The sequence below is a fragment of the Bariatricus sp. SGI.019 genome (genome assembly GCF_050315235.1).
Classification (GTDB): domain Bacteria; phylum Bacillota; class Clostridia; order Lachnospirales; family Lachnospiraceae; genus JAFBIX01.
Window position 1 is genome coordinate 1 of sequence record NZ_JBNPOQ010000007.1, and the last position, 57,671, is coordinate 57,671.

General features: G+C 32.9%; 49 protein-coding genes (1 of these 49 running past the window's edge). 4 read left to right on the forward strand and 45 right to left on the reverse strand.

The window, feature by feature from the left end; all coding sequences use genetic code 11:
* The first annotated feature begins 251 nt into the window (after positions 1-251).
* Positions 252-1,400 carry a tyrosine-type recombinase/integrase gene (locus ACQRD1_RS05490; RefSeq protein WP_427787000.1) on the forward strand — a complete coding sequence of 383 codons (1,149 nt, stop codon included), beginning with the start codon at positions 252-254 and terminating at the stop codon, positions 1,398-1,400.
* Positions 1,401-1,421: 21 nt separating this feature from the next.
* On the forward strand, positions 1,422-1,649 hold the full coding sequence (locus ACQRD1_RS05495; RefSeq protein ID WP_427787001.1) for a hypothetical protein: 228 nt from the start codon (positions 1,422-1,424) through the stop codon (positions 1,647-1,649).
* A gap of 53 nt (positions 1,650-1,702) precedes the next feature.
* Here the strand turns inward: ACQRD1_RS05495 and ACQRD1_RS05500 are convergent, their stop codons facing one another.
* The 9 genes from ACQRD1_RS05500 to ACQRD1_RS05540 form a co-directional block, all read right to left on the reverse strand.
* Positions 1,703-2,740 carry a peptidoglycan recognition protein family protein gene (locus ACQRD1_RS05500; protein WP_427787002.1) on the reverse strand — a complete coding sequence of 346 codons (1,038 nt, stop codon included), beginning with the start codon at positions 2,738-2,740 and terminating at the stop codon, positions 1,703-1,705.
* Between the two features lie 135 nt (positions 2,741-2,875).
* Positions 2,876-3,739: an IS200/IS605 family element RNA-guided endonuclease TnpB gene (gene tnpB / locus ACQRD1_RS05505; RefSeq protein WP_427787183.1), complete on the reverse strand. Its 864-nt coding sequence runs from the start codon at positions 3,737-3,739 to the stop codon at positions 2,876-2,878.
* Positions 3,740-4,043: 304 nt separating this feature from the next.
* Positions 4,044-6,263 (reverse strand): DUF859 family phage minor structural protein, encoded by a 2,220-nt coding sequence (locus tag ACQRD1_RS05510; protein ID WP_427787003.1) that lies wholly within the window; start codon positions 6,261-6,263, stop codon positions 4,044-4,046.
* 53 nt (positions 6,264-6,316) lie between these two features.
* Entirely contained in the window at positions 6,317-11,362 is a 5,046-nt protein-coding gene (locus ACQRD1_RS05515) for a hypothetical protein (RefSeq protein WP_427787004.1), read from the reverse strand.
* A 104-nt stretch (positions 11,363-11,466) separates the two neighbouring features.
* Complete coding sequence (locus tag ACQRD1_RS05520; RefSeq protein WP_427787005.1) at positions 11,467-11,946, reverse strand: carbohydrate-binding protein; 480 nt, start codon at positions 11,944-11,946, stop codon at positions 11,467-11,469.
* Positions 11,946-13,043 carry a hypothetical protein gene (locus ACQRD1_RS05525; RefSeq protein WP_427787006.1) on the reverse strand — a complete coding sequence of 366 codons (1,098 nt, stop codon included), beginning with the start codon at positions 13,041-13,043 and terminating at the stop codon, positions 11,946-11,948. Before ACQRD1_RS05525 ends, ACQRD1_RS05520 begins: the two co-directional genes overlap by 1 nt.
* Before the next feature lie 125 nt (positions 13,044-13,168).
* The gene (locus tag ACQRD1_RS05530) at positions 13,169-16,666 is read right to left on the reverse strand and encodes a hypothetical protein (RefSeq protein ID WP_427787007.1); all 3,498 of its coding nucleotides are present in this window, start codon (positions 16,664-16,666) and stop codon (positions 13,169-13,171) included.
* A complete protein-coding gene (locus tag ACQRD1_RS05535; RefSeq protein ID WP_427787008.1) occupies positions 16,666-17,748 on the reverse strand; it encodes a phage tail domain-containing protein in 1,083 nt (360 codons plus the stop codon). The genes ACQRD1_RS05530 and ACQRD1_RS05535 overlap by 1 nt, the downstream gene beginning before the upstream one ends.
* A 70-nt stretch (positions 17,749-17,818) precedes the next feature.
* Entirely contained in the window at positions 17,819-24,088 is a 6,270-nt protein-coding gene (locus ACQRD1_RS05540) for an Ig-like domain-containing protein (RefSeq protein ID WP_427787009.1), read from the reverse strand.
* 64 nt (positions 24,089-24,152) lie between these two features.
* Between ACQRD1_RS05540 and ACQRD1_RS05545 the strand changes: the two genes are divergently transcribed.
* Positions 24,153-24,557, forward strand: a complete 405-nt coding sequence (locus tag ACQRD1_RS05545; protein WP_427787010.1) for a zinc-ribbon domain-containing protein — start codon at positions 24,153-24,155, stop codon at positions 24,555-24,557.
* Positions 24,558-24,620: 63 nt separating this feature from the next.
* Here the strand turns inward: ACQRD1_RS05545 and ACQRD1_RS05550 are convergent, their stop codons facing one another.
* From ACQRD1_RS05550 to tnpA, 3 genes are all read right to left on the reverse strand, one after another.
* Complete coding sequence (locus tag ACQRD1_RS05550) at positions 24,621-25,127, reverse strand: hypothetical protein (protein ID WP_427787011.1); 507 nt, start codon at positions 25,125-25,127, stop codon at positions 24,621-24,623.
* Between the two features lie 390 nt (positions 25,128-25,517).
* Positions 25,518-26,978 (reverse strand): hypothetical protein, encoded by a 1,461-nt coding sequence (locus tag ACQRD1_RS05555; protein WP_427787012.1) that lies wholly within the window; start codon positions 26,976-26,978, stop codon positions 25,518-25,520.
* 36 nt (positions 26,979-27,014) lie between these two features.
* A complete protein-coding gene (tnpA, locus tag ACQRD1_RS05560) occupies positions 27,015-27,416 on the reverse strand; it encodes an IS200/IS605 family transposase (protein ID WP_427787013.1) in 402 nt (133 codons plus the stop codon).
* A 374-nt stretch (positions 27,417-27,790) separates the two neighbouring features.
* On the opposite strand from tnpA, the gene ACQRD1_RS05565 reads away from it, so the two are divergent.
* A complete protein-coding gene (locus ACQRD1_RS05565; protein WP_427787014.1) occupies positions 27,791-28,168 on the forward strand; it encodes a sporulation initiation factor Spo0A C-terminal domain-containing protein in 378 nt (125 codons plus the stop codon).
* A gap of 316 nt (positions 28,169-28,484) precedes the next feature.
* Here ACQRD1_RS05565 and ACQRD1_RS05570 read toward each other — a convergent pair whose 3' ends face one another.
* The 33 genes from ACQRD1_RS05570 to ACQRD1_RS05730 all read right to left on the reverse strand — a co-directional run.
* Positions 28,485-30,428: a phage tail tape measure protein gene (locus tag ACQRD1_RS05570; protein WP_427787015.1), complete on the reverse strand. Its 1,944-nt coding sequence runs from the start codon at positions 30,426-30,428 to the stop codon at positions 28,485-28,487.
* Positions 30,429-30,552: 124 nt separating this feature from the next.
* A complete protein-coding gene (locus ACQRD1_RS05575) occupies positions 30,553-30,915 on the reverse strand; it encodes a hypothetical protein (RefSeq protein WP_427787016.1) in 363 nt (120 codons plus the stop codon).
* 14 nt (positions 30,916-30,929) lie between these two features.
* Entirely contained in the window at positions 30,930-31,778 is an 849-nt protein-coding gene (locus ACQRD1_RS05580; protein ID WP_427787017.1) for a hypothetical protein, read from the reverse strand.
* A gap of 15 nt (positions 31,779-31,793) precedes the next feature.
* Positions 31,794-31,979, reverse strand: a complete 186-nt coding sequence (locus tag ACQRD1_RS05585; protein WP_427787018.1) for a hypothetical protein — start codon at positions 31,977-31,979, stop codon at positions 31,794-31,796.
* A gap of 2 nt (positions 31,980-31,981) precedes the next feature.
* Entirely contained in the window at positions 31,982-32,521 is a 540-nt protein-coding gene (locus tag ACQRD1_RS05590; RefSeq protein ID WP_427787019.1) for a hypothetical protein, read from the reverse strand.
* A 149-nt stretch (positions 32,522-32,670) separates the two neighbouring features.
* On the reverse strand, positions 32,671-33,039 hold the full coding sequence (locus ACQRD1_RS05595) for a hypothetical protein (protein WP_427787020.1): 369 nt from the start codon (positions 33,037-33,039) through the stop codon (positions 32,671-32,673).
* A 15-nt stretch (positions 33,040-33,054) separates the two neighbouring features.
* Positions 33,055-33,363 (reverse strand): phage holin, encoded by a 309-nt coding sequence (locus ACQRD1_RS05600; RefSeq protein ID WP_427787021.1) that lies wholly within the window; start codon positions 33,361-33,363, stop codon positions 33,055-33,057.
* Positions 33,360-33,635 carry a hypothetical protein gene (locus ACQRD1_RS05605; RefSeq protein ID WP_427787022.1) on the reverse strand — a complete coding sequence of 92 codons (276 nt, stop codon included), beginning with the start codon at positions 33,633-33,635 and terminating at the stop codon, positions 33,360-33,362. The genes ACQRD1_RS05600 and ACQRD1_RS05605 overlap by 4 nt, the downstream gene beginning before the upstream one ends.
* Positions 33,636-33,815: 180 nt before the next feature.
* Positions 33,816-35,000: an RNA-guided endonuclease InsQ/TnpB family protein gene (locus tag ACQRD1_RS05610; protein WP_427787023.1), complete on the reverse strand. Its 1,185-nt coding sequence runs from the start codon at positions 34,998-35,000 to the stop codon at positions 33,816-33,818.
* Positions 35,001-35,265: 265 nt separating this feature from the next.
* Positions 35,266-35,499, reverse strand: coding sequence for a hypothetical protein (locus ACQRD1_RS05615; protein WP_427787024.1), 234 nt, complete (start codon positions 35,497-35,499; stop codon positions 35,266-35,268).
* An 11-nt stretch (positions 35,500-35,510) separates the two neighbouring features.
* Positions 35,511-36,266: a hypothetical protein gene (locus ACQRD1_RS05620; RefSeq protein ID WP_427787025.1), complete on the reverse strand. Its 756-nt coding sequence runs from the start codon at positions 36,264-36,266 to the stop codon at positions 35,511-35,513.
* A 44-nt stretch (positions 36,267-36,310) separates the two neighbouring features.
* On the reverse strand, positions 36,311-37,039 hold the full coding sequence (locus ACQRD1_RS05625) for a hypothetical protein (protein WP_427787026.1): 729 nt from the start codon (positions 37,037-37,039) through the stop codon (positions 36,311-36,313).
* Entirely contained in the window at positions 37,029-37,628 is a 600-nt protein-coding gene (locus ACQRD1_RS05630; protein WP_427787027.1) for a hypothetical protein, read from the reverse strand. The genes ACQRD1_RS05625 and ACQRD1_RS05630 overlap by 11 nt, the downstream gene beginning before the upstream one ends.
* A complete protein-coding gene (locus ACQRD1_RS05635; protein ID WP_427787028.1) occupies positions 37,628-38,662 on the reverse strand; it encodes a hypothetical protein in 1,035 nt (344 codons plus the stop codon). The genes ACQRD1_RS05630 and ACQRD1_RS05635 overlap by 1 nt, the downstream gene beginning before the upstream one ends.
* Positions 38,663-38,666: 4 nt before the next feature.
* Positions 38,667-38,993, reverse strand: coding sequence for a hypothetical protein (locus ACQRD1_RS05640; protein ID WP_427787029.1), 327 nt, complete (start codon positions 38,991-38,993; stop codon positions 38,667-38,669).
* Entirely contained in the window at positions 38,990-39,430 is a 441-nt protein-coding gene (locus ACQRD1_RS05645) for a hypothetical protein (RefSeq protein WP_427787030.1), read from the reverse strand. Before ACQRD1_RS05645 ends, ACQRD1_RS05640 begins: the two co-directional genes overlap by 4 nt.
* Before the next feature lie 17 nt (positions 39,431-39,447).
* Complete coding sequence (locus tag ACQRD1_RS05650) at positions 39,448-40,101, reverse strand: hypothetical protein (RefSeq protein WP_427787031.1); 654 nt, start codon at positions 40,099-40,101, stop codon at positions 39,448-39,450.
* Positions 40,102-40,173: 72 nt separating this feature from the next.
* A complete protein-coding gene (locus ACQRD1_RS05655; protein ID WP_427787032.1) occupies positions 40,174-41,175 on the reverse strand; it encodes a hypothetical protein in 1,002 nt (333 codons plus the stop codon).
* A 92-nt stretch (positions 41,176-41,267) separates the two neighbouring features.
* Positions 41,268-41,771, reverse strand: coding sequence for a hypothetical protein (locus ACQRD1_RS05660; RefSeq protein ID WP_427787033.1), 504 nt, complete (start codon positions 41,769-41,771; stop codon positions 41,268-41,270).
* Between the two features lie 29 nt (positions 41,772-41,800).
* On the reverse strand, positions 41,801-43,357 hold the full coding sequence (locus tag ACQRD1_RS05665; RefSeq protein WP_427787034.1) for a hypothetical protein: 1,557 nt from the start codon (positions 43,355-43,357) through the stop codon (positions 41,801-41,803).
* 327 nt (positions 43,358-43,684) lie between these two features.
* Positions 43,685-45,199 (reverse strand): hypothetical protein, encoded by a 1,515-nt coding sequence (locus ACQRD1_RS05670; RefSeq protein ID WP_427787035.1) that lies wholly within the window; start codon positions 45,197-45,199, stop codon positions 43,685-43,687.
* Positions 45,200-45,220: 21 nt separating this feature from the next.
* The gene (locus ACQRD1_RS05675; protein WP_427787036.1) at positions 45,221-47,077 is read right to left on the reverse strand and encodes a hypothetical protein; all 1,857 of its coding nucleotides are present in this window, start codon (positions 47,075-47,077) and stop codon (positions 45,221-45,223) included.
* On the reverse strand, positions 47,064-48,086 hold the full coding sequence (locus ACQRD1_RS05680) for a hypothetical protein (protein WP_427787037.1): 1,023 nt from the start codon (positions 48,084-48,086) through the stop codon (positions 47,064-47,066). Before ACQRD1_RS05680 ends, ACQRD1_RS05675 begins: the two co-directional genes overlap by 14 nt.
* A 42-nt stretch (positions 48,087-48,128) precedes the next feature.
* A complete protein-coding gene (locus tag ACQRD1_RS05685) occupies positions 48,129-49,259 on the reverse strand; it encodes an HNH endonuclease (RefSeq protein ID WP_427787038.1) in 1,131 nt (376 codons plus the stop codon).
* Between the two features lie 278 nt (positions 49,260-49,537).
* Positions 49,538-49,720, reverse strand: coding sequence for a hypothetical protein (locus tag ACQRD1_RS05690; RefSeq protein ID WP_427787039.1), 183 nt, complete (start codon positions 49,718-49,720; stop codon positions 49,538-49,540).
* A gap of 174 nt (positions 49,721-49,894) precedes the next feature.
* Positions 49,895-50,485 (reverse strand): hypothetical protein, encoded by a 591-nt coding sequence (locus tag ACQRD1_RS05695; protein ID WP_427787040.1) that lies wholly within the window; start codon positions 50,483-50,485, stop codon positions 49,895-49,897.
* 877 nt (positions 50,486-51,362) lie between these two features.
* Positions 51,363-52,403, reverse strand: coding sequence for a tyrosine-type recombinase/integrase (locus tag ACQRD1_RS05700; RefSeq protein WP_427787041.1), 1,041 nt, complete (start codon positions 52,401-52,403; stop codon positions 51,363-51,365).
* Between the two features lie 60 nt (positions 52,404-52,463).
* The gene (locus ACQRD1_RS05705; RefSeq protein ID WP_427787042.1) at positions 52,464-53,861 is read right to left on the reverse strand and encodes a homing endonuclease associated repeat-containing protein; all 1,398 of its coding nucleotides are present in this window, start codon (positions 53,859-53,861) and stop codon (positions 52,464-52,466) included.
* Between the two features lie 261 nt (positions 53,862-54,122).
* The gene (locus tag ACQRD1_RS05710; protein WP_427787043.1) at positions 54,123-54,881 is read right to left on the reverse strand and encodes a Rha family transcriptional regulator; all 759 of its coding nucleotides are present in this window, start codon (positions 54,879-54,881) and stop codon (positions 54,123-54,125) included.
* 172 nt (positions 54,882-55,053) lie between these two features.
* Positions 55,054-55,752: a hypothetical protein gene (locus ACQRD1_RS05715; protein WP_427787044.1), complete on the reverse strand. Its 699-nt coding sequence runs from the start codon at positions 55,750-55,752 to the stop codon at positions 55,054-55,056.
* A gap of 20 nt (positions 55,753-55,772) precedes the next feature.
* Entirely contained in the window at positions 55,773-56,057 is a 285-nt protein-coding gene (locus ACQRD1_RS05720; RefSeq protein ID WP_427787045.1) for an HU family DNA-binding protein, read from the reverse strand.
* 296 nt (positions 56,058-56,353) lie between these two features.
* Positions 56,354-57,229: a hypothetical protein gene (locus tag ACQRD1_RS05725; protein WP_427787046.1), complete on the reverse strand. Its 876-nt coding sequence runs from the start codon at positions 57,227-57,229 to the stop codon at positions 56,354-56,356.
* Between the two features lie 341 nt (positions 57,230-57,570).
* Positions 57,571-57,671 carry the 3' end of a hypothetical protein gene (locus ACQRD1_RS05730; protein ID WP_427787047.1) on the reverse strand. Its footprint extends 127 nt past the window's final position, so only the last 101 of its 228 coding nucleotides appear in the window; its start codon lies beyond the right edge, outside the window; its stop codon occupies positions 57,571-57,573.

Consider the following 57,671-nt stretch of genomic DNA (forward strand, 5'->3'; position numbering starts at 1 on the left):
CGCCTTGGTAAGGCGGAGGTCGGCGGTTCGATTCCGCTAGGCAGCTTAAATAATTACAACAAAGAAAATACCTCAGAAATGGCTTAAAACCGCTGTTTCCGGGGTATTTTCTTTTTCTGTTTTTGCCTTTTATAGTCTTTTTAATTGTCTGATAATTCCCTATTTATCACTCTAAGGTTGAAGTGGGTTGTGGAAATAGTTGTGGAAAAATTTTTATGGCTATGCTATCATTAATCCAAGAGGTGATACGTATGGCAAAAAGAATGAATGGAGAAGGAACTTGGGGTAAAAAAACAATAAATGGACACACTTATTATGTTTTTAAAAAAACATATCCTGAGAAAAGAAAAGAGTTTACTGGAAAAACTAAAAAAGAGGTAGATGAAAAAGTAAGAGCATACGAAGAAAAAAGAAAAACTCTAGTAGAATCATCTCCAATAACATTGGGGGAATATATTTTAGAATATACTACAACTACAGGTTCAAAAAATCTTGGTAAGACAGCTAAAAATAATTATGAAGATATTGTCCGCACAAGAGTATTACCAAAAAAATTTGGCATTAGTGATTTACAACTTTCACAAGTAACAAAATCGCATATGAAAAATTATGTGGATAAATTAATTGAAAGTAAATATGCCAGATCAACCATCGTAAAAACCATGCGCATTGTAAGAAAAGCAATTGAAGACGCAATAAAAAATAAAGAGATTTCGCCAGATGTATTAGAAGAATTTATTGCACCATCTGAGAACGCTGTATTAACTGAAAAAAGAAAGATTCCATTCTTATGCAAAGAAGATATGGCTGCGGTATTTGAAGAGGCTAAAACCCCAAAATACGCGCAAAATGGATACGCTTTAATTCTTATTATGTACACAGGTATTCGAGCAGGTGAATTACAAGAACTTAGATGGAGTGATGTTGACTATAAAAATAATACATTATCTATTAAGAGAACGGCAATAAAAGTAAAAAATGATGACGGGAAAAATATTATTGTTCCTAAAAATTCTCCAAAAAGTAAAGCAGGTATTCGAGTAATACCTTTATGTAAACAATCTATATTTGCACTAAAAGCATTTGAAACATTTAATCCTAAACATAAGCCAGATGATTTTGTCTGTTTAAATAATTCTGGAAAACAAATAGACCAATCAAACTTGCGAAGAACGTTACTTTGTGTCTTAAAAAATTCTAGTTGTTCTGTAAAACATTGTGGACTTCATGCATTAAGACACTCTTTCGGGAGTAGATTATTAGAAGAGGGTGTTGATATAAAAGTTGTATCGTTATTATTGGGACATGAAAAAATTAGTACAACTTATGACATATATATTCATATTCTTAATAAGCGTATAACATCTTCAATTAAAGTATTTGATGAAGATGATATGTAATTATTTAAAGGAGGAGTTATCATGGCAAGACCACAAAAACCATTAGAAGAACAATTAAGTGTAGCAGAAGTAGAGTTGCAGAAAGCGAAAGAAAAAGTTTCGTCATGGGAAGAACGAATCGTAGAAATTAAAAAACAAATCGAAGACCGTAACATGAGACAAGCTTACACATTATTAAAACAAAATGGTGTGACGGTAGAGGAGTTGGAAGAACTCATTAAAAAGAAACAGCAGAAAAGTAAGGCGTAAAAAAATAGGGACAAGACCAAAAATCTTGTCCCTATATCGTTACAATAATAAAATTATAAACCTAACAATGCTTTCCATGTATTTTGACCAACGATACCATCTTGAGATAAAGCGTATGTTCCCTGGAAAGCAATAACAGCAGCTCTGGTTCCTGCACCAAATTTACCATCAGCCCCAGCGGAACCACAAGAGTATCCCAATGCAATTAATCTTTCTTGAAGTAATCTTGTAATGTTTCCACTAGCACCCTGTTTTAAAGTAGGACATCCAGCAAGAGTAATCTTTCCAGGAATACCATCTACATTTTGCTTGGAAAATCCTTGTGCGTTACATTCAGCCTGTAATCTTGCGACCCAATTATTTCCAGATGTAGATACATTAAAAGAAGTTTTCTTAGAAGCATATAACGCTCTAAGTTTAGCGTCACTCTTTGATCCATACAAACCGTCTACAACAAGACCTGAATCACGTTGGAATGCTTTCACAGCAGATTCAGTTTTACTTCCAAATATTCCGTCTACACTTCCACAGTTATACCCACAAGAATTAAGCATAGTTTGAAGTTCACGAACATCAGCACCTTTATCACCTTTTCCAAGACAGTCTTCTTTTGCATAAGATGTATTGCCCGTGCTTGTACTAATTGAAACGCTGCTTGCTACCACATTAGCAATCTCTTCAAATGGGAAATTTGACCCAGGACATGAAGTAGGATAAACTTCACTGTGTTTTTGAACTTTACTAATTCCATATTTATTTTTCAAATATGATACCAATTCTTTACCAGCTTGTTTCTGAGCAGCAGGCATTGTTTCTTTCATATAATTACCCTCAAAGCAGATACCGATTGAATCTGAATTACTTCCTGATGCATGTGCACCAATAGTATTTTCAGGTCTTCCTCTTTGAATCGTACCATCTTTACGAACTAAGAAATGATATCCAATACCTGCCCATCCTCTAGCTTTGTGCCACTGATGAATAGTAGCAGCATCACATACAGACGCATCAGCATGATGAAGAATAGCTCTAAGTGTTTTACTCCGTACACTTAAACTACCAAATGCTAAATTTGTTTCTTGAATTATCATAAAAACACATCCTTTCTTAAAAATAAGCAATTTGAATCTCTCATGGCTAAAGCCACGAGATTCTTGGGAACTCCTTTCTACTGAAAAGATATTTACCAAGCTATCCCGATAGTTCCTACCGTTATTTTTTATTCGCTATGCTACTTCTAATATCCTCAATCCTTCATTAAGAATATTGACAGCAGCATTTATGTCTCTATCATGATGTGCATGACAACAAGGACATTTCCATTCTCTTACTGAAAGATTTTTTGTATCCTTATTTACATACCCACATACATTACAAGTTTGAGAACTTGCATAGAATTTATCTACTTTCACAACTTGTTTACCATACCAATTAGCTTTGTATTCAAGTTGCCTTACAAATTCAGACCATGACACATCTGTTATAGACCTTGCAAGTTTATGATTCTTAACCATATTCTTTACTTGTAAATCTTCAATGCATACCACATCATTGCTCTTGATAATTTCAGTCGATAACTTTTGCAAGAAATCTTTTCTCTGATTTGCAATATGTTCCTGAAGTCTTGCAACTTTTATCCTTGCTTTATTACGATTAGAACTACCTTTTGATTTTCGAGATAATTCTCTTTGTAATTTGGCAAGTTTATCTAAAGACTTCTTTAAATATTTTGGATTTTGAATCATTTCGCCATCAGATGTAATACAAAATTCTTTAATTCCTAAATCAATACCAACTACATTACCAGTTTTATCAAATGGTTCAATTTCTACATCTGTGCAACAAAGTGATACAAAATATTTTCCGCTTGGTTCTTGTGACACAGTAGCATTAAGAATCCTCCCTTGTGGTATTAACTTGTTTTTCGTTTTTACCATTCCAAGTTTTGGTAACTTAATATACTTATCACAATACTGGATATTACCATTTACACACTTTGATTTATATGAAAACCTATGTGTTTTCTTTGATTTAAACTTAGGATATCCTGCGTGTTCCTTAAAGAACTTTTGATAAGCTAAATCTAAAATGGACTGACGAACTCACTGGGAATAATCAATATTGTAAATACAGATACGTTAAATTTGGTAAAACTGCGGTTATTATTGGGAATCTTGCTGCGAATAACAACAACAATATAAGCATAACATTTCCGTTTGCGTTTAAATTCACACCATCTGCATCAGTTACGTTAGAATCTAGTGCATCGTCAAATGTTAATCCATTAATAACGGAGATATCTACTACATCATTTAAAGCGGATAGCACTCCCGGAAGCACATCGAAAACGGCTGCAAGATTTATAATAATTGGAGAAATCGAATAACCTATAGTTTAATATACCAGCGAATATGAAATCACATTATTATACAAACTTCCGTATGAACCTGTTTTAATTTTCCATCCCTTTTTAGCGAAATATTCACCTGTTATTTGTGCATTTGCAGGTGTTTGGGCAGGATTGATTTGCACATAATGTACAATTTCATCATTTTCATTTGCAATATATACTCTGCAATAACCGCTTGTTGATGTAAAACTTGCAACGAAGTATACATAGCAGTCCTGCTCGAATGTATATTCCTTACCCACGGCAATTGACGTGGCATCTACACGTCTTTTGATGCTACCATATGCGAGGTTCATCGTTTTCCTATTTAATTCGGCAATACAATTGGTCAAATCATTATTTGTCTGAGACAAACCGTCATTTGTCTTATTAATCTCATCAAGAATTAATTTTCTCGTACCATCTGAATCAGTAGCCATAATATCACTAGCCACTTGAAATTTCGCAGAACTATCAATATCAGGTAACATACCAATAGACATTTGACCGTTAGTCCCTTGGAATGTTAAAGGAATGCCTTGTTCGATTGCTTTTGTATCTATAATAGTACTAAGTTTATCAGTAATTTGGAATTCAAATGTGTAAGAATTATTCGAGTTATCATTAAGATTAACGAATGGATTTTGAGACATCGTAACTTTAATATCTGAATCTCCATAATCACTACTTGACCATCCTGTAATAGTGGTATAACCACCAGATAAAGTTGTCCCTACTTCAGCATAACGATACTTAACATTAAATGTAGTATTTTTATTTGTAGACCCAACTTTTAACTTAGAATAGTAAGCGGTAATTTTAATAACTGTTTCTTGCTCATAATCGTTCAACCTACTTAATTCTATCGTTGCTGTTGGTTGATGATATGGTAATACATAAAAAGTCTTTTGAATTGTAGAACTTGTATTACCTCTTGAGTCTACAGCATAGATATTAATTGTATACGTCCCTGACGTTGCAATCGATCCAAACGCAAAATCAACTTGAGAAGTAGAAGAATATATCGCCTCTTTAGAAACAACATCTTTACCATCTGAATTTTTAACTAGAGCAACATATTTAGTTATTGTAGCTTGATTTTTTGCAGTTGCTTTATTCGATGTAGAAATATGTGCTTGCATATCTCCATATTTTTCTGGCATATAAGATGTATTGCCAAGAACACTTTGAGTAACAGTATCGGCATCTCCGTATGAATATGTAGAAAATATTGGATCACTATCAACGACATACATTGTTCCTAATTTTGGACTTTCAGAATTATCATAAACAGTACTATTAATTGTTGTTCCACATATTATCCGAATGTTTGCTTTATTTCGTGTCGGTACTTTTGAATATAATAATATTGCATTATTAGATAACGTCCATGTGTAAGATGTTTCGTCATTTAATGGCAACACTTCATCTGTTCTTATAACTTCTTCCCATGTACCATCAGTTTTTTCAATTTGAAGCGCAAGGAAACTTTTATTTTTATCAGAGTTAGTGAAATTGATTACTAAATCGCTACCTATATTAAAATCAATAGAGTCATTTGAAATTGAAGCAATAGGAATTGTTGTAAAAGATTTTGTATTAGATTCTGTCCAAAGCTGAGAATCTGTTCTTTTAACTCTGATTTTAATAGAATAAGTAGTGCCTGGTTTTAAATTTGATAAAGATAAAGAACCACTTGTAGATTTTGGTTGAGCAAATCTTGTCCATGAGCCACCGTTTAAAGAATATTGAGCTTCATCTACATTTACATCAGTAGACCATGAAAATAGTGCAGACGTTTGTGTGATATCGCTATCTAAAACATTAAATGTTTTAATCGTAGCATATCTAGGAATTTTATCTAATGTAACAGTTGTACTTGTATCAAAACTTCCCAAACTAAAGTTAGCATTACCAGTTGCTCTAATATAACAACTTTTCGAACCATCGTTATTATGAGGTACTGTATATGAACGAGCATTAGTTAATACCCAACTGTTCTGAATTGTTACGTTTAACCCATTTTCCCAATAAACATTACTATCACATTGTACGCCAGTGTTAATCGTTCCATATGATGTATATCCTGTATTTGTTCTTCTGAAATATACGCATACACTTACAGTTGAGCTATTTGCACTAGACCCATTACTGGAAGAAGACCATTCAACTAAACCTTGAATATATTGATTTGATGTACCAAATGTCCATGAACCACTAGCCATTTAACCATCTCCTTTCTTCATTAATAAAAAAGAGATGGTTAAACAACCATCTCTTAACTAGACCCTCCAGATTTAACATAAGCAACTCCATTTAAAGTTCTTCCATCTGAATACGTATATGAATTTGTTGTCATTTTAATAAAATCGGCTCCCGTATCCCAACCCTTTTCACATAATAATCGTCTGGTTTTCGTTGTATCTTTATCTATCCAAAAAATCTTTTCGTTATTATACCAACCACTAAATTCATCTATTGTAATTCTTGTTTGTTGTTTTGTGGTTGGATTTGTTACTGTTATACCATTAATATCTATACTAATGTTTGTAGTTATCTCTGGCATATCATACATATCTAATTGAGCAAATAACGCTTGCCACCCTTTTGCATCTTGCCTAATTTCTGAAATATCACGCGTATTTCCTTCTACGGTAGCAATACGGCTTGTAATTTCATTCATCGTTTGAGTAAGTGTAGATATACTTGTACCATTATCAGATTTATATTGTTCATATTCACTTCTTAATTTTACAATAAGATTATCCAAGTTGTTAATACTGCTTATTAAACCAGTAGCTCCATTTTCGCTTTCTGAACCTACGATTGATTCAATCTTATCAGCTTGTTCTTTAATGGAAGAGAAATTACCTTCGATATTTTCTACACGGCTTTCAATTTGATTGGATGAAATATTTAATGATGTGATATTCTCAGCAATAGCGGCGTTGTTTAGATAATATACTTTTCCATAACTTGTTTCCGCATATCCACCAGCTATATCGCTATCATAAATCGTTACCCAACTTATACCATCAGTTGAAATTTGCATTTTATGGTTATATACTCGGTTATCTTCGTAATAGTGCCATACACGAATATAATCTATATTGTAATATATATCACCCAAATCTATCTCTAAACAGCTATTTTCTGTGGAACTTATATATCTCTCTAATGCTTCATCTAATAACATTTCATCTGTATAATATTCTGGATTTGATACTGTAAGAGTAGTGAGAGATGAATTTTTATAAGTAGGAATAATACCAGAAGCGATATTTGTACCCTGTGTGATTACATCACACTCAACCCATTTATTATCTATAGATGATGCGCCTTTTATTCCATTTAACCAATCACGAATATAACGGACGGCAGTAACCGGTATATTTTCTTTTTGAGCAACGCTTAATTCAATATTATCCGCACGTTGATTAATAGTGGATTCTACAGTATCAATTTTATTGTCTATATCCTCTGGAGCTGGTGTCCAGTCTGTTGCTTTGTTGCCTATTTCCAACTTAACAGATTTTAGTATCAAATTTAATCTTTCCCATGTTATATTGTTTTGAATATATATTCTGAAAGGATAAGTCATATTAAATGTTTGTGTTCCTGCATAAGCCTTTGATGATTTTAAATTATTTATATCACCTGTGTTTGTTTCGCTATCATACTTAATAAATATGAATGGACTATTATGATCAACATATTCTGATATATCATTATATTTAGTAAATGTATAAGTACCGGCAGGAAATGTGATATTTGTACGCTTATAATTTTCGTTTGTTGAACTTCCCCACCAATGTCCATTTTCCCAAATTTTTATAGGTAGCAAATTCCTTCCACCAACCTGAATCTCATTCACCGCATCAGTATATCCTTTAGTAACAGTTGATTTAACACCTTCTAAACTTGCTTTTAATGAAGTGTAACTACCTCTTGCATCTTTAATTTCAGCAGATATTTCTTCTTGTCCAACTGTTAGTTCAGATGTAACATTGAATAATTCATTTAAACTCTGGTCTAATACGGCACTTGAATAACTTTCAGTATTATCTTCATAAATGGTGTGTTCACGTTTCCAAATATACGTAGAATTTGTTTTTATTGGGGGTATAGTAACCCAATTTCCACCTGTGACTTCTGTACTTGATGTAGATAAATAGTATTCAGGCGTAATGGATTTTACACTAATTCCTTGTTCTCCTTGTTTTCCGATTTTACTTACACTGTATGCAATTGAAGTAGTATCATCTGAATATGTGTAAACAGTTCTAGTCCATAAAAAACTTCCTTCAGGCACATTGGGAATAGAACTTTCCCATGTTCCAGTTGGTTCAGATGTGCCTGATGAACTTGCTTGATAAGTAATATCCGTACTTTTTATACCTTTACCATCATCACCATCACAAGATACGCTATATGATGTAGTACTTGTACCATCAGAATATGTCACAATTGTTCTAGTCCATAAATATTTTAAATCCTCTAGTGCAGTAGATAACGTTCCATCAGAAGATAATTGCATATCAGTATTATTAACAGTTAAGACACCATCATCATCTAAAGTTGCACCGTCTGAATATGTTAACACGCCGTTATCATCTAATGTTGCAGTTGTAGCAGATTCAGAAGAGCCAGTTGTTCGTTCAGGAATAGTTTCTGTCCATTCTCCAGTTGGAGGATTTGTACCTGATGATGAACGTTGATAAGTAATAGATCTTGATGAAATAGTAAGACTTTCTCCTTTATCTCCCTTACTACCTACTATACCCTGTTTACTTTTGGAAATCGAAAATGTTTTAGTATCAGTTAAAGTCTGCTCAGACCCATCAATGGTTACTTTATAAGTACCAGTAATAGTAACCATACCATTATCAACAGTCATATTGGAAACAGTATATACCTTTGAAGTAGCATTCCAACTTCCAGTTACACCAGTAGATGGAGTACAAGTAATTGTAGAATAAGCAGTAACATCTTCTATACCATAAAATACCTTAACACTTGTTTTACAATTAGAATATGACCCGTTATTTCCATCTGTATCAGTTGCTACATTCATACTTTCTACAGAGAGATTTACAGCTAATACTTTTGATTCAAGTGCAAGTTTTTCTGCGTTACCTGCTTTAATAGAAACTTCTTCGCTAGTCTGTTGCAATTGAGTAATATTACCTTCAGCATCTTTTACTTGTGTTGCAAGACCAGCGAGTGTCCCTTGATATGTTGATGTGTTTCCTTCACTATCGGTTACAGTCCCAAGAATTGATTCTGCTTTCTGCTCAATTGCAGACTGCACTTGTTCTGTTGTAGAATAATCATTTAAAGAATCTTTTGTAGCATAAGTCTGTTCTACAGTAGTTTTAAAAGAATCCGCATCTTGTTTATTCTCTGTAACAGTTTTTTGCAATTCTGTGACCGTAGATCCATCTGCTTTTGTTGTTAGTGTAGTTTGTACATCTGAAACTGTATTTTGAATTCCTGTTATATCTGCTTCAGTTTGTGTAACTCTATCTCTTAATTCCTTTGTTGTAGTGTTGTCATAATTATTAATGGAATTAGTGATATCTGTCTGCCACACTTTACCTGTAATGGATTTAGTATTTGCATCTACTTTTTGCTCAACACCAGACATTGTTTCTGTGATTGTATCAATTTGAGACTGCATTGACTCCCAAGTAGTATCACATATAATATTTTTATATTCTGTAGAAGAAGGATTTGAATAAATGATTTTTGAACGTGTCCATACATAATGACCACTTGACCAATCTGGTTGAGTTTCTAACCATGAACCACCAATCTGCTCTGTCTTGCTTGTACTTAAATAATACTCTGTTACAATATCTTCAATACTTCGTCCTGTTGCTCCTGCGCTTCCAGTTCCACCAGTAATACATACAGGGTCAGTTTCAGAAGAAGTACCATTACTTAATGTTGTAATCTGTTTACTCCAAATGTATTTTCCATCTTCCCATGTAGGTCTATCCGTTGACCAGGAACCACCAATTAATTCCGTAGCACTTGTAGACTGATAGTATTGAACAGATACAGATGAAACTGATATTCCATTGGAACCTTGTTCCCCTTGTAAAGCTAATGAATATGAAAAATATTTCGTGAATGTCTTTCCATCAACTGTTATTGTGATTTCTAACGTTCCACTTTTTGTCGTCATTTCAGACGTAACAGTAGGAGAGAAGTATGGATTATTGGCACCATTATTACTTATAGGAGCTGTCATACCAATAGGTAAACCAGATATCGTACCAATTGTAACTGGTATCTGGGTCGTACCCTTATATGCAATTACTTCACATTTTGTACTTGTGGGAAGTGCAGATGTAGTATTCCCTGCAAAAATATGAGATTCGTTACTTAATATAATTGTATATGCATCGTTACCTGATTCGCCTTTTTCTCCAATCTTACCATCTTGTACTTTTACAATTGTAACTACATCTGATAATTCCCCAGAAGTAATAGTAATTTTAATTTGTGTGTTAGTTGAAAATAAGGAAGGTGATAATGTACGTTGATTAGTATTACCAGAAACTGTTCCAAGCGTAACCGATGGAAGAGTAGACCAAATAATTCCATCATCGTAATTTTGTTGACTTGCAGTAAGAATAATGTCAGATGAGTCTTTTAAATTACTATTTGAGTCAAAAGCGACAATATAAGAAGAAGAGTATAAATCTAAACTTTTTGCATTGTCACCACTTTCTCCCTGTATCCCTTGTTTAGAAACACTAAATGAAATTACTTTTTCAAATTGTATTCCATCAACTGTAATTGGTATAGAAATTTCTCCAGAATCGGAAGTTATAGCAGCAGAAGTAGAAGCAGACAATGTAATAACATGATTTGATATAGAAGTCGTAATTCCTTCAACATCTGTAATAGTACCAATCGTAAAATCATTTCTAATTTCTGCACCTTTTAAAACGATTATTTCACACGTTTTAGATTGATTGCTTAAAGGCAAATTATTTATATTTGTAGCAAATGATATATTTTCATTTGTTAATACAATAGTATAAGCATCTGAGCCTGCATCACCATCTTTTCCTTTAATCTTTGTCCAATTATAATCTGATGGATTCATAGATTCAGTTGAAGATTCATTATTATATGAAATTCCAACATATGCAGCATCTGTTGGATCATCTGTCATATTAGAACCATCTGCATTTTGAGAATATTTAAACCATGTATATAATGTTTTTCCATCGTCACCTTTTACACCAGGTTCGCCCTTTTCTCCATCTTTTAAAAATAAAAATTCAAGAGTATTACTTTCTAAGACCAATTATCATCACTTCCTTTCTTTTAGAATTTTGCACTAAAAAAGAGCCTTGACTTAAAAATCAAAGCTCTTTGAAATAAATTAATATAAGCTCGCTACATATCCCATCACACTACCTCCGTCCATCCGTATACTCCTGGTTCCCAAACGTTGTTATCCACCAAGGATTCCCATGTTTTTCCATTGTGAGTTACCTTATCTCCTACCATGTATGGATTCGTAGAATCCGGCTGTTCCCACTCTAGAATCACAGATGCATCCGGGATTAATACCTTTGTGAAGAGAGAAGGTGATACATCCGGTGTCCAGTTATCTTGTGATGTATGGGCGGTCAGGCACTTGTATAGGACGCCGCCGTGCTGTACCTTATATCCTGCGGCGTAAGCTTGTCCTGCCGACCACTCTGGGTAAAAATCCACCATCCGCAAGGCTGTGTTGTCATCTACGGTTATAGTGTTAATCTGCTTGGCGATTAACATGCGGGTGACTTCATCCGCAGTCATGGGACGGGTGCGGTCTGCCATTTCGTAGCCCGCCACTTCGTCCGCTGTCATGTCGATATATTGACCATTAACATACTTTCTCATTATTTCCTATACACCCCCACGAACGTTCCAACTGGAAGCATAGCGCTGTTGGACGTAATAACTTTTACGCTGCTAATCGGATATTTGTTGGTCTTTTCCGAAATATGCGACACTGCTTCGCCCAAATTTTTCCTTGTGTAAATAAAAGTTATGCCGCTGAAATACTCCGTTCTGAGCTCGACCAAGTTTCTACGGTTCTCGTTAAATATTGTTGTGCTAAGCGCAATTCCGAATACGTTAAATGTATTCCATTGGTTGATAAAGCTCACCTGTCCAGTTATCGACGCACCATACGGTACATAGATAGCTACAAGAATGTTCTCAAGGGAAAAAGTTTCTCCGCTACTGTTGGTAGATATTTCTACTGTTGCCACTTCTTCCGACGTTGTAACAGAATTTACCAGCTCCCAGCTGTCGACTCCACCTCCGCCGCTCGGAATCTCTACGCTCAGTGGCGCACTTCCGTCATATTCTGCCGTTACCGCACCAGTAAAGGTAAGCTTCTGCGGATTCGGAAGTTTTTCCGGAATATCTGTAGCCTTCGCATATCCGCTGTCATTTTCCAGTTCAGACAGTTTTGTCGGTACCGCAATCGCATCAATCAGTGCTTTTAAAGCCACGCCCTGAGCGGCAGATAATGGCTTATTTGATGCGTTTGTAGTCAGATTGTCAATGATGTCTGATACATTAATCTTACTGGTCGTAATGGCATCAATTAATGATTTGTTGGATTTGATATATGCAACCACTTCGGACATCTGGTCAAGTGTGGTATCGTCACTGTCTGCTAATGCGTTCAGCCTTTCCGTCAATCCCTGCACTAACAGGCGGATGTCATTATGTGCTGTATCTGATACGTTATGTTCTGACACCTTGCTTTCTGCTGTACCAGCGGCGTCAGCTCCGACTTCCGATGCTGTCTTCGGAATTTCGTCTTTTGTTGCGTATCCAGATAAATCCTGATGCTCTGTCAAAAACCCACTATCGTTCTGCAAATCAGAGGTTTTACTTGGAATACTCGGAAGATTTCCTAATGCATTATAATCTACTTGCTTTGCACCTTCTGATGTATTGAATTTACTAATATATTCTGCCATTATTGTTTACCTCCTCCATCTAATCCAATATGTAGAACTCGATGAATCGGGTAATACAAATATTGAAATTTTACGTGGGGGGGGGTAAACGTATGTTTGCTATGTAACATATATACGCCCTCCTTTTATATTTTTACTTCACATTTTACTTGTTGCCTTAATATTGAACTTGGAATAGTAGTAGTCAATGTTTTCCCTGTTCCTAATACATTCCAAGTGCCTGAATTCAAATTTGAATATAGCCATGTATATGAAATTGGCTCAATCAATGTAGCTCCTTTGTATACATTACAAGTGCAAGTTGTCTCAATACTAACTACATTTGCATTAAATATTGTACCAATATTACTTGAAGCTATTACTGAATAAGCATCTGAGCCATCTACAAGTCGATAAATACTCATCACATCATATTTTGACGAATCAGTGCATTCTACTTTTACAACGATTGATTTCTTGTCTGACATATAAGATGATGGGATAGTAATAGAAGATTTATCAGAACTTACATAATCCGTGTTCTCAACACCATCTATATACCATTTAGATATAATTGCTCCATTTGTACATGTGGCATTGAGCGTAATAGAAGATGGACTAATTGCACCATCCGAATCGATGAAAACTTGCTCGCCAACCAACTCTACAGACTGAACCATGTTACTTAATTCATTTAATTTATTTGTTGTTGATTCTTTAAATGTATTGTAAACAACTTCAAAACTTTCTCCATCTGCTTTAATCTGACCAATATTAATTGTTCCATCTTCGTTTGCCTCAACAATAGAGAATCCAAGTTTATCCTTAGAGATTTCTCCATTGCCAATCATATCATTTTTAATAAGACCATCAGAAATAGCGGATTCATGGATACCAGAAGAGTCAATTAATACACCTTCGCCAGTTTCATCATACAAACAGAATGTAAACTCATTATTAGTATCTCGACCAATCTGAATACGAACAATATTATTTGCATCTTTAAACTGCATTGTATTTCCAGCAATTTCAATACCACCATCATCTGATATAATATGGAATGTATCTGTTGAAATATTGCTTGCTTTAAGCATAGACACTGTAATTTGTGCAGCAATAAGGTCTTTGATAACGGCTTCTGAAATAGAAACATTATCTGCTGTGAGAGAAATTATATGTCCTAGTTCTGCCGATACGCTACCAGATAACAATGTATCAATAGCCGCAACCAAAGCAGATAAATCTTTAAACTCACCACTATCAGATACAATTTTTCCAGTAGATATTAATTCCGCTTGTAAATAATTAAAGAAGCCATCGCCTGTGTCAAGGTCAATTATCTTTTTTAATTTAGTTTCTAATTCAGATAACGACATTGTTGCACCAGAGCCACCGCCACCATTAATAGATACACTAGAATTGATTTTATTGCTTAGTGCACTAGAATTAAGCAACTTATTTAAAATTGCTCTCATTGTGGTATCGTCTATGTTTGATGAAGAACCATTTGAACTTCCAGATATCTGGTTTTTACTTATACTACTAGACGAACTCAACAAATCTTCCATATCTGTACGTTTCGACTTAGACCTTACCATATTAGAAAATTCAATATCTAAATCATTATCAAACACCATTGGATTAAACGAAATAGAAATAATTCTGAGTTTAACTTGGTAATTGTCACGTACATCTAATCGAATGTAGTTTCCAATATTTAATTCTTTTGAAAAATCACTATATTGGGTAATGGCTAAGAAATTGTCTAGTGAAGTAGAATACTTAAACTGCGGCTGAGAAGTAGAAGACAAATCATTAATTGCAGCGTCATATAGTTTTTGCTGTTCATCAATAGCTGTAACTTGTGTATCGGATGACACTAAAAACATATTATCATTCACATAATCAGTATCGTAATATAGTTTATTTAATAATTCTAAATCTTTATCTGAAAAACTTTTATATTCAGATTCATTAATAGAAGAGTAGTGTTTCCAAGTTTCTTTCTGAACAGAAGATGCAATTTCTTGTCTCTGAGAACTATATTGATCACGTAATGTTTCAGCATCAGTAACTTCTTGTTTTCGTTGCTCATATGCTTCAGCACAACTTCCTGAATGAGTAGGGTCAAGTTGATTACACAATTCTAAATATTCTTGATAACGAGCTTCGTGATAATCTTGAGCGTTGTTAGATTCTTCTGTCCACGGTACATTATATCCAGATTTAGTTAACGCACTTCGTTGTCCTTCATACAACTGCATTTTTGCATACAGTTCATCTAATCCATAATGCGTCCAATCTGTATCTTCTACAGCGTCTTTTTTATCTTCATCGGACGTAATATCTTTATTCCAAATCGCAGATTCAATGTTTGGAATGATTACATTAATAATCTGATCATAATCAGATGCTAAATCAGATGCTTGCAATGCATTATAATCAACATTACCATCAGCGTCTGTAAACATCTTCTCAATTGCAAGTTTCTGTGCTTCATAATCCTGTTTCTTTTGCTGTAATTCTTCCAAAGAAAAAGAATCCCAATCGGTTGAACATGCATCCAACGGGATTCTATCTTTTAACTCTGAAATTATTTCGAGTTGTTCATTATATTTTCTGGATAAATCTATGTAATCATATCTAACATTTTCTACGTCAGACAACCATAATTTATATTTTTCAATTAGTTCTTCTGGCAGATATTTTGTATTTAAGAAATATTCAATATTTTCAATCTGGTCTAATCCGAAGTTGACATATCGTATATTTAAATCATCTCCACCACGTACATTAAATCTAGTATAAATACTTGACTCGTCTACAGAAATGCTATTTGTATTTTGAAGATTTCTAAATCCAATATGAATATTGGTATCTTTGCCGACATTTTCAACTCGATAAGCATTAATTTGTTTTTTGTCTATATCAAATAAAATCAAACATTCGAAGTATTTTTCTACATCTTGGGTAAAGAATCTATGTACACTTGTTGAGTCTATGTCGAAATATGGTATCTCATCTGCTAATAAAACCTCTGTTTCAACGATGTTTCCATCTATATATTCAGTATATTTTTTAGCAATAGTATCTACATATCCAACAGTCCAATCGATCATTCCAGATTCTTTGATTAGGATATCTAAAAGACTTAATTTCGGATTATTTGGATTATAAAATTTAATCTGTTCTTTTGCAAACTCAATGCCAGTATATTCATCTTTTTCAACATTATCAGAATCAAGCATTTCATAAGAATCAGTCGTACCACAGTTTATTTTGAACCCTACTAAGTCTCGCTGTGCAAATTCTATATCGCATGATTCGGCTTTTACTTCTTTCGTTTCTGATATTCCATCATGGTTAATATCAGGCTGAGTCATAATAAACCAACCAATATTTTCAACATAAATACGAGTTAAGTTGCCAAGCCATTCATATCCATTTGACTCATACTGTTTACCATAGTATGTAACATATTTATCTACTGTAAACGAGAGATTGAATGTGTTATTTAATCTTAACTTAAGTTCTACAGAATCAGGTTGAATACCATTAAGACAGCATACAAGTTTATTATCTAATGTTCCAAGATAAATACGAAATGGTTCTACACGATTATACTTATCATATCTTAATCGCATTATACAGCACCAACTTTCAATAACTCTCTATATTCAATTTCTACAGTACAGTCATTTCCATAAAAGAGAAGATTATTATATCCACTCAAAAATCTGAGCCAGTAAATATAATCTTCTTCATTAAGACCAATATTTTTAAAATGAACCATTCTGCCTATAGAATCTTGAATTGTAAGTAATTCACAATTTATAGTTACATTTAAATCAGAATAAAGTTTGAGAGTAATAAATCCACCTTCAATAATTTTATATCTGCCATTAGAATCATGATATGCAAAGCAAAAATGTTCTGTACCATCTCTTTCGATGAGCTTAATTCTCATTGCTGTATCATTTGCCCATACTTTTGTATAACCATCTTCGTCATAATAATACTCAACTGTATATCTATTATTCTGTGCAAACGTATTTATTGCAGATAGAAAAGCTTCTAGTTGAGTAGTAGAATCAGTAACACTAGCAATATTCCCATCATCTAAAATAGTGCAATCAGATAAATTACACATATAGAAATCTGTATTCGATTCTGGTTTGATATGTATTACTGGATATAAATAATCATCCAATAAATCACTATTATTTAAAACTGTACTTTCAACATTCCCATTAAGTTGAATTTTTGTATTAATCGTGTCTGAATACGCAAAAGGAGAATCATTTGTGAATGTAAGCACAAATCCATATACATCTCCACCAACTACAAAACTTTCGATATTTGTAAATATTCCACAATAATTTAGTAATTCATCATTTTCACTTGTTGTGGTGAGCAATTGTGGGATAGTAGTAGAAGACAACCAACGAGTAACCTGTCTTATTTCGTCTCTACTAAAAGCCATTTCAGACTGGGAACATCCTGTATTACAAATATTTTTTACAATGTTTATTTCAAATTCCAATGGATTATCGTAAGATGTGTATATATGATTAGATTTTACACGATAACGATTGGTTTCGCCTTTTTGAATACTCCTTTGTAGTCCTAAAGGAATTTCACTTTCTGACTCAAAATCAACACACATCAGTCCCATAGATGATAGACTTCTGTCCATGTATTCAAAATCTTTATATATAATCGCCATTATTCTTCATCCTCCTTTCAAATTATTCACAAAAAGACAGTATCCCAATGACGAGATACTGTCTTACGAGCTATCTTTTTAGTTCGCTTCTAATATAAATACCTAATCTATCAGATATTTCAGGAATCATTTTTCGGATAGTTTTTTCAAGTCCAGGTATTGCGTCTTTCGTAACATTACCTTCGATTGTAAACAATGAGTCCATATTATCTCCAATGTATATATTCTGATTCATCTCATTCCGATTCACAATATTAGGTAATCTTCCAAGCATATTCTCAGTATTCAAATTCATCATAGGGAAAAGGTTCCCCTTTGACATTTCCCAAAGATTTTGAACTTGCTCATTATTGAATACCATATCCTTATCATTTAATGGTGTAAGCATTGCTCCATCAGAAGCTCTAAAGATAACTTCTTCTTTATTATCTTCCTGAGTCCATGCCCATTGATTACCATTAATTCTTCTTGATCCATTACGATAACCTCTTAACTGGTCTAATCTCAGCCAGCCACGGTCACTGCTTCCAAGTCTGTTTCCTTTACTGATATGGATTGGATATGGCGCACCTGGATTAATCTTTGTAATATATACAGAACCACCAAGTTCCCAATTTCCCCAACGTCCACCGCCATATGAGTCTTCATGGTAAATACCACTTACGAACGTAACTTTATCGCCAACATCAGGAACGCCATTTCCTTGCGGACTGCTTGGTTGAACTGGAGGTGTTGGTTTTGGTGGGTCTGGTTTCTTTGTAACAGTTACCTTACATGTTTGCATAAGTCCACTACCATCAGTTGTAGAGACTGTAATAGTAGTGTTACCTGGTTTAACACCAGTTATCTTACCTTCTGATGAAACTGACGCAATAGACGAATCAGCTGAAGTCCAAGACAATGTTTTGTTCTTGGCATCATTTGGTCTGATTGAAGCAGTCAGAGAAGTCTGATTTCCTTCCTGTATCGTCACAGAAGATGAGTTGATTTTCAGCTCTGCACAAAGACGATTATCTACATTTGGCTCTTTCTTAATCTCTGTTTCAATTGCACCGTGATCCCCATTCGATATATTGTCTGAATTGATATTAGATGCCGAATCGCTTGGTTTAATCGTAGATTGTGATTGTGTTGCTCCGCTGGCAATAAAAGATGAACCTGTACTAGAACTTATATTGCTTACCGTATTGTCAAATGAGCCTGTGCCTATAAATCCTGTCTGTGAAATGATTGAACTTATTTTACTGTAAGCATCAGAGTAACTAGACACCATCTGACTAAGCATAGACTGAACAACTTGAAGTTGTTTCTCTGATGAGTGACTAATTGAATACTCAATATCTTTAAGACTCTTATCCAAATTATCGCTCATAATATCATAGCCGTCTTGCATAAGGTCATAGGTATGGTCTTTCTTCAGATTATCAAGTTCTTTCTGTGCATCGTCCCTTTGAGCCATAAGACGCTTGAGTTCTGCTTTTGCCTGCAAGTTATTTACATTTTGCAAGGCATTTATTTGTGCGTCCAATTCATTAACAGATTTTGTCTTATCTTTTAACGAATCTGCATAGTCCCAATAATCTTTCTGACTTTGCAACCTCTCCTTATGAAGTCTTATATTTTCTTTAAGTGCATCATTGGATTTCTCCATCTGCTCTTTATATAAGTCAATAAGCTCTTTTTTATAATCATCAGTAGCACTGATATTACTACGAATGACATCTAACAAGTCATGTTGTTTATCCGTGTACTCAGTCTCAGAAATAAGCCCATTCTGATACATCTCATCAAGTTTCTTCAATGCTTCTGTGGCATTTGCAGTTGCTTGTTTACATTTAGACATTGCATCAGCAGTTAATGAAATCTTCGCATATGCTTCGTCAGTGAAAGCACCCGTCTTGTCAAAGTAAGCATCGCTGTTTAACAGTTTCGCAAAATCATCTAGTTCACCGATATAATATTCAAGATTGCTTTGTTCTTTTTCGTAATTAAAGAACTCAGTTTCAAATATCTTATTTTTCAAATCTTCAATATCTTCAAGTGAGCCGTAAATTTCGCCATCTATTTTTGAGATTTCTTCTGCGATTTCTTGATATCTAGTAGATGTTACATCATATAGATTCTGTTCCTGTATTTTAGCTTCACGTAATGCATAATTAGCATTGATGCTCTTAGATAATTCGTCGACTTGCTTTTGATATTCATCACGTACAATCTGTTCATCTCTAGCTTCTGCAAGAGATTGTGCATTTTTAAGTTGGTCTGTTCTACGGTCTGAACCATCTATAATTTGCTGCAATCTAGTATAGTCAATATCACGAATTTTATCTTCAAGTTCAATCAGGGCAGTAGCAGACTCATCTACTTGTTTTGTGAACTCTTGGATTTTTTGTTGACCTTCATACCAGGCTTCTGAACCTTCGTGAATATATCCATTCCTGACAAGTTCGTTGAACTCATTTTGATAGTCTGAAAGCTGGGTAAGAGCTTTATTATAGGAATCATACTGTTTATCATAAGATGATTTGAGATAATCCTGTACTTCTTTCCCAATAGCAGTATTACCAATAGCATCATTGAACTCAATTCTTGCATCGTTAACATCCTGATAAGCCTCATTCAGATTGATAATTGAGTCATAGTAGTCTTCAATGTATTCGAGTCTGTCAAGAGCTAATTCTTTCTCATCTTTCTGTAAGCCACGAATAGTGTCTTGACATTTTTTGGCTTCCTCATACCACTTTTGATAATTTTCAATTTTCTTCTTTAAATTCTCATCAGTGATATTTTCAATATTCAGACTACCATTGCGGATTTGGGAAGCATAACCTTCAGCTAACCCAACTGCATTAGCCTGTGCAAGATATTTTTGATATGCTTGCTGATTTACAGAAATTTCATTCTGAATCTGAGATAGTGCAGAAGAATTCTTAGACATCTTATCTGAAAGGCTTACTGCGTCATCGATTGCATCTGTAAGTTTTTCTGTAAGTTCTTTTGTACGGTCTAAAAGAAATTCTACGAAGTCAAATAAATCTTCGGTTGCCTGTGTAGCTGCTTGAGCTGCTTGGGATGCGGTGTTAGTGGATGATTTTGCTTTGGTAGACTTTGTAGTTGTTGAGCCATAAGATTTACCATAACTACTTCCATAGTTTCCACCAAGAGATAACATACCGCTTGCATAAGCTGGAGCAAGTAATGAACCAGATGCATATGCACGAGCTGTACCAGTTGTTTTACCTGATTTGAGTAAATCAGACGTTTGTTTTGCATTTAGGATAATATCTCCTTTTTTGAGATTTTCCATATGCATTCCAGGTGGTAAAAGACTCCACACACCATTTCTAATTCGACTTTCAGTTCCTAGTTCATTTACCAAAGCATACTCATCATTAGGCAATGAAACTTTCCCATCTGCATAAGCAGGAGCTAATAAGTCTTGCGTTGCCAATTGACGTGCAGTTCCATAAGCATGAGCAGGAGATAGAAGAGTACCATTATAAAAATTAGATTTAAGCTGGTTAACTATATTTTTACCAGTACTTACAGTTCCTCCAATAGTGGCTGCGCCTGTAGCAACATATTTTACCGTTCTTGTTATAGGAGGAAATGATGTTGGTAGTCCAGATGTATTGGCAGTATAGTTAGTTCTTCTTTCGCCACCATATGTTTTTGATGTTTCAGCATCAACATCTTTAGTATCAGGATTAAATTTAGTCTTTCTTTCGCCACCATCAGTTTTGGATGCTTCGGCTTCTACTGCACTTGCATCTGGTATAAAAACTATTTCTCCGTCTTGTTCTTTTATCTCACCTGGAACTTCTACACCATCAATATTTGCTTCATAGTTAATAGTACCATTTTCATCTTTAACGGCTTTAATCTGTGTATCTACCCCATCTACATCAGCTGTAAATATTAATGTCTGACCATCTTTTAAGGTATCAATTTGAGCTTGAACTTGTTCAGTGTTGGCATCAACTCTCATAACAATGGTTTTACCATCATTACTTAATATACCAAGTAATTTATTTTTTGCTTTAGAATCATCGGCATCAATATCAAATGTCATGTCTTCTGGTTTCATACCAAAAAGACTTGCAATCTGCTCTTCTGTAAGCTGAGTAGAATCCATAATATCTTGAAGGGTTGCAGTAGCTTGGTCTGATTTTAAATAATCTTCCCAATTTAGATTTCCACCTTCTAATCTGAATTGTTGGAAGGCATTCTGCAAATCACCAATTGCAGACATTTCTTTAGTAATTTCAGTTTTGGCATTACCAGAGGCCTTTTTTCTTTCTTTACGTAAACTATCTAACTTATCATATGAAACAGCATATCCAGAATCAGATTCTTTTGTATATCCAGTTTGAGATTCCAATTTAGAACGCTCTTGTTTCTGACCAGCGACAACTTTTGCCCAATCGGCGTTACTATCGCTTGATTCGGCAGCATCTCTGGCTTCTTGGATTTTTTGCTGAAGTTCTGCCAAATCATATTCAAATTTGATTTTTACAACTTGATCTTCTGAAAGAGTAGAAATATCTTGTTCATATTTTGCATATTCCTCATCCCAACCTTCGATTAATTTACCAAGTCTATCTTTATCTGAACCTTCATCCATCTGGTCATAAATAGCCCTGATACCATCAAGAGATGATTTATAATTTTCAAGTTCTTCGGCATTAAATGTAATACCATCGAATTCAGCACCATAAGATTCAAGGTTATGCATTGCAACCTCTGCTGCTTCGACACTAATTCCCCATGCTTTTGCAGCATCAGCAGAAGATTTGAAACTGTCTGACCACTTGATGATTCCACTTGAATCCATTGAGCCAAGACCAGATTTTAATAATTTATCTTGTGCATTAATAGCACTCTGTAAAGGATTATCAATATCAAAATATTTTTCAAAATTACCCCTATACTGATCCCAAAGGTTTTTATAATCGGTTGCTTTAAGATTTACGTTGTTTGTCTTAACTTGTGCACTTTCAGGAGCAATGAACTGAGCCATTGACTGAAAATCGTCAGTTCCCCATTTTTTGTTTTTGTCAAGCTCTTTCGCTTTATCAAATAAATCAGATACAGTATTCCAATTCTTATCTTGATTTTCAGATTCACTTGCATCAGTAATACTTTGCAAAGAGCCATCGAATTCTTTTACAGAACTATTTGCTTCATCTGCTGAACTTGCTAAATCTTTAAAGTATTTATTCAAAGCTGATAGTCCATCTTTGCCAGATAATCCCAAATCTCCTAATGTCAGACCCATATCGGCAAGAGTATCTGTTGTGATTTCGCCTGATTTTGCGACTTCGATTAACTCATCTTTTAAGAAGTTTGTTCCGGCAGAACCATCAAAAAATGATTCGATAGCTGCTAATTGCTGCTCGTCAGGAAATAAGTCGATGTTGTTAATGGAATTGAGAGCATCTTTTATTGCATTGAATTGTTCTTCATATCCAGATAATGCGGTTGTGCCTTCCCCATCGGCAGAAAAACTTTTGAGAAGAGTAGTTAAATCTGCTTGCTTACTATCTAAATCAGAAGTTAGAGTTTGGATAGCTTCGTTATATGAATTAATATCTTCTTCTGCTTGTTTCCATTTTTTAGAGCCTACGTCAAATCCAGCTTGTTTCTTTTCAAGTTCGGCTATTTTGTTTTCGTAATCTTTAATTGCCTTTATATCTTCTTTTACAGCATCAACAACACCTACATTGTCAACCATTCCTTGATAAGTTCTTTTGCCACCAGGTACATTTTGTGCAACCTGTTGAGCTACAGATTGTTCACCACGTCCCATCGTGTCCATAGCGTTAGATGCAGCTTCCTTTTGCTGATATTCCAAAAGTTTTTCTTTTAATGCAATTTGACGCTCAATACTAGCATTTTCTTGTTCAATCTGAGAAACTTGTGCTCTATCTTCTAATGATAAATCAGAAGATTTTAATTTGTCTATAAGTTCAGTAATAGATTCTGTACCAGTAATCTCGATATTATAAGTATCTGCCATAGATGTCAAAGAATCTTTTGCAGTATCAACTTGAGATTTTAAATCTTCAACTTCTGTTTTTGTAGAAGAAAAATTACTAAATGATTCTTCTGTATTTTTAATAGCCGAAGCATAAGATAAATTATATTTATCGGAAAAGTATTGGATTGCTTTATATAATGTATATGTAGCAGTAGTAGCAATAGTTGCTTTTCCCACAAACGAATCAAGAATAGAATTTAATCCTTGAATACCTTTGAATTTAACAGCAGATAATACACTGCCACCATTTTCATTTATTTGTTTTAGCCAAGTATAAGTATCTTTGAGTGACAAAAACATAATTAAATCGCTTGTTTGACACGATTTTATATGATAAAATTAAAAATAAAAAGAGGTAATATTTATGGCTTTAATCAAATGTCCTGAATGTGGGAAAGAAATATCAGATAAAGCAAATCAATGTATACATTGTGGATATCCTTTATCACAATTACCAAACAATAACAATGTAGACATACAATTATCAGATGATCAATGTCCATGTTGTAAAGTAAATAAACAACATATTATCAAAGATAATATCAAAGAAGTGTGTTCTGTATGTGGTTATGTGTTTAACCAAGATTATGTTAAACAGCATGAAGAATTATTACTAAAACAAACGAAAGTCCACTGCCCATATTGCAATTCTACAAACGTAAATAGAATATCTTCGACCAAGAAAGCAATGTCTGTTATAGGGTTTGGCATTCTATCTAATAAGATAGGAAAGCAGTGGCATTGTAACAATTGTAAGAGTGATTTTTAGATAAACATATGTTCAGAATTTAAATAATATAGTAGAAGAGTGATAATAGAGAAAGACACCTTATTAGGTGTCTTTGTTAATTTCTGATTTTAATTCTTTTATTAGATAGTTCTTAATATCTGTAATATGTTGTCTAAAATGATTAGGTTTCCTGTTTTCAAGTTCTAATATACGACATAGTTTATATTCCAATTCAGCTAATAAAATTTTATTCTTCACGATATGTATCTTTTTAGATTTATTTTTATATTCTCTATCAACATATTTTTCTGTGAAAGGGACGGCATCGCTTATAAAGAAGATGGACTTCTCATTTGTTTTACCAACATGATAAAAACAAGATCGAATATCCTTTTTATCGTAATTCATATATCTTTCGATTCTTTTCTTTTGTTCTTCATCTCGATGCTCATAATTGCCGACTGGAATCGCCCAATATAAATCATTATATTCTACAGATTTCATAAGACATATAATTGGTCTTTCCTTTGAGTCATTCCAAACACCACCATTATCTCTTATTATTTGGTAAAATTCATTCTTACCAAAGTACATTCCATGTTCTTCCATTTTCTCTCCTTTGTACAAGAAAAGCCCTATATAAAAATATAGGGCTTACAATGTTTTTTGTCCTACATTGCGAAAGGAAATTGTGTCATAATACAATGTTACTTGTTGCACATTGCGAAACATTTTTGAAACAAAGTACAATGTTTTTTGTCCTACATTGCGAAAGGGAAAAATCATTTCTGATTTCTTACTTATATTATACACAGTTTTATAAAAAACTGACACTCCAACGGCTAAAGCACGTTGGGTTCTTATATACATTCACTTCCAAATATACTCGAAAGCATATAAGACTAATGAAATTCTATAAGACTTTCACTACCAAAGATACTTCTGTATCCATTAGCGATAGCATAAGGATCGTGTCAAAACCTTTTATATATTCTCTTTTTAAATTGCTATACTACTTAAATTTTTCTTACCTGTTAATCTATTTACTTCCAAATTATGAAGTAGATAGAAATTTTCAAATCGTTCATTACACTTATCAATATCAAAACTCTTTAAATCATCACTTATATTCATTATTAAGAAAGCAGAGTAAATATCTCTTTGTATTTTAATTCCATTAAAATCATTCCATCTCTGTGATAATGATTTCTTTATATATGTTCCATCGAAATGATTAAACTGACTTGCCTTTGCTTCAAAAGTATTTATTTCAATTAGCTTTTCACCATAATATCCTAATTTTCTATCTATGATAGTTAATAACATAGCAGGTGCTTTATTGGCTAACGACTTACCAAAACGTTTCTTTCTCTTGAATTTACCTTTATCATTCTTTTCAGTGTTTTTGGCACGCTTCTGAAGTCCTGCAAAGTTCATTTTTTCAACATATACTTTATTACCAAGAGATATGATATAATTAGCTAAACATTCATGTTGATACTTCCTTATATCTGCTTGCTTTCTATATAATTCTCTTAATTCGTTTTGATATTTGATATAGTGTTTTGATTTATTCCATATAACTTTCTTGTTACCTTGTTTCTTAACAGTTCCGTTTTCATTATAATTATCTGGATTAGTTGCTCGTCTTGACCTATCCATTTTTCTGAGAAGTTTCTGTTTCTGGTTTTCAATATTCTGAATTCTGTCAGCTAGTTCTAATATTTTTACATCAGATTTGCTTGAAATAGCAATGGTACTTGTACCAATGTCGATGCCGACATCACCGTTTCCAATATAATGTTTGATTTCACCAGTTTCAGTATCTACTTTTACAGGTGGATTGCCTTTAAAAACAATTTGCACATAGTATTTATATTTGTTTCTTACATATTTTCTAACAATTCTGTTATAACAAATATCACACTGAATTGCTTGATATTCATAATAATTATCATAATCAATAATAAATGGTATTTCTAATCCATTCCAAACAAGAGTATCATTAATTATTCGGATTCCTGTTTTATTAGACTTTCCTTCAAGTGAATTTAATTCACTATACTTCTTATAATAGACTTTATTTCCATTTCCATAGAATAATTTATCATAAGATTTCCATAATGTAGTTGCAATCTTTTGTGCAGTAAAAGAATCAATATTATCTTTGAAATGCTTTTGCATTTGCTTTACATCTTCGTGAAATGAATATTCTGACATGCCATATTGTTTTCGTATATCGTTTATTTGTTTCCAAATTTCTTTATCGCATTTCTTATTACCAGTTAATAAAGATAAAAGAGTACGATATTTCTTAGTTTTAATCATTTCTTTATAACGTTTTTGAGTTACATTAACTAATGAATTATAAATCTGTCTTCCGATTTCAAAACGCTTATCTAAAATATCTTCTTGATATTTTTCTGTTTTTAATGGAAATTCAACAATAAAGTTTGCCATAATATTCACCTCGATTTCTAATATAATATTCTCTTTTTAGTATCTTTTCTTTTGATTTTCTACATACTTTTTAATTGTTTCACTACATACATTACCTGCTGTTGATACAAAATAACTTCTTGTCCATAAACTAGGCATTTTAGATAATTCTGAAAATTCTTCTCTTAATATTTTGCTTGTATACCCTTTAATTTGTTGCATAATATCTGATGGACTTAATGTTGGTAGACAATTTAAGAACATATGAGAGTGGTCTTTATCGCATTCAATTGCAATAATTTCAATTTCTAACTCCTTACATTTTATTTTGACCAGTTCTTTAAATCGTTTCTCTACATTTGGTATCAGAAAAATTTTACGCCTATATCTTGGACAAAATACAAAATGGTAGTTTATCAAAGATACTGTTGTATTTGTATATCTATATTTATTTTCCATACATATACTATATCATAATATGTGTATGTTTTCAATATCTACATACACATTATTTTTTTATCTTTGTGCTATCCATCCCACACCTAAAGGAGTGGGCTTTTCGCACATTTTTGTAAAAATACTTATTAATGTTCACATCATATGATTAATAATCTCTTTTATCAATTAATTCTTCGAATGAATGAAATTTTTACATTCATAATAATTTTTGTTTAATATTTTTGGTTAATATGTATTTTTTGTAACAATTATCCGATTATTAGTATTTTATAAATAAATATTCATTAAATTATGGCAAATATCTATAATTTATTGTATAATAATGGTAAGAAAATCTCATTAACTACTTATAATATTATTTCGGAGGTGTTTTTATGGTACGAAAAATTATACGTTATTTCCACATTACCTCAAAATATAAAGGTTATCCATTGATTATAGATGCAATCAATATTTATATTGATAAATACGGAGAATGTATTAAAATCACTAAAGATATTTATCCAATACTTTCTAAAAAATACAATATGCCAATATCATTAATAGAAAGAAATATCCGCACAATTGTCGAAGCATGTTGGGATAATGACAAACAAGCAGTAAAAACCATTCTCGGATATAAAACTGCAAAATGTCCGTCTAACAGTGAATTCATAGACGCTATAGCTTATCGAATCGTAAAAGATTATGATATTTCTCTGTTATCGCTCGGAACAGAAACCGACAAACAAATTGAGGATTGCGAATCCTAGTGGGATACCACTATTTTTTGTTTACCTTGGAACATGCATTCATAGCAAATAAAATAAGGCTTTTATTTACTATGGAGGAAGGGTGCTCTCTCAACACTTCCTTATATTTTATATGTTTATCCCGTCATCACGATTTAACGTAACTGCTACTAACGGATTCACATATGACTAAACGTATATAAGGTTGGCTCATTGTTGCTACGGAACTTGAATAGTCAAACTTTTATTTCATCCGATTCACTACGAAAGTAGAATAGTAGGTTCAATGATTTATTCCTCTATTTATTTTAAAACCATCATCTCTCTATGTTGTCCATTACGCCACCATGTAATTTTCTCCATAAAAATAGACCCACTCAATAGTAAACGAGTGCAGCCAGGATTTTGGCTGATCTAGGTTTTTGAATAATTTAACTCCACCGATAGCACCTAACATAAGTGGTATTCCACCACCTACATCCATAAGCTGAGTTAGAATTTCTAATAGTGTTTGTGCACCATCGACACCAGCTTTAAGCCAAGATGAATCTAATGTTACATTAGCAAATTCCTGTGCTGTAGCCTTCATCTTGTCCAAAGAGTATTGGAGTGATTGTTGATAATTACTTAATTCTTTTTCTGCTGATCCATCTGAGTTCATTGCTGTTTGCATCGATTCTCTTGCAATGTCGAAGTTTGTCATTAAGGCAGACACTATGTTTCCTTGACGTTTGCCGGCAATAAGTTCAGTAATACTTGCCTGCTGAATATCAGTTAAATCAGACCACTTTTGTGATAATTCATCAAGTATATCATATGTTGACTTGAAATTATTTTCATCTATCATGATATCAACACCTGATAGAGCCATAATTTCTTCTCTTAATTTGGCTGTAGATTCAGCCATTCCGTCTGTTTCAAGACCGGCTTCCTCTAGCTCTGTTGTTGCACCTCTTATGCGCATCGAAATTGTCTTGAATGCCGTCCCTACAGACTCTGGATCTTGTACGACACTATTTGCTGCTGTTATTAATCCTATAGTCTGTTCAAGACTATTGTTTGCTGCATTCATTGATGATGCAGAACGTTCCAAAGCTGAAAATAGTCCATCGGTTGCAATCGGTTGAGTATTCGATACGGAGTTTACGGCATCCACGATTTTTTGGGCTTCATCAGCACTTTTTTGGAAACCTTTTAAAGTTGAAGTTAGACCAGACGAAGCAGACTCTTGTGTCATATTATCTCCAACTTTTTCGAGAAGAGTAGTAACATCCGCTAATTTTTCAGCTTCTTGAACACTATACCCAAGCCGCTTCCAATCTGCTGCACTATTAATTACTTCATTAATTGTAGCGCCATACTTCTTAGCACTTTCTGTTGCATGATCAAAATATTTTCCGATTTGAGCATCATCAGAATCACTACTGACTTTTCTCAATTCAGTCATCGCAGTATCAACTTCTAATACTGCGTTAGCAGCTTTCATTGCATATTCAGGAATTCTTTGAATCGTACCATAAATTGTCGCAAATTGCCCTATCTGACCAAACGCACGTTTAAATTCTGCACCAAAACTTGCACCAGTTTTACCTTGAGACGCAGCCAAAGTTTTTATTTCATTTACCTGTTTTGTGTAGTTCTTTAAATCATCTGCGTTAGTAGCTGTTCTTTGTAATTCTGCTAACTCTCTTAACCTATCGCCATAATCTTTAGCTGCTTTAGAATTATTTTTTAGCCAAGTCAAAGTTTTATTGGAAGCAGTCGTAGCATCTATGGTATTGAATGGTTTAACGGCAGACTGCATAGATTTAGTTAAATCTTTAGCTTTTGCATTAATCTGCTCTATTTTATCATCTGCGTTTCCAAAGATTTTTTCTAAACTACCTAACTGATTTTTATCAAATCCAGATGAAAAAGTTTTCATTAAGATGCGATAATCAGACTCCATTTGTCTAAGCTGTTTTTGTAAAACGGATATCTCATTTGCGTTTTTAGATGTATCTAGTCCTGCTATTTTTATTTTTGTTTGTGATATCTGAGTCGCAAGATTTTTCACCATTTGAAAATCTTTTGTTACTTGTTTTATTCCAGACGTATCAACCGTAGGTTTTATTTTCAATCCATTTGTATTTAATTTTACTTTCGACAAACTAGACTTATCTACATCAACTTTGACCTTTATAGATTCTGTTTTTAACGAATTTACTTGTTTTTCAAGTGCATCAATTTTCTCAGCACCAGTAGTTCTGACTTTGACGTTAACATCAAAATCCATCGGCATATAATCAACTCCTTTCATAGAAATGATTTTTAGAATTATTTAGAATAAAAAGAACACACTAGAAGAGTAGTGTGTTAATAGAACACTCCTAGAAAGGAGCAGTTTTTGATTATTAAAAGAAATATTATGTAAAATTCTTTTTTAATGCTTCTTCAATATCTTGCTGTGCTTCAAACCATGTTCCTGCACGTCCTAAAATTCCAGAACCATGATACTGAGCTTCTTCAAGAACTGGAAATCCTGGAGTTCCCGTTGAATATGCTGGTCTATTTAGATGGATATTATAATCATAATTTCCGTTACCACCAGATACACCAGTAGATTCAGGAGATTCGCCATAAGCACCTGTACGTTCATATCTTTTTGGATCTCCTTGCATATAAAAAGATTCAATATCTTCCTTAGTCATTTGAAATCCTTCTCGCTCAGCAGCAACAACTCTAGGTTTGATTATCTGTTTATCTATTGCTTGAAATATCTTTCCCATATGAAATTCCTCTTTTATTCCTTGCTCTCATCAGTCTTTGCTGACTTAGTTGTACGTTTACGAGTTGTCTTTGGTTTATCTGCATTATCTTTCTTATCATCAGCAAGAACATTTTTCACGCTTTCTTTCTGCTGTTCTTTTGCAAAAGCAGTCTGTAATTCAATAATCTTATTATCCTTTTCTCTATTCTGACGAGATAATTCTACGATTTCCTGATTCTTTTTATGTATATCACCTTCGCTAATCTGAGAATAAACAGCCTTTACAATATCATTAGCATTGAAGTTTTCAATGAAGTTCTTCTGCATCTCAGGAGTTACAACTTTATTCAATTCTTCCTGTTGTTTTCTCTGCTCATCAATCCAAGCATTCAAATTTTCATTGGCTTCAATTTCTTTCAGTGTCTTTTCCTGTTCTGTTTCAATCAATTCAAGAATCTTGTATGTAAGAACTGAATTTGCTTCATTCTGAACCTGCGCAAGAATGTTAGCTTTTCTAAACTCTACAATATCGTATACCTTGTCCATAATCTGTCCCATGATTTTCTGCTCTCTTGTAGGACTTGTAATTTTATCACCATAAGGAATCATGAACTTCATGACGAGTGGCTCGATATTTTTATCATCCATTACGGCATCATACACATCTTCTCCATCTTCAAATTCGATACCTTCAAGAAAATATCTTACAATGGCATTTACCTGCCCAATTTTCTCAAGGTATGGAGTATATTTAGTTGTGGTGTTTCCATCTTCATCGGTTACTTCTCTAAAAAACATATCAGCAATCATTTCGATAGCATCAATTTCATCTTGCATTTTTAATGTAAATTCATTTTTGATCTGTGGATTAATTTTCTTCATTAACAATTCCTCCATTTACCAATTTCTTTTTCTGAATTCATAATAGTTACCATCCGTATCCCAAACTTTCCACAAATTATTTTCGTATACAATATGATTTAGCTGTGGGTTCTTTGACGTATCTATCACCTGTAAAATTTCATCAGATGATAATTGTCTATATCTGGAACGAATATAGTAGTCTAGTTCTTCATTTGTCATTACTACAACCTCGTTTCCAATAAGAAATTATCGATATTATAACGATAATTGGTTCTTAATAATTTATTCTCTATTTCTATCGGATTCATTTTTAAAACATCGTCTATATTAATGGACTTCTTATTAAGAGTAGAAGTATAATCTAAAAACTCGTCAATCATTACAAAAAATGTGCGATTATCTTTATTGCGAAAATTTAATACAAATCCACAATTCATTAGATACTTGCTCCATTTTTGAAGCCCTAATATCTGATTCTTCTTAATCTGATAATTCTTTTTCTTTCCGTCAATTTCAAAATCTTCACGCCAATATGTAATCGAGCCAGATGTGGTTTTCAACTCCAAAGCACTTAATGTTCTAGTATTACAATCAAATAATAAGAAGTCACATTCATTTGTAGAAGTAAATCTTGTTTGTGTTCCATTTCCCCATGATGCTGCATTGTCGTTAAGACGTTTATGCCAACAATAATCAGGGATAGATGCAACAAACGCCTTTTCAAAAATTTTGCCCTCGTTTTGTTTTGCTATAATTATCACCTCATTTGTTTAAGGGGCAGGAGAGTAGCTGTTCAGTCTGTTACTACTCTCCGCATAACAAAAAGACCCTTACACATGGACTGAACTTACATGTGTAAAAGTCTTTTTATAAATAAAAGAGCAGTTCTATATGTGAACTGCCCTCATGGCTAAAATATTCCTGGCAATGCTTGTGCTAATAAATACCCAGCTACACCTGCAATAAATAACCAAAGCAATTTATCTGAGATAGAATCCCATCTTTTCTTTATCGATTGGGCAGGTTTGTTTTCAAGCACTGTAACTTTATTATTTAGTTCATCTTGTTTTTCACTGATTACATCTACTTTTTTATTAACGTCAAGCATAGAATTTGCGATATTTTCTACGCTATTTGTAAGTTTAATTAATGTTTTTTGGTCATCACGCATTTCTTTAATTGCTTCATCGTGTTCATCTAATCTATGCTCATTTGACTTACATCGTGAATCGACCTCTTGAAGATGCACAGCCAAATCGGTGTAATCTTTTTCATTCATAATACACCTCCTAGATTATTTACTTTCTTTGCACTTTTCTAAAAGTGTATTTACATCTTCAATAAGCAATTCCCCATTCTTAATAGCGTCTGTAATATTCTGGGCAACCTGACTAGCTGTTGAGATATTCCTATTTTTATAAGTATTATATAGAGTAGTAACAATCAAAAATATAATAGACACAATATTTGAAATATTATCGTCTGCAATCGGAAGTGTATTATAACCAACCATCTGCAAAACAGCATTGATTAATGCTACTAAAAGCACAAGAACACCAGTTACCGCTTCAGCAGTAATTCCTTTTAAATTAATTTTCTTCATTTTGTTTCATCTCCTTTATTTTCAATCAGAGTAGGAGATAACTCAAATTCGATTATATTATCTCCCCATTCAAGTTCATAATTTCTAAATTTATTCAGCAATTCTTCTGTCTCTTCATTTTTTTCAAATACATATATAAGATTATATTTATCATCTTTTTTATCATGAGAGACATATGCCCCTTTCATTTGAACACCGTGAGAGATAAATAACATTGCTTGATATCTATTTAGAAATTTATAATTTGATTTAGCATATTCTTCTATAGTCAAAATTCAAATTCCGTTACTGAAAACTTATAAAAAGTTATAAACTTTTATGTTTCATTCCTACTTCAAAGTGTATGCTTTTGATTTGTATTTCTACAACATCTACTCACAAGTTCTTGTACACTCCATAGGCGTAAATTCCGGACTAACGTATCCGTACATATCTGTAGTAACTTGAAAGTGTTATGTTACAGATTGTTTTAAGACATTTTCTCCATATCTTTTTAGATTTAAAGCAGCTTGATAATCTCTATCAATTACATTACCACATTCACATTTGTAAATACGGTCTGATAACTTTAAATCTTTCTTGATATTTCCACAACAACTACATAATTTAGAACTTGGAAAGAATCTATCTGCAATAATTACAGGAATGGTGTTCCACGCAGATTTATATTCAATCTGTCGTCTAAATTCTCCAAAACATTGTTGTTGAACAGCTTTAGATAAATGTTTATTTTTCATCATTCCTTTTACATTTAAATCTTCTAATACTATATAAGATGGTTTGGTTTTCACTATCTCGGTAGTAGTTTGATGTAAATAGTTCTGACGAATATTCGTTAGTCTGTGATTTAATTTTAAAAGTTCTTTTTCGCTTTTTATAATGTTACTTGTTTTACAGTAACTTCCTCCTTTCTTATTTTTCTCATATTTTCTTGATATAGAACGCTGTAACCTACGTTTTCTTTTTTCTAACTTCTTAACGTTTTTAGTTTTGTTAATATTATGATATTTATGTTCATCAGAACATATTGCCAAATCCTTAATCCCTAAATCAATCCCAATGCCTTCATTTGATAAGAGAGTAGTAGAATCTTCATATTCAATTCCAACTGTAATATACCAATTGAGTCCGTCGTACTTTATACGTGGATTGCAATATTTACAATCTGTAGGAATTCGACCATGCTCAGCAAGTCTTATTCTACAAAATTTTTGATTTCTTTTACTTGTTGCCTTGCCTTTACCAGCTACCAACATAAGTTTTACATGAGTATCCGTAAATTTTATTTTTACATTGTCTTGATAAAACTTTGGCACTGAATGTTTCTTGCTTTTGAAACGAGGAAATTTTGTATATCCTTTGAAGAAATCTCTATATGCTTCGCAAGCATCTTTAATCGCTTGCTTTGGTACATCACAATCAATTTCGTTTAACCAAGCATATTCATCAGTTTTCTTTAATTGCGTAAATTCTTTTCTTAAATCTCCATCAGATATAAATTTCCCACCGTTTTTATAATTCTCTTGTTCTCTACCTAATGCCCAATTATAAGCAAAGCGAGCAGTGTTTGCATATTGGAATAGTTTAGTCTTTTGTTTGTTATTTGGGAGTAACATTACTCGAATTGTTTTTATCATTGTCTTCACCTCCTACTTACATATTCTCTTTTTATATTAAGTAAGAGATTAAAAATACAGTTTAATCCCAAAGGCATAATCGAAATACAGTCGAAAGCCTTAACAAAAACTTATAAAAGTCAACAACTATTTATAACTTTTTATAAGTTTATTTTATCTGTTAAGTACATTTCTAAAATCGTAAAAAATAGGGACATATAAATATATCTAATTTTTTGAATACATCTATATGCCCCTGTCTCTTACATAATATCAATATTCAAAATTAGTTTTCTTCTTTTTTAGAAGCGATTTTTTTAGAGGATGGTTTAAGTACTTCATCCCATGTTTTTTCAATAGGAGAGAAGAGTTCTTTAATCAGTTCAATATCCTGATAAATCTTTTCCTTACCAACACAATAAAAATACCCCTTAGAATCTTTCTCTAATGTGTATCTGTTAGTAAGGACAACACCATCTGGCGGTGTTGCCACACTACTATAAATCATTTTAGTTACCATAGAACCACTCCTTACGCAATCTTGCTCCATCTCATCATGTCTCCGCTCTTGTCTGCAAGGATGTCCCATGTTACTTCAAGTGAACATACGTTATCTACATCCATAGTAAGAGTAACATTAGACTGAGGTTTAACATTCATAAGTTCAAACTGAACAAACTCGTCTACCTGATCTGTATTTCTAAGAGCTGTATCGCCATAAATCTCATATCCTCCAGGGAATGATACATTATCTACAGTAAATGTCTGAGCGTTTGTATCTACCATGTAGTAACAAGCTATATATCCAGTATCGTCTGGGAATGTTGTTGTATTAAGGGTAATTACCTTTTCTGAGATGCTATATGTATTCTCAGCACTTGTAGGAGTTCCAACTGTCTGTTCTTTTAAGTTTGTTTTCATATCTGAAGGATCAAGTTTATATACAGCAAGAGTACCTGTTTTAATTGTGTCCTGTGTAGTTAAAGTTGCCTTTCCACCTTTAACCTGACATACCTCTCTCTTCATAAATGGAATCTGCTTCTCTTCAAGTTCACTACCAAACAACATGGCAATAATATCCATATTGAAGATTTCCATTGTTGTTTTAAATGTACCTTCTCGGTTCTTATCCCATCTTACTGCTTTTGTAGTTTTGTTATATGCATACACGCTCTCACTCGTAAACTCGATTGTAGACGTTTTCGCATAATCGGCATATAATTTAATTTTGTTTGTTTCTTTTGATTTGACTGTTAAATTTGCACAGTCTTTAAGACCATATAACATATATGTATTCCTCCTTAAAATTGTAATAAAAAATGACTCGTGAATTAATCACGAATCATTAATTTCTTTAACCAATGGTTATTACCTTGTATGTCTTTTAAATCATGAGCGACAAGTCCTATTGCTAAGTTGTCGTCATATGATTTCAACCCTATTTTTGCATTGTAACAATTTAGTATTTTCCATATTGTCCAACTTTCTATTTCACTTATTGGTATTCTATATTGTCCTGCAAATTCACAAACATTTAATATATCATAGAAATGTACTTCATTCTTTTTTTCTTCTCGTTTTCTTCCTGCTTGTAACTTCTCCCATACATCACGCTGTCTATCGGACATATTTTTCGGTGGTTTTTCTACTTTTAATTTTGATTTACCGTTAAGTTTTAAAAGTATTTCAGAAAACTCTTCAAAATTATCACGATTTAAAACAAACATCACATTATCTTTATCGTCACATAATGTTATTCTTTTATCATCAGTATAAATATGTTCTGGTTTACAGAAAATACTTAGTATAATTGAAACAAGCTTGATCATATCTTTATCTTTTAATATGATTTCTTCAAATAAACTAAATGAACTATCAAGTTCACAATTATTGACATATTCTATGTAATCTTTCGTAATACAAAATGGGAACATACATTGTGAAAATACTTCATACCCAATGGTTTCTTTTATTTCTTTAAACGATATTGGATAAATAGATACACCTTGATATTTAATGATATCCATCGTTACCAAATCTAAATAATAGTTATTGTTCATGTTTTGTATAATCTTTCATAAAATCAGTGCAAGAATATTTTAATATCTTTCCCCAAAAATCATTATTAGGAAAATATGACTGAGTTGGAACTGATGGAGTTGGGACTAATTTACCAATTCCAAAATCTTTACTTCCATTTAATATGTCTCCAAGTATTGCAACTGCAATATCAATTCGATTTCGTCCAATATAACCCAACTTTTTATATTTCATTCTTGTTTCTGAATCAAGTTGTAAACTATTTTTATGAGCCATTATTTCAATTACAACTGACATTTCTTTTAATGTGTTTCCGCAACGGGATATGTTGGTGTCAATGCATATTACATTTCTTGTATCTGTTACAGTAGAATATATAAATGGAACATCAAATAAGTGTGATTTTAAATTTACTCTTTCGATTCCATCGCTTCCATGACACTCAAATAATCCACCAATAAAGTTATCAATCTTATCAAATCTATTATCTTCAATGGACGGCATTAAAATATCAATCAAAAATTCTGATAGCTCATGTTTCATTATCAATTGAAATAATTCATTTTTGTATGATCCAAGGGCGTGATATTCGTAATTCTTATTAGCCATTAAAATACCCCCTTAGTTGTTATCACGATTGTTTTTTGTTGTCCTGTATATTTACTGCTACATGTTATAGCAATCTCATCTCCAAAATCCCCATATTCTTTTGAAAGAGAAATCTTCAATACATTATCAACAAATGTATATGAAATAAATTCTGATATGTCAGATTGGATATTCCATTCATATACAATATCTGGAATTATTTCACCTGTTTTTGTATTATAAAGAATTGCTGTTAAAGTTTTTGGATATCCAGTTGGTTTAATTTCGAGATTTGGACAATTTATTTTCATATTCCATAAATCTTCCGTTTCATCTGGATTTGATGGTTGGGGTGGGGTAGGAGTAGAAGAAGAATCGATATAGTCGCAAATCCATGCTTGTGTACCATCTTCTAAAGTGATGAGTTTGTCATTTCCCTGATTATATTGTGTCTGTGTAAAGATAATGTTTAACACACCCTTTTTACCAAATCCATAAGTAACATCATCAGGTCTTGTCAACTCATAAGGTTTACACTTAGAATTGCTTCGTGACATATGAACACGTTTACCATTATCTAATTCAGCAGTTTCTTCATCGTATGGTAAATAAACCATAAACTGATTGGATTGCAATGTAATGGTATGGTTGCCTGCCTCACCGTTATTGTAAGCACTTGCATTCTCTGTGTAAGCATAGCGAGAAACAATCGTTCCGTCTGATTTCTGCCAATAAATGCAATGCTGACACTGACGCAAATTCCCATCTGTATATACTTCATCATCGCTATCTGCATTTAATACAAGCCACATTGAATCAGCCCATTCAACATAATCACCAGCTAATATTTTCTGGTCTGGTAATGACTGAAATTCTTTATAATATGGTTTTGTACTTGTGTTGATAATGAGATTGGTTTCTTCTCCGTTGAGTTTAACGGTTTTGTAGGATGGATTATCTTGAAGTTTGTTGTTCAAATTAGTCTTTAAACGATTTACAATTCGCTCTCTCTGAGTAGTACCATGTTGAGTCATTCTTGCAGTATATCTATCCATACAATCAATCCTCCTTGAAATACTTCTCTTTAATTTCTTCTAAAATACGAATACATTTAAAGACTTCTTTTTTACAAACTTTATCAGAATATTCTTCTGAAATAAGAAACTGCATAGTATTCAATACTGTAATAAACTTTGGCTCATCAACCAAAACCGATACAAGTTCCTGATTGCCAATAAGTTCACGAAGATAACTTTCAAGATATGATTTTAAGGTATCTGATTTTTCTTCTTTAAGTGGCAGTATCTTATATGTTTTATTTATTAAAAATTCAAAGTATTTGCAAAAATTCTCTTTCGGTAACAGACCATATTTTACCTCAATCAAGATTTCAATCCTTTCATATCTGCAATGATATAAGAATATTCATTTGTAATACTTCTTGCCCGTTTATAAGATATATCATATCTATCACCGATTTTTTCAAGAAGATTAGCAGGAGAGAAGACTGAGAAATCTTTTGTAGATAAATTGTTGCGTAAATTTTCAATATTATTTACAAATGGTTCTAACCAAAAAACTGTCATCCATTCTGTAATAATATCCATTACTTCATCAGGTATTTCTACGCCAAACTGCATTAACTCATCATCACGATTAGACAAATCAACCGTCTTAATAACACGTTTACATTTACCAATCGCCTTTTTCATATAAGCAGTAAGCATTTCAGTCTGTAATTCTTCTGCAAAAGTAATAAGGTCTGGGTCTGTTATTTTATCTTTAAATTCTGCAAATACTGTTTCATAATTTGTGTTTGCCATTTAGCACCTCCAATCCATTAGATAGTGAATTGGATTCCTAATGAAGATTCAAGAATGTCAATGATATTCTTATCTAATGTATTTTCATCTAATTTCTGTTTTGCTCTAACTGCAATAGTTTCTTTCATACCACGAGAAAGTGTAGAGATAGTTTTTACAATCTCATCTTTTGGATAAGTAAAAATTTCGTCAATATTATCTGGTGTTAAAACATTCTTGTAATACTTAGACACCTTTAAGAAATCGTATAATTCCGAAGCAGTATATTCTTCTGTATCATCAAACACAATCCAGTTATCTTCAAAGAAACGCTTATCTGTGTTTTTCATAGAAGACAGTTCACCAAGTTCCATATATTCAACAGAACCAATATCTTCCCATTCAACTGTATATCCCATGATTTTCTTAGATGAATAAAAAGCACCGCCTACTGTATTACAAATAACAGGAACAATAGTATCTAATGGAATTCTCACTGAACTCTGAATCTTTTTTGCTACAGCAGAAGTTTCTTCTCTATCAGATTTTGAAACCTTTGCTTCAGCATCTTTTAACTTTTTCTCATATTCAGCTCTAATCTTTGCTTCAATTTCTGCTTCGATTTTTGCTTTCATTTCAGCCTCTTTTGCGGCTTCTCTTTTGGCTCTTTCTTCCTTTGTCAGATTTGCCATTTATTTTCCTCCTTTAATTCAAAAGGAGAGAAGTAGTAAATAACTTCTCTCCAATATATTTCTCATAAACAATTAGCTGAGTTTATAGATACCCATTTGTTCGCAAAGAACAGCTTTCAGACCATAAGCCATAGCAACCATGTATTCCTGAGACAAATCAGCATTGTTAAGAGGATCACCATTAATGATGAGAGTTTCACCCTCAGTAGCACCCTTAATAAACTTGTCGTCACCGGCAACGATGTAAAGGTCATTCTTCAAAATGAAATCATTTGTTCCAACCTTGTGACCATTCTGCATTACCATAATTGGAGTAGTGTAGAAGTGTCCAAAGTAACCCATAGCATAAAGGTCTTCCTTTGCAGAAGTAGAATCTGCACCCTTAACACCAGTAATCTTTCTTACTGCCTGTTTAGAGCCAAGAATAACAGCAGTCTTACCAGTAGCAGCTTCAACATGGTCAATAATTTCACTTAACTTAGATTCATCAAAAGAACCAGCAGTACCATTGCTATAAGGAGCAACAAGACCATCAAATGCAGTAACTACAGCTTCATACATATCATCAGAAATCTTCTTCTGGAATGCTTCGGAAACCTTGTCAATAAGCTCATTAAAGTCTACACGACCTGCGAGAACTCTACGAAGTTCCTCATAAATCTTGATACCCTTTAACTGAGTCTTAACAGTGATTTCTTCACCACCAGTAATTCTCTGGCGTCTCAGACCCTGGGTTCCCTGTGCGATATCGGAAACGATAAAAATTCCATTGTCTTTCAGTTCAAATACGTTTGTATCTCCCTCTGCTAAATTTCTCCACTCAACATAGTTGAAGAGAGGGCAAGACTCAGGAAGACCTTCAATAACAGTCTTATTGATGATTTCCTCAACGATTGCGAAAAGACCGTTGCACTTTCCATCTCTAATTGCTCTATAATCTAACTTTGTAGAACCACCATTTGCTTCAACAAGTGCCTGACGTAATACTTCCATAGAATCGTCTACAGAGTAGTTACCGGCAACATGACCTTTATACGCATCTACTGCGATTTTTACCAAATTTTTATCTGCCATAATTATAAATTCCTCACTTTCTGTAATTTAAAAAGACGTTTATCTATTTAGATAAACGCCAACTAATAGTTATAAATTTGTTTAATAAATAATTACTGAACCTCTACAACATAGTAAGTATCTCTGCCAGAAACTTCGATAGCGATAACCTTACCAACCTGAGTAGAACTAGGAGTAGCAGAATCAACAACCTTGCCCTTAGTACCACCCTGTAACTCAACAAACTTACCAACTGTAGGTGCTTTATCAAGTGCCTCAGCAGTTACAGAATAAATGTCACCCTTCTGAAGAATACCGACAGTAATAACTGCACCTGCTTCATTCTCGAAGTTTGCAAGATAATTATCACCAACACCACTCTGATCATACATAACTTCAGGAGTCTTTACGATACCAAAATATGTAGTAGAAGCAGCAGGAGTAGTTGCAGTATGAACTTCACGCTCACCATCCATAAGACCACCGATTGCTACAAAATTACCATTATCAATAGCAGTTGCGGCAGAACCACTACCCATATACTTTGCACTCTTTAACAGTGCAGGATTCTTTGTGAAAGCACAATTATCTGCTCTAAAAATTGCATGTTTTGCCATAATTAAATTTCCTCACTTTCTAAAATTGATTATTTTCCTAAATAACGTTTCATCAAGCCACCATAAGGCTCGTCCTCAGACACTTCTGGTTCTAAAGAGAACTTTAAAGAATCTGATTTGTTTGTTTCTTTTGTTTTGTTTGTCATTGAATACATTCCAACGATACATAAACATTCTTTCTTGAGCGCATCCAAAGAGAACTCAGAAGCCTTCTCTTTCAGAGATTTAAACTCTTCAGTTTCACCGATCGTCTCTTCGTAATCAGCAAAAAGTGCGTCTTCTGCACATTTTCTTTCTTCAACTTCCTTGTTTTCTTTGTACTCTTTAAGCACATTAAACTCGGAATCTAAAAAAGAGTGTTCTGCTTTATAATCAGAAAACTCTTTCTCAAGGTCAGAATATTTAGTTTCATAGCTTGCTCTTTCCTCATCGACTTTTGCTTTTTCATCAAGAGTAAGCCAAACTTTCACCATCTCTTCAAACTCACTTGAAATAGTAGCAGTACGTGTTGCTTCATCAAATGTATAAGCAAATCTACCATACTTACAATCATAATCGTTTGCAGTCCAATGGTCTTTTTCTACGAATACATATTCATCTGAAAAATCTTCAATATAAAAATATGTCTCTTCAACATAATTACCTTCCGCATCTTTTACAACAATTGGGTCAAGAGCATTCTGTAAAGCCTGTCTCTTTTCCTTATATGTAGCAGAGAATGCGATAGGTTCTGCTTTTGGTTCTTTCTCTCCAAAAAGTTCTTCCATTTTTGCACTTAGTTCTTCTACAGACATATCATCAATAGAAAAATCTAAGTCTTCAATAGTTTTATTGAACTTCTGGAGGATTTCTAACTTCTCATCCAAATTTACTTTTCCTCCTTTTTCATCACTATTATTCTTACTAAAATATAAAGATAATTCTTCTTTTAATTCTCCCATCAAAGATGAAAATTCATTCTTATCAATGCTATATGTAATAGGCACAATAGATGCACTAGGGAAGCAAGGAGTTACATTGAATTTATCATCATCTGATTTCTGAAGCATACAGAGTGCGTCAAAAGAAAAATCAATGATATCTGTATATGTTGGATCGTCTTTTAATGGTGTACTGTTTGAGTAGATTATTTCCATGCTCTGATTTGTAAAAACAGAATCACTATAAAACGCATCTGCCAACTCTGGATATCTACTAATCCAAAGAATTACTTCACACGTTAAGTAAGTCGATACATTTCCATTTTCTTCTGTAACATCTTCGTATACTGGTGTTTCAGACGGAACAACTACCCCGAATGGTACGCATTGACTTTTTAATTTTAAATCTTTCATATCTAAATAATAATCGTGCCCACCTAAATGATAGACACCATTATCATCAACCATTAAATGACCAATTACCGGCGCATATGCCAAGCTAGGATATGCTCTATCCACATTCTCTTTTGAGAAGTGTGACCGATTTGCGTTTTTTCCTAATGCTAATACATAAGCTTTTGCTTTTAGGAAATTCTCATTTAATTTCTCAAAAGAAGAGAATTTTAAATTAGATAATAGTGAAATCTTTTCTTTTTCTGAATCCATTTTCCCTCCTTTCCCACACTAGAAATGGAGTGTGTTATTCATAAGAAAATCTTTTGAATCAAAATTACTATTCAGATAATCAATAAGTTCTTTTGATACAAAAAAAGCATAAACAGTTTGATTGTTTATGCGGTCTAGTGTATATCTAAATCCTAAGTCAGCTAGTTCTTGTGCTTTATTAGAATCGAATACCTTTATTAAATTGTTCTCCATTTATTCACCTGCTTTCGCAAAATTACTTGCCTTTACGACCGCCCTTTTTACCGCCTTTGCTTTTAGAGCCACCGCCTTTTGAACCACCTTTACATGCCATAGTAAATTCCTCCTTTATCTGTTATCATTTCCATCACTGTTTCTAGTTGCTTCGCCAGCATCACCAATTTGAGTTCCAGATTCCTCAGATGTAGGTCTACCACCTTCTTCGCTAGAATGACTCATAGTATTTGAAGATACTAATGGTGTAACCCACTTATCTTTTGCAAGACACAGAATGTCTTCTTCAAGAATTGTCATATTCCAAACATCAGACGGTGATAATCCGAGAGAAGTAGCGTAATATGACTTAACTGGTAATCCACTAGATGATGCCTTTGCATATCTATCCACATATTCTGAATTGTTGAATATTGATTGCTGAGTAAATTCAATTTTAAACCCATACTCCATATTCATCTTTTTAAGTTTCTTGTTTATATAACGCTGAAACTGTAAAAGAATATCGTAAGCAATCTGTTCATCTGGTTTGACTGATAGAGTAAGAGATGAACTTGATGTCGCCTTTGCTGATCCAAATATAAGAGATGAAGTTCCTGACGACATCCAAAAATTTTCCTGTGCGGCAGTAATATCATCATCATCCGATGTTTTTGTTGATGCAAAGCTGAAGTCTGTAATCTTGAATGGACTCATAAACACACCGATGCCGGAATTGTCTACATTATCACAAATATGATTAAACCATTTTTGATTATCTTCAAATGATAATAGTGGTATTCCATTTTCATCAGTAGGGATTTCTGCCGATAAAGCCTTGTAATTGTCGTTCTCTTTCTTAGCTTTCTGTAACATTTTTGCATCATCAATAGAAAATACCTCTACAAGCAAACCTGTAAACAGTGGGAGAGAGTAGTATGGGTCTGTTTCGTCTACTTTGATACAGATACCGTTTTTCGGCTCATACCATCTTTTGTCTTTGTTTGGCTTAATATCTTTATCTTTATTGCCTTTATATTGCTCATATGCTCTGACAAATTCAGAACCATACATTTCCAACAGGTTTTTATTCTTATTAAAATAGTTTAAGTCAAATTCAAATGTATATGTTCCGTCTTCAATACCAGAAATTTTTGCATACTGTGGTTGTATTGGTTTAATAAAGTAGGAATCTTCTGATTCATATTCCAAACCAAAGAAAACTCCGTCACGAATAGCAATTTTAGTTGCCTTAATTGCTTCTTGACGAAGACCATATTTATCACATTCCTTAATTATTTTAAGATATGATTGCTTATATTTCTTTTTATCAATTTTCTCAGGAATTCTTGATGGAACAACATTATAATTGTAAAGAAGAATTAAACCATAATAGTCTACAAGTCTACGATAATGGCTAGATACCATATATAAGAAGCAACTCAATTCACGAATTTCTTTTTCGTGTTTTTGCGGAGTCTCAAGAAATTTGATGATTTCTTCACGTTTATATTTTTTATATAGAACACTTTCATTACTGTTTGTTCTAAGGTCTTGTAGAATGTTCTTTTTTAGATTTGCAAAAGACATTCTTGCATATCGTTCTAATAGAGCATTTTTTTCTGCTTCTGTGAAATTTTTGACTTCCAATGTTTTCCTCCTTTCCTGAGATTATTGTTTATATATTTTTGGTTTTCTGCTTAGTGATGCAAGTGCTGATGGGTCGAAACCATCAATCTTCCTTTTACCAAACAAATCCAATTCTAACTTATCAATAAAATAAGATCCGTATGAACAGCTCGTATATCTATCCTTTCGTTTGCTACCTTGCTCGTAGATTTTAATAATACCAGTCTGTTGCATTTTTTCATACTGTAATTCAGCACATTCATTAATCATCAACTGTGTTTCTAAGAAAGGTAGTTCAAACTTTATTTGATTTTCTCCACCTTCAACTAAACTTTCAACGTACTCTTTATTTCCACCTAAAATATCTTCTTTTGCAGTATTGTAATTTACTAAGAAGTCGATTTTATTTTCAACAAGATTCTTTCTGAAAGCAATAGCAATATCACTATTTAAGTTTTGGGTAGCATTAATTACATAAATACAAGGTTTTGCAGTTCTGTCTTGACATACCTTTGCATAATCATCATTATTCATAACTTTTAATGGTGCGTATTCAACTCCACGTTCCTCATCATAAAGAACTTTCTGTAATGCATATGCAATTTGTAAACCACCATTTCTGGTATCCAGTACAATATAATCAGCAGAAAAATCTTCATATAATTGTCTTATGCGAATTGCTTGTAAAGTTGTGTCACCAATCTGATTTGATTCAATATATGGATATTCACGTCTATATCCTTGTTTTATTTCAACAGTATTTGCTTCTGTATTATATGTAATTGATTCAGGTATTGCACGAATACATGAATATACAGAATTATCGTTTTGAGTACCAGCAACAAATGCAATATCGTTTGAAATAACTCGTATTTCATTATCCAGTTTCGGTATTGCATATTTATTTTTCTTACCACTCTTGAAATCAATAGTGGTACGAGGGTAGAATACATGTTTAGAAACTTGACGATTGATTAACATTTTATATGTGAAATAAGAAGATACAGAGTCTCTCAATTTCAAATTTAAAAACTCTATTTTCCATGTAGCAGGGTCTTGTTTTTTCTTTTCTTTTATCAGTTGCTCCATAGTTTTTAGCTCATGTTTAAGAGCGATACTTTCGTCAAATGCCAACATTAGACCTCCGTTATGCTTTTTCATTTCGTCTAATGCTTGGTCTGCTATTCCCCACATCCAATTTCCATCATCATACCAACTAGAACTAATATAAATATCAACAGGTTGTTCTTTTAAAGCCTTATTATCTTTATATTCTGGCTTAAACATATATTTAGGTTTTCGTGGCGTCTGAAAAGGCGAAATAACTGAATCTTCAACCTTTTTCTTTATTTGCCTCGTTTCTTCGCGGCAGATTCCATTGCTCCGAAGTCCACGTGCGTTTTCATTTGCTACAAATACGGTAATTTTCGAGCCGTTACGGAACTTTACATAAATATCATTGCTTCTTGTACCATATGATTCAATCTCTTTTTTTAAAACAGGTGACCAATCACATAATTCATCAATAATCTTTTCAGAGACGATAAGTTTCGCCTGTTTTTCTGTAGCTGCTCCGATCCTAAACTTAGTTCCTTTATACAATAGGCATCTCGCAACCGCATATACTGCAACTATAAAAGATTTTGCATCATTACGACTTGCAATAATACAAATAAGGTTAGAAATACCCATCATATAAATAGCAATGGCTTGATACTCAAAAAGAGAAATTTTTAAGTAGTCGATTACAAACCGATGCAAATTCCTTTTAAAAAAAGTTGACCATGCTAAAACGTGTAAAACATTATTCTGATTACTTAAATAATGAGTAGAAGGAAAGTTTTTATATAATTCGAGCTGATTTTTATCTGCATATTGAGTTAAATCATTCTTCTTCATATTCATCTACCTCTGGAACGAAGAATTCTTTATCTCTAACATCACTACCAGTTTCCAAATTCATCATTGGACGAAGAATATGTCTTTCCATATATTCACCGATTTTATCCCAATCGGCATATAGTTCTTTGTCTTGATAAAACTCTTCTGGTGTATAATCAGAAATGAAACCAAGAGTCATACAAAATGTTTCATCATTACTTGCGTCTTTCTCTTCAACAGTTCTAAGACCAGCTTGTTTAAATGTTTTTGCATACTGTTCAACCAAAGCAGCATATTCTTTAGAATCTCCATTTTGCAAGGCATGAATTTTAAGCATATGAATGTTACATAAATCTTTAACAAAGATTTCCTGATTTGAGTCTATATTAGGATTCACTTTTTTTAACATACGGTAGTGTTCATCAAGATTTTTATAATCCTGTTCAGTAAAACCAACTCCCCATCTATCAACAGCAGAAGCAGTAATAGTAGAGTCTTCTGATTTTGCTTGTTCTCTTGATGTAATTACTTCGTGTTGTTTTTGTTCATAGTTATATTTAATCGAATCAATAAATGTTTTTCTCCCACCACAATTTAGATTCTTCTTTGCAGCATAATGAGAAATTCTAGTCCTATCCTTGTGACCGCTATATGTTTCTCTTGATGCAACTAAAGCATTTAAGTCATAATTCCATCCAGCTCTTTGACAAAAATCTCTCATAGCGTGTTCTTCGTTATTTGAATAAAAAGCTGTCATCTGAGCGACATATTTATCAGTACATTCTTTACACCAAGTCAAATAACCATTGTTTGCTTGGAATAATACATCATTAGTTTTTTGAAAATTACCATTCTGCGTTGTAAAACCCTTCCCACATGCCGAACACATAAACTTATGTTTCTTTTCATCAAATGGGGTAGCGGAACGCGGAATGTTTATATCAACATTGATGTCAACAACAGGAGTAGCATTCATACTCTCCGTTACTTTTTCTTCCTTAGTTTTTACATTTATATTTTGAGCCAAATGCCCACCTCCTTTTACTCCAATATAAAAGCACCACTTCAATTAAGAAGCAGTGCTTTCTAAATAATCACTATAATATTTCCAATGCATTTTTCTACCATCTTCTAAAATACCACAATAATTTCGTTTTCCTTTACAACAATTGCTTATATTAGCAGTATTTGTCTGAGAATATTTTCTTACAGCATCTGCAATACTATCAAAAATTTCATTTGTTTCCAAAAGTATAACTTGTTTTGAAGCGTATGATTTACCTCCAACAAATTTTCCTTTTCTGGCAATACACCATTCAAAATATTCTTCAAAATCTTCTTGTGTCATTTTTTCATACTCATCTAACCAAAAATAATGTTTACCTTTTGCAGTGAGCCACTTTGAAACTTTATTGCCAAATGTTGTTACCCTACGATTACAACAACCAAAAATTCTTTGAGGATTAACACCTATTGAATTTGCTGCTATATGTGGAGAATCAAAAACTTGTTTTGTTTCATAACATATTACTTTTCGTTGTTCATCTATGTAATCAATATAGTCATCTAAATCTTCTAGTGGTTTTTTAATCCACTGTTCAAATTGCTCTTTTGTATTATCTCCATTACCATAATAGGCATGAAAACTTTTATGACATTTTTCGCACAAAGTAATTCCATTACTAACATCAGTACGTTTTTCTACACACCAGTTGTAACCGTCAAGATGATGAACTGCTAATATTGTACCATCACCGTATTTTCCACAACATCTACAAGTATAATTATCACGTTTTAATACATTTTTAATAAATCTACCATATTCTTCTGTTGTTCTGTCGTCCACTCGTTGCTCATCAGTTTTTTCAATTTTCCAAGCAACATTATTTTCACCAGAATTAAACATTCTACAAGCACATGATTGACAATAATATTTATCGCCATGCTTAGAACGACTATAATCAATAAAAGACCTATGTAGTAATTCATTGCAACCATCACATTCAATATCAACCATTACAGAAGAGGATGGTAACAAATCATTTGTTTTAACAACTATTGTTGTCCCTCTTTTAACCCTCATAATACCTTGATTATCATTTTTGTTCCTATATCGTGGTATTATATATCCTAAGTTTTCATAATAGTCGATATTTGCAGGATGTAAAGTTACTTCAACTTCTTTTGTTAATAATCCCATATTTATTTCCTCAACCTTCTCTCAACCATTTATTTATCAGAATAGAGGAGTGGTAGGTTGAGTGACCACAAATCCAAGGTAGCTACTCCTTAGACCCTCTATTCTTAATTCCGACCATTCGCAACGACACGAATTACAATCCTCTTAGTCAGCTATTTATTTATTCTCCATTCAAATCCATTCACAATACAAAAAGAGCCACGTATCACTACATGACTCTTTTCAAAATTACCTATTCAATTTTCCCAATAAAAATCTCAATCTATTTACCTTCTAAGTTACTTATTTGTTAATTTTTCAATTTCTTCTGAGATGTTGTTTTCATCAGCAAAAACATAAATGCTCTTATTAAAATCTGTTTTACCATCTTTTGTTTTTGCTGGTTTCAGATCAACTATCCTATAGCCCATACGAACCAACTTTCTCGCAATATTTACTTTGAACACTAGTCTTGTTTTCATATCATTTCACCCTTTATCAAATATTTTGGTATCAAGTTTACTGTGAATGCCACGAGTTGCATTTGAGCTGACATTTTTATCAAATATGTCATTTTAGCAATTTCACGAATCACTTATATATTCGTTATTTTTTATGTTTTTCGCATTAGGTAACTCTTGATACTATATTATTCTCTATTCAGATTGAAACTTTTTTATTTTCTGTCGTGTTACCTTTGCCCATTGACTATTTGAGAAATATTCACTAATCCATTTGTCAACATTCATTCCACGACAAAATATATATGGATTCAATGTAATACATCTCATTTTATTACCAAGTTCAGGAATGCCTGAATTATGATAAGCAATAACTTCTTTCTTTCTCAAAGAACCCATTTGCTTTCTAAAAGTGCCAAACTTTAATCCGCCACCATAAAGAACATATAAGTCTTCAATGGTTAATGGTAGTGCCTGTTTATTTCCATTTTTTCTTAAAATACAATCGTTGTAGCAAACAAAGTCTTGCAAGAATAAAGCAAGTTGTGTTTCTTGTGGTGTTAATAATTCTCTAAATAGAACACCATTTCCTCTAAAATTTCTGATGTATGTAGTATCATCCATAAATCTTAAATCTTCCTTTTCTGCTTCTGGTTCATCAAAAAGTTCCTCAACGGTTATTTTTCTAAATACAAGAGTTTCAGAATCAGAGCAATGGATTTCTCCTGTTTCTGTATTTAATACTTCATGTTCACCATCTGCATAAACTGTTACTTGTTTTTTCATTTACTTATTCTCCTTTTGCGTTAATAATCATTTGTGTTAATCATTTGAGTAAAAATTTGTATAATAAAAAGCCCTATGAGAAATCTCATAAGACTTTAAATTTCTAAGTTATAAAATTTATAATTGGCTACGCTGCAAGCGTAGACAAAGGACTTGGATTTAGCGAAGCTAAATACAATGTCCTAACTGTCTGCAAGACGACAAAAATGCCAATCAAACAGCGAATTAATTTCCATACTTGTCATATGACAAGTGAAATAATGGAAGCGTGAAGAATCGAACTCCATATGCTCACCGTACATTTCTGTTTGGTTGCATTAACCAAATTTCACTCCCAATAAAGCGAGAGAGGGCGATGAACCACTCACACCTAGAAGCAGTATGCATCCCACTAATAGGCTATCGCATCAGGCTTCTCGCATAATATAATTCTTAATAATAGGTTGATAATTCCTATAGCCCGTTGTTTATCAGATAACCGACTTTGCTATTAAGAATTATTATATTGGCATGAAGCATACAACTAGCCAATTTTGGACTGCGCATTGTCCAGTTATTTAGAATAGGTCTTGCGCATAAGACCCATTCATGCAAATATTCATCTTTACGTAGATGGAAACGGACTTCTCGACACTTACTATGGTAGTCGTCAACCTATTGTGGATTCAGTCGTTGCCATTTATTTAGAAATTCGCCATAGAGCAGTAGCGAAAACCGTTATTTTTTAGCCTGTGACGGTTAGTTCACACTCAATTTTTCAGCAATTTGTTAATCGGGTAGCTGTGTGACCGATGCTCACTGTTTTCTTTTGAATATGTATGTTTTGTGCATAATTTGGGATTATGCGGAGAGAGTGCATATGAAATTGGAGATTTATCTACAAGTCAGATAAATTTCCTTGTTCTACAGTTTTAATACCTTCTTCTCCAAAATACTTACCAAACTTAGAATCAACAGATGTATCGCAATATAGACGGCACATCTCAGCAGAATCCCATCCGATGATATCTTGTATAACGCTATCCGGAATATTTGCTTCAGATAAATTAGTCACGAAGAGATGGCGAAGGCTATGCCAGTAAAACGGAACTCCTAAAAATCTTGAAAAACTTTCTGCCCAACTATCCATAGTTGTAATTGGTACTTGTTCATCTACATAAACACCATTTTCTTTTTTTGGAATTAGCCACTCAGAAGTTATATTGTTTTCTTCTCTGAATTTTAACCATAAATCTAAATATGGTTGAAAGCCTTTCTTTAAAGTATAAACGGTTAATAACTTGCCACGAGAACCTCTACCTTTTGTAGTTACAAGCTCAGGTGTCTTATATAATGAACCATAAATTACATTATCTTCTGTAAAATATGATACTTTCATCCTCGTTAATTCCGATTTTCGGCGTCCATTATTTATAGCCATAGCCAACATGCAAGCTTTGTCATATTTCTTTTTCTCTACAAGATAATCTAATAATTTCTGTAATTGTTCATTTTCAAAAACTGTTTTTTCTCTAACAGGACTTGAAGTTGGATTTTCAATTTTTCGTACAATAGGGCGATAGTTTTCAAATTCATCATCTAACATCGCCTCAATATAGTTTGAAAGTGAAGACATTGTGGACTTCACTCTACGCATTCTTGCTGGACTCCAACCAAACACATTCAAACAGTGATTTTGTATTTTTACTATATCTCTCTTAGATAATTCTACAAAGAATTTATTATTTAATAGTTCAAGTATTAGTACCCATATAACATCAAGATCATGTCTATAACTCTCAATCGTTGTTTTTGCACGGTCAATAGAAGTGAGATATTCTAGGAAATCATTTCCCAACTGAATGTTCTCTGGATTGACTTGTGCTAACTTCTCAGGAGAGCAAATATTGTTATATACAGTTTTTCTCGTATTTGCCACTAATTATCACTTCCTTTCCAATAGAAAAAGAAGCGATAGTGTAGCACTAAACCGCTTCTTTTACGCTGTTTTCTTTATATTTAAAAAATCGAATAATTCTTCCATAGTATAGTTTTTCAAATCACTAGGATGAAAAATTTTATAATTCAAATTATTCTCTCTAAAAAGCTTTTTTTTGTATCTTAATTTAAAGAAGTATAATTCCTCTTCACGACTTGTTAATTTTGTAAAATCATCTGTATCAATAAATCCTGCCATTTCAACATACCATACTTGACCATTATCTAATGTAAAACGATAATCACAATTCATCTTTCCATTATAATTATTTGTAAAATCAACATATGGAACATCTCTGTCATATGTAATTCCTTTTGATTTTAGCCATGTTGAAATATCATATTCAAACCGACTATCACATCTTTCACCATCATCCATGTAATAATGTGGTTTTCTGCAATTAGGTTCAAAACCATAATGAATGCATGTTTCTGCCCAACTACCATATCTATTTTGATAACACCAAAATGACGGTCTACCAGTATTATTAAAATCTCTTATTGATGGTACTCGACCAAATTCTTCAACAAATCCAAGAAAAGCATTATCTAATTCTTCATCCGTGTATTTTTGTACAGAATTTAATGATAATCCTAATTCTTTTAAGCAGTTATTCCAACCACCAAAATGTTTTTTAACTACATCTTTTAATGATGTACCATAATATATTTCCAACTTTTCCATAGTTGGTATAGTGCCGTTTACATCCACATATTCAAGAACTAAGTTCTGTAAAAAATCTTTATTGTCATGTCGTAAAACATATTTTCCATCATCATCAATTATATAATTCTGATTTTTTATTTCATCATCAAAACCACATTCATGCAATACATTTTTCCAACTACCAAATTTATTATTATATGTTTTTCGATTTGGCATATTATATTCTTTTCCATGTTCATCAAGAAATTTCATATTTGGTACAAAACCATTCTCTTTTACAAAATTCTGTAGTAGCAATATCAGTTCTTCTTTTGAATATACATGACCACGAAATGTACCACTTTCAGAAAATCCTAATTCTTTGTTCATTTTGTTAATATTTCCAAAATAATATTCAATATCTTTTCTTTGAACTTCTGAATTTTCTAAATCAGACAATTTTACATTGCGTCCCAATTTGTCATGTAAAGATTTAATGTAATCGCATACAAAATCTTTAGATGGTCGTTTTTTATAAAATACGTCTTCACCAAGATACTCTATAAAATCTGTAAATGACTTTAAATCTAAATAATCTGGTGCATTATCTGGATACCAACTTCTACATTTTAATCCCATAAAATGTTTTCTTAATTCTGTTCCTTTAATTGTACGACCTAATTCGTGACATGCATTTTTGAATTTTTCTACTTCTTGATTCCATATTTCAGGACTCACTTTTGTTTCAACCATAACTTTTTCCTCATTTCCCCTCATTCAATAACAATAGGAGAGAAGTGCGAATGAGGTTACACTTTCGTCAGGCTCATGACTTCCTAACTATCTCTCCAAAATCCCAATCTCGCATCGAAACACACGGACTTAGTTTCCACTAAACCGAATTGGGCTATACTTATATATTCTCTTTCTAACTTTCATTAACATCATTATGGTAGAGATAAGCAAATGCTTATAATTCTCTTTACTTACCAAACTGGTAAACCACAAATAGAACTAACTTGCTAAATTCATAACCCACTGGTTATAATTTTCAACAATCCATTTTCTGCCTTTTTCAGTCCATTTAAGACAAGGCTTAGAATGCTCATTTGTATAACTTTCATAATCTGCATAATTATCTTCAATTAACCATTCGTACTCTGCATAAGGACACCAAGTACCTGACTGATTTTTGAAAATAATATGATTTGCGTTCATAACTTTGTTAAGTTTGTTCGCACTCGAAAATCCTAAATCCTTAGCAACAACAGTAGTGGTGATAAGTCCATCTTTCTTTAAAACTTCATCATGGTATTCTGCTTTTGGTTTTAATTCTTCATTTTCAGCAATTAATGGAGCAGTAGCAAGTTCAATCAATCTATTATGTGCATAAGCAACCTCACTTGCGTCTTTACTGAATAACTGTAATTTTAATTTTTCTTCTTCTGTAAGTTGATTTTCATTCTTCAATCTGTCTTCCATTTGGTTAAAAGCATCTATGTATTTTAATTTCCATTCAAGTGCTTTCTTGCCTGTAAATCCCATACATAATAGTGAAAATCCATCTCGTGTCATCAAATACTCTTCTTGCTTTCTTCCATAAGAGTCATCATAATATGACAAAATAAACATCTCGCCAAAAATGGCGACATCTTTTTCAAATGATTTAATACTTCGTTTTACTTTATCGTGTGCCTTCCCAAACCTCTCAGCAACTTCACGACTGCTTGCTAATACTTGACCATTCTTTTCTGATAAAATAATTTCGTTCATTTTAATTCCTCCAATTCTTATAATTGAAGGTAGAGATAGTCATTTGACTGTAATTCTCTTTACCTGTCTAACTGACAGACCAATTATTTGTTACACATATTTATTCTCCAAATAAAAAGAGCCTACAGCCGACTACGCCAACCATAAGCCCTTTCCAAACAATATTATTTAATTACCAAAGAAGCATTCTACTTCGCCATTCATTAACTTCATCCATGAACTCACTATACGATAAAAGCATATCTCTAATATTGTCGAGATACATTTCCTCGAATTCTTCATATTTTTTGTCAAACTCTTCTTTACTACATTCCTTGCCATTAATCTTATAAGTAGATTTAGCAGTAGAAGTAGTAGCAGGTTTTTCATCATGTCTAAACTGTGATACATAATTATCAAATTCTTCCTTACTTACAGGTCTGCCATTAACAGTAAATCCTTCTTCACAGTCATCACAATCGTCACAACCACATTCATCTTCATATCCAAATAATTCGATTTCTACATCTCTATTCAACAGATTATCAATAGTCATCTGTTCTACACATCCATCCATATCTACGAAAGCATACTCAATATCATTGAAATACTTATCATCATAATATTCTACTGGTTGAACAACCATATATCCGTCATCATCAACTGAAATCATGTATTCTGCATCTTCGCTGTCTAACTCTAAATCAACTCTCTTGATAGTAATGCAGTCATCATTGAGCAATTCATCCATTGCATATTCAACAAGTTCCTTATCCGTAATTAATGCGACAGTCTTATCTGTGTGATAAACCTTATCAATAAAGATATCTACAATATCTTCAATCTCATCAAAAGTTAGAATATCTACAATATTTTTCTCTTGTTTGTTCAATATAAACACCACCAATCAAATTACAGCAAAACTTCCTTAAAATTCTTTGCTAACTTAATTTTTGGTTCACGATGCTGTGGAACTACATATTCCTCACCTTTTCTATCTCCTAGCATAATCTTTCCTCTACGTTCAGGAACAGTCTTTACAGACACTTTACCAATACCAGGAATAGAGACATCATCGTCTGCTTTTACTACATCAACAACTACTTCTGAAAGTGCGTCCAACACAGAAGCAATGTCCTTACGATTTACATTCTCTACCTTTGTTCCAATACTCTTAATCAACTCATTCTTTGTCATATTTCAATTAATTCCTTTCATTCTCAATTATTTTCGGCACTTATGATATTTGCCGAATTATATTAAAATAGGAGAGTAAGCCATGCAATACTCTCCAACACATGTGTTTAGTGGCTTCGTCAGCCAAAAATGTAATATCTAAATTCACAAAATCCATTGGTTTATAAGCATTTCACAAAATTTAAATATGCCTATTTTTCAAATTTTCGTTTTATCTAAATGCAAACGAAAATGATTACAAAATACAAAAAGCAACCATATTATTTGACGTGCGTCAAATAAAATTAGTAATTTATTTAATCAACTTTTAAAGAATATTCAATAGTTTTCCCTTTTCCTTGCTCAAATACAAAAAGAGAAGCACCAGCATTTGATACTTTGTTTAATGACATTCCATACGGATCAACACCAATCATACTCCTTATACTTATGTATTCACGGTTTACCCCCACATCTTTATGAGACGAATGGTGAACATGCGCTCCAATAACATAATCAAGAGGAGTATCTAATGCTATTGAAAAGTCTTTTACAGCATTATCAAAATTTTTAATTTCTCCGTGGCATCCCAATACTTGATATGTTGATAATAATGAATAATTCATACCAGTACAATTTTCAACAAATACTATATTTGGATTATTTTTTAACCGCTCTTTAATAAGAACCATCATAGTCTTACTTAAATTTTCTTCTGGAAATGCATTTTTAGGAGCGTTACAGATTCTAAGCTGATTATGGTTTGAATCAGTTACCATCTGAAATCTTATTCTTACATAATTGCTTAATTCATTTAACCATTCTGCCAAGAAATTTGCATATAAAACGCTTGAATCAATAACTCCATATCTTAATTTCATAAGCTGAGAATTGAGTCTGATAATTCCCTGTAGTCCATCACCAAGCTCCCAAACATTTAATTCATTAATGTTATTGTCCCTAATGAGTTCTACAGTTTGATTGAACAAATCCCACATTCTTTTTTCAAAAATTTCAGGGCTGTATTCATTGATAACATTACCAAATAAATCGAGTATTTTGTACTCAATTCCATAGTGACAGTCGCCAAACGCCAATAAATAAGATTTGTTATTATGAACTGGTTCAATATACTCTGGTATATTCATCGGATGAAGTTTGTGTATTGCTTCAACAATATACTGAGTAATCATCTCATCTCTTGATAATTCACGGAGCCATCTATTGGTTTCTAGTCGTTCAGTTTGGGCTTTTATTCGTTCTTTATGTGCAGCAACTTTTTCATTTGGACTTCCAAAGTCAACAGAAATAGCAGAAGTACTACTTGGTTCATTTACCCATCCAGCATCAATATATTCATAAAGTAATTTGCTACCTTTACGAACAGTATCTCGATGCTCTAAATCCCCAATATATTCAGACCTAAAATCTGCTACATCTTGCCACTCAATATTTTCATCAATTTTCTTTCTTTGAAGAAGGTCTAACTGTTCTCTAAGAAATTCGTTCTGATCTATATTAGAGCACTCCCTTCTTATTCATCATCAGATGTAATCACATCCAAATCTTCATCGGATTTCAACGCTACGCCAAATTCAATTTCCTGATTTTTAAATGCGTTAAGCAAGTCAGAAA

What these genes read in the sequence shown, in the direction of transcription:
- ACQRD1_RS05720 (WP_427787045.1), bottom strand. Translation starts at nt 56,057, where the DNA reads ATGACAAAGAATGAGTTGATTAAGAGTATTGGAACAAAGGTAGAGAAT.
- ACQRD1_RS05530 (WP_427787007.1), bottom strand. Translation starts at nt 16,666, where the DNA reads ATGCGATTAAGATATGATAAGTATAATCGTGTAGAACCATTTCGTATT.
- ACQRD1_RS05685 (WP_427787038.1), bottom strand. Translation starts at nt 49,259, where the DNA reads ATGGGATTATTAACAAAAGAAGTTGAAGTAACTTTACATCCTGCAAAT.
- ACQRD1_RS05660 (WP_427787033.1), bottom strand. Translation starts at nt 41,771, where the DNA reads ATGGCAAAACATGCAATTTTTAGAGCAGATAATTGTGCTTTCACAAAG.
- ACQRD1_RS05620 (WP_427787025.1), bottom strand. Translation starts at nt 36,266, where the DNA reads ATGTTATATGGTCTTAAAGACTGTGCAAATTTAACAGTCAAATCAAAA.
- ACQRD1_RS05495 (WP_427787001.1), top strand. Translation starts at nt 1,422, where the DNA reads ATGGCAAGACCACAAAAACCATTAGAAGAACAATTAAGTGTAGCAGAA.
- ACQRD1_RS05650 (WP_427787031.1), bottom strand. Translation starts at nt 40,101, where the DNA reads ATGGCAAATCTGACAAAGGAAGAAAGAGCCAAAAGAGAAGCCGCAAAA.
- ACQRD1_RS05695 (WP_427787040.1), bottom strand. Translation starts at nt 50,485, where the DNA reads ATGAAAAAACAAGTAACAGTTTATGCAGATGGTGAACATGAAGTATTA.
- ACQRD1_RS05600 (WP_427787021.1), bottom strand. Translation starts at nt 33,363, where the DNA reads ATGAAGAAAATTAATTTAAAAGGAATTACTGCTGAAGCGGTAACTGGT.
- ACQRD1_RS05585 (WP_427787018.1), bottom strand. Translation starts at nt 31,979, where the DNA reads ATGACAAATGAAGAACTAGACTACTATATTCGTTCCAGATATAGACAA.
- ACQRD1_RS05610 (WP_427787023.1), bottom strand. Translation starts at nt 35,000, where the DNA reads ATGATAAAAACAATTCGAGTAATGTTACTCCCAAATAACAAACAAAAG.
- ACQRD1_RS05630 (WP_427787027.1), bottom strand. Translation starts at nt 37,628, where the DNA reads ATGGCTAATAAGAATTACGAATATCACGCCCTTGGATCATACAAAAAT.
- ACQRD1_RS05510 (WP_427787003.1), bottom strand. Translation starts at nt 6,263, where the DNA reads ATGGCTAGTGGTTCATGGACATTTGGTACATCAAATCAATATATTCAA.
- ACQRD1_RS05655 (WP_427787032.1), bottom strand. Translation starts at nt 41,175, where the DNA reads ATGGCAGATAAAAATTTGGTAAAAATCGCAGTAGATGCGTATAAAGGT.
- ACQRD1_RS05635 (WP_427787028.1), bottom strand. Translation starts at nt 38,662, where the DNA reads ATGGATAGATATACTGCAAGAATGACTCAACATGGTACTACTCAGAGA.
- ACQRD1_RS05545 (WP_427787010.1), top strand. Translation starts at nt 24,153, where the DNA reads ATGGCTTTAATCAAATGTCCTGAATGTGGGAAAGAAATATCAGATAAA.
- ACQRD1_RS05540 (WP_427787009.1), bottom strand. Translation starts at nt 24,088, where the DNA reads ATGTTTTTGTCACTCAAAGATACTTATACTTGGCTAAAACAAATAAAT.
- ACQRD1_RS05575 (WP_427787016.1), bottom strand. Translation starts at nt 30,915, where the DNA reads ATGGGAAAGATATTTCAAGCAATAGATAAACAGATAATCAAACCTAGA.
- ACQRD1_RS05705 (WP_427787042.1), bottom strand. Translation starts at nt 53,861, where the DNA reads ATGGTTGAAACAAAAGTGAGTCCTGAAATATGGAATCAAGAAGTAGAA.
- ACQRD1_RS05675 (WP_427787036.1), bottom strand. Translation starts at nt 47,077, where the DNA reads ATGAAGAAGAATGATTTAACTCAATATGCAGATAAAAATCAGCTCGAA.
- ACQRD1_RS05535 (WP_427787008.1), bottom strand. Translation starts at nt 17,748, where the DNA reads ATGGCGATTATATATAAAGATTTTGAATACATGGACAGAAGTCTATCA.
- ACQRD1_RS05550 (WP_427787011.1), bottom strand. Translation starts at nt 25,127, where the DNA reads ATGGAAGAACATGGAATGTACTTTGGTAAGAATGAATTTTACCAAATA.
- ACQRD1_RS05615 (WP_427787024.1), bottom strand. Translation starts at nt 35,499, where the DNA reads ATGGTAACTAAAATGATTTATAGTAGTGTGGCAACACCGCCAGATGGT.
- ACQRD1_RS05625 (WP_427787026.1), bottom strand. Translation starts at nt 37,039, where the DNA reads ATGAACAATAACTATTATTTAGATTTGGTAACGATGGATATCATTAAA.
- ACQRD1_RS05565 (WP_427787014.1), top strand. Translation starts at nt 27,791, where the DNA reads ATGGTACGAAAAATTATACGTTATTTCCACATTACCTCAAAATATAAA.
- ACQRD1_RS05725 (WP_427787046.1), bottom strand. Translation starts at nt 57,229, where the DNA reads ATGATTACTCAGTATATTGTTGAAGCAATACACAAACTTCATCCGATG.
- ACQRD1_RS05490 (WP_427787000.1), top strand. Translation starts at nt 252, where the DNA reads ATGGCAAAAAGAATGAATGGAGAAGGAACTTGGGGTAAAAAAACAATA.
- ACQRD1_RS05580 (WP_427787017.1), bottom strand. Translation starts at nt 31,778, where the DNA reads ATGAAGAAAATTAATCCACAGATCAAAAATGAATTTACATTAAAAATG.
- ACQRD1_RS05645 (WP_427787030.1), bottom strand. Translation starts at nt 39,430, where the DNA reads ATGGCAAACACAAATTATGAAACAGTATTTGCAGAATTTAAAGATAAA.
- ACQRD1_RS05525 (WP_427787006.1), bottom strand. Translation starts at nt 13,043, where the DNA reads ATGGCAGAATATATTAGTAAATTCAATACATCAGAAGGTGCAAAGCAA.
- ACQRD1_RS05520 (WP_427787005.1), bottom strand. Translation starts at nt 11,946, where the DNA reads ATGAGAAAGTATGTTAATGGTCAATATATCGACATGACAGCGGACGAA.
- ACQRD1_RS05500 (WP_427787002.1), bottom strand. Translation starts at nt 2,740, where the DNA reads ATGATAATTCAAGAAACAAATTTAGCATTTGGTAGTTTAAGTGTACGG.
- ACQRD1_RS05595 (WP_427787020.1), bottom strand. Translation starts at nt 33,039, where the DNA reads ATGAATGAAAAAGATTACACCGATTTGGCTGTGCATCTTCAAGAGGTC.
- ACQRD1_RS05710 (WP_427787043.1), bottom strand. Translation starts at nt 54,881, where the DNA reads ATGAACGAAATTATTTTATCAGAAAAGAATGGTCAAGTATTAGCAAGC.
- ACQRD1_RS05665 (WP_427787034.1), bottom strand. Translation starts at nt 43,357, where the DNA reads ATGGATTCAGAAAAAGAAAAGATTTCACTATTATCTAATTTAAAATTC.
- ACQRD1_RS05570 (WP_427787015.1), bottom strand. Translation starts at nt 30,428, where the DNA reads ATGCCGATGGATTTTGATGTTAACGTCAAAGTCAGAACTACTGGTGCT.
- tnpA (WP_427787013.1), bottom strand. Translation starts at nt 27,416, where the DNA reads ATGGAAAATAAATATAGATATACAAATACAACAGTATCTTTGATAAAC.
- ACQRD1_RS05690 (WP_427787039.1), bottom strand. Translation starts at nt 49,720, where the DNA reads ATGAAAACAAGACTAGTGTTCAAAGTAAATATTGCGAGAAAGTTGGTT.
- ACQRD1_RS05555 (WP_427787012.1), bottom strand. Translation starts at nt 26,978, where the DNA reads ATGGCAAACTTTATTGTTGAATTTCCATTAAAAACAGAAAAATATCAA.